Raw genomic sequence first — 57,538 nt, 5'->3', positions numbered from 1 at the left:
TTCGTTCATGTTCGAGCCCATCAACGCCTTGCATTGCAGCATGTTGGCGATCAGGTTGCGGTGGGTGAGCATTGCGCCTTTGGCAACGCCCGTGGTGCCGCCGGTGTATTGCAGCACCGCAACGTCATTGCTGGCAGGCGAAGCTTCGGTGAACGACTGGCCACGACCTTTGCTCAGCACGTCATTGAACTTGATCGCGGCGGGCAGGTGATAAGCCGGGACCATCTTCTTCACGTATTTGATGACGCTGTTGATCAGCAGTCGCTTGAGCGGTGGCAGCATGTCCGCCACTTCAGTGACGATCACATGCTTGACGCCGGTTTTAGGCACCACCTTTTCAGCCAGGTGGGCCATGTTCGCCAGGCATACCAGCGCCTTGGCGCCGGAATCCTTGAACTGGTGTTCCATTTCCCGCGCGGTGTACAGCGGGTTGGTGTTGACCACGATCAACCCGGCGCGCATGGCACCGAATACGGCAATGGGGTATTGCAGGACGTTGGGCAACTGCACGGCAATACGGTCGCCGGGTTGCAGGTCGGTATGGTGCTGGATCCAGGCGGCAAAGGCGCCGGACTGCTCATACATCTCACCATAGGTGAGGGTCTGGCCCAGATTGCTGAACGCTGGCTTGCTGGCGAAACGCTCGCAAGACTGTTTCAATACGGCCTGGACGTTTGTGTATTCGTCAGGATTGATCTCGGCAGGAATGCCAGACGGATACTTGTCCTTCCAGAAGTTTTCAATCATGGAAGCCGGGCTCCTCAGCGACAGCGAATTCTTCACATCGCTTGAATGCGATGATTTTCTTGTGTTTTGGAATTTTGCGGTTAACGCTTCGTTGCTTAGTGACAGGTCAAAAGCGGGCCGAGAGTAGCAGCTTTGCAATAGGCCGCCTAGAGGCAAAGAAGGCCCCTACAGTCACAAAAATGACTCAAGAATTAATAGCAGTCACGTTTAGAGCTTTAATACTATTTGTCGCAGATCTGGCTGAAATGACTGATCTAGAGCACCCAAAAGAAATCCTGCGCTGAAATACAATTCCGTGGGAGCAGAGCTTGCTCGCGATAAGACTGGATGCGGTTTGCTATGGATCGCATCCTGCCTTATCGCGAGCAAGCTCTGCTCCCACATAAAAATGTACTTACAGAAAATCAGGCGATATCCCGTAACTCCCTCCTGAGAATCTTGCCCACCGGCGTCATTGGCAACGAGTCGCGCAGCACGATCTGTTTGGGTACTTTGTAGCCGGTGAAGTTTTCTTTGCAGAACAGTTTTAGCTCTTCAATGCTGACGCCACCTTCGCGGGGCACGACAAACAGCTTCACAGCCTCTCCCGAACGCTCATCCGGCACACCGATCACTGCGCAATTGGCAACGCCGGGATGTCCCATGACGACGTCTTCGATCTCGTTGGGATACACGTTGAAACCGGAGACGATGATCAGGTCCTTCTTGCGATCCACGATGCTGACAAAGCCATCAGCTTCAATCACTGCGATATCGCCGGTCTTGAACCACCCTTCAGCGTCCAGCGCTTCGGCCGTCGCCTCGGGGCGTTGCCAGTAACCGAGCATCACCTGAGGACCTTTGACGCACAGCTCGCCGCGTTCACCCAACGGCAATTCATTGCCGTCATCATCAATGACCTTCATCAACGTGCTCGGCACGGGGATGCCAACCGTCCCGAGACGCGCAAGCTCACCATAAGGATTGGCGCTGGCCACGGGCGAGGTTTCGGTCAGGCCATAGCCTTCGACGATCCGGCAACCGGTGATTTCTTTCCAGCGTTCGGCTGTGGCCTTGACCAGCGCGGTGCCGCCCGAGTTGGTGCTTTTGAGGCTGGAGAAGTCCAGCGACTTGAAATCCGGATGGTTCATCAGCGCCACGAACAGTGTATTGAGGCCGATCATCGCGGTGAAACGCCACTTGCCAAGCTCCTTGATGAAGCCGCCAATGTCTCGGGGATTGGTAATCAGAATGTTGTGATTGCCGCTGACCATCATGCACATGCAGTTCGCTGTGAACGCATAGATGTGATACAGCGGCAGCGGCGCGATCATGATTTCCTTGCCTTCCTGAAACACTGGTTTGCCGTCGCTGCCGTGCTGTGACATGCAGGCGTGCACCTGCTGCATATTGGCTACCAGGTTGCCGTGGCTGAGCATCGCGCCCTTGGCCAGCCCGGTTGTGCCGCCCGTGTATTGCAGCACCGCAACATCGCTGAGTTGCAATGTCACCGGGTTCAACTGATGGCCGCGGCCCAGACTCAACGCGGCCTTGAAGCCGGTAGCCTGTGGCAAGTGGTAAGCCGGAACCAGCTTCTTGACCTTGTCGACAATGGTGTTGACCAGCCAGCCCTTGGCAGTCGATTGCAGGTCGCCCATTTTGACTTCGATCAGGTACTGGATGTCGGTATCAGGCAACACCTCCTGCACCAACTTGCCGAACATATTCAGATACACCAGCGCCCGAGCGCCGGAGTCCTTGAACTGGTGACGCATTTCGCGCGCGGTGTACAGCGGGTTGGTGTTGACCACGATCAGGCCTGCACGCAACGCACCAAACACGGCAATCGGGTACTGCAACAGGTTAGGCATCTGCACGGCAATACGATCACCGGGCTTGAGTTCGGTGTGCTGCTGCAACCAGGCCGCAAAGGACGCCGAATAACGGTCCAGCTCGGCATAGGTCAGCGTCACCCCCATGTTGCTGAACGCCGGACGATCGGCAAACTTGTGACAGCTGCGCTCGAACACTTCCACAACCGACTTGTAGGCGTGAACATCCACCCCGGTTACTACGCCTGCCGGTCGCTTGTCATTCCAGAAATCAGGTTGCATTTGTTTTTATCCTCTTACCTGAGACGGTCTGGCCCGCGGTGATGGTGCGGGAGCTTGCCGGACGTTAGCAGCTAAAACGTGGAAGGCAAATATAGAGACCTGCGACATCATTACCATGAATTACAGAGCTGGCCGGTTTGCGATTCGTCATTCACTCTACACTTCACTAACAGGACGTTTAACGCTGGCCATTCAGCTTCGGGAGTTGTCATGAAACATCAGCCGTTCTGGCTCGACGCCAGTGACCAAAGCCGTCTTTACGTCAATGTATGGTTGCCCGATGTCGAGCCTGAAGCGGTGGTCATGCTGTCCCACGGCATGGCTGAGCACAGTGGCCGATACGCCCGGCTTGGCATGGCACTGGGCGAAGCGGGGTTTGCGCTGTACGCCCACGACCAGCGCGGCCATGGCAAAACGGCTGATCAAGGCATGCTCGGACATTACGCCGATGAACAAGGATGGCCCAAAGTGGTGGGTGACCTGGCCAGCGTCGCTCAAGCCATCAGCCAACGGCATCCCGGCGTGCCGGTTTTTCTGGTGGGCCATAGCATGGGGAGCTACATCGCCCAGGGGTATTTGCAGCACCACGGTGCAGGCTTGCAGGGGGCGATTCTCAGCGGCTCCAACTTTCAGCCGGTCACGCTGTATCGCGGTGCGCGCCAGGTTGCCCGCCTGGAGCGCTTTCGCCAAGGTAAAACCGGTCGTAGCGCATTGATCGAGTGGCTGACGTTTGGCTCGTTCAATAACGCATTCAAACCAACACGCACGTGTTTTGACTGGCTCAGCCGCGACCCTGACGAGGTCGACAAGTACGTGCTAGATCCGCTATGCGGCTTCCGTTGCACCAATCAGTTATGGCTGGACATGCTCGGCGGCCTGCAGCAAATCAGCAAACCGTCGAACCTGGCGCAGATCGATCCGGGCTTGCCGTTGCTGGTCATTGGCGGCGAATGTGATCCGGTAAGCGAGGGCAAGCGTCTGAAAGATCTTGCCGACGCATTGGTCGCGGCAGGTCATCAAATGTTACAACTGAAGATCTACCCGCAAGCGCGGCATGAAGTGTTCAACGAAACCAACCGCGATGAAGTCACCCGTGATGTAATTGGCTGGCTGGAACAGGCACTGCAACAGCCACGACCGCGTCGGGCGGAGTAAAAGCGCCGGACCGTCATCGCTGCGTTTGACATCAATATTCAATTTTCAGGATCACTCATGACCCAGGTTACCAACACGCCGTACGAAGCCCTCGAAGTCGGCCAGACCGCCAGTTTCAGCAAGACCGTTGAAGAACGTGACATCCAGCTGTTCGCTGCCATGTCGGGCGACCACAATCCGGTTCACCTGGACGCCGAGTACGCTGCATCGACGATGTTCAAAGAGCGTATCGCCCACGGCATGTTCAGCGGCGCACTGATCAGCGCTGCCGTTGCCTGCGAACTGCCTGGGCCAGGCACTATTTATCTCGGTCAGCAGATGAGCTTTCAGAAGCCGGTCAAATTGGGTGACACGCTGACCGTACGCCTGGAAATTCTGGAAAAGCTGCCGAAATTCCGCGTACGCATCGCAACACGCGTATTCAACCAGCGCGATGAGCTGGTGGTGGACGGCGAAGCGGAAATCCTTGCGCCACGCAAACAGCAAACCGTGACATTGACGACGCTGCCAGCCATCAGCATCGGCTGAGATATCGAGCCCGGACAGGTTGGTAACCTGTGGGAGCCGGGCTAGCCCGCGATGCATGGGGCGCAGCCATAAGTCACACCGCGTAATCGTTCATCGCGAGCAAGCTCGGCTCCCACAAGTTCTTCACCATCCTGTGGGACCGAATTCATTCGGGAAGGCGGGATTTCAAGCGGTACACAGGCTGCGGATGTACAGCCCCCCCCTCGCGAATGAATTCGAGTGAAGCCATCGCGAGCAAGCTCACTCCTACAGGGGATCGCGTTTTCCTGTGGGAGCGGTGCTTGGTCTGGGCCGCATCCGGACGATAAACGCGACGCGGTCTGACGGGAAATCGCGGTGTTCTTATCGCGGGCAAGCCTCCCACATGAGATTGCACTCTTGCGTAGGACCGGCTAAAGCGGAGCGCCGCCCGGCCGGTCCTGCGGGATTGCAGGCCAACATAGAATCTCCCACAGGATCGCTTTTCAAGCGCCCAAAAAAATGGGCGACCGAAGTCGCCCAAAATGCCTTGCGTGCTCTTTTTATTGGAAGGCCTCTGCCCTATTTGCGTTTTTGCGAGTCCTTCCAGATGAATAGTCCGAAGCCTGCGAAGAACACCAGCATCAGGCCAACGGTTACGACACCGGCCACCACCACATTGTCGAGAAACATAACCGTGCCTCCTGCTCGTTGTGTTGTCCTTGTTCAATGGGGCTAGATTAACCAGAGTCAGGCAGACGGAAATTGACCCAAATCAATAGCACTGCCCGCTCATTGACTGAGCGCGCAGATAACTGATTTGGGTCAAAGGTATTGGGGTGGACAACCGCATCACTGTAGGCGCTGCCGAAGGCTGCGATCCGGTCAGTTGGTCGATGAATACATGGGCTGTCCTGACGCAATCGCGGGCAAGCATGCTCCTGCAGGGCCCGTCCGAACACTGTGCAGAAAACTCACCTGCACTCAGCGTCTAACGCTTCTTGGGCTTTTTCTTCGGCTTCTTTTTACCGGACTCAAGAGGCATTGCCTGCTCGAAGGCATTGCGCACTTCGTTGAGGCGCTTGTCATTGAGGTCATGTACCCGCTTGGCGCGCTCGGCGCCCAGGTCAATCAGGTTTTCGTCTCCGCTCATGGCCAGCAATTCTCGAACACAGGGTAGTTGGGCCAATAATGCTCAATCGCGACGAGCCTGACCAGTAGCGATCCACTGCGTCAGGCCACCGTGCGGGTTACGACAGTCGCTCAAGCAGGATTTTGGCGGCACAATCTACAACCTTGCTGTTTCTTCCAAAGGATCTGAACCCCGTGCAACCCACCACGACAGCATCCGCCTCGCCCCAAACCTCCCTGCATGGCGACCTCCCCCCGATGCTGACACTGCGCGCCTTCGAGGCGGTTGCTCGGCATCTGAGCTTCGTCAAGGCGGCCCGGGAGTTATCGGTCACGCAAAGCGCCTTGAGTCATCAGGTTCACAAACTGGAAGAGTTCCTCGAGTGCCGCCTGTTTATCCGCCGCACCCGCGCCATCGAGCTGACTGAAACCGGTCGTGCTTATCAGCTACAGGTTCGTCAGGCGCTGGAAAGCATCGCAGCAGCGACTCGCAGCATTCGTCACACCGCACCGGCACCCAGCGTTTTACGCATCGGCCTGCTCGCCTCTTTTGCAACGATGTGGCTGGCACCGCGCCTGTCGGGGTTTATTTCGGCCAACCCCGACATTCGCGTCGAACTGGTGCCTGCCTATGAACTGGCAGATGTGGCCGGTGGCGAGGTTGAACTCGCGATCCGTTATGGCAAGGGAGGCTGGCCCAATGTCAACGGCGTACGCTTGATGGACGAACGCCTGTTCCCGGTCTGCAGTGCGCAGTACAAGACTCGCTGGCTCGCAGCACAGCACGAACTCAAACAGCCTGGTCTGGCACCCGGCCCGCTGCTCACTGCGCAAGCGACCATTCCGTTCGAATGGCTGGACTGGGCGAAACAACTGCGCGTCGATATCAGCCAGCTGTCGAGCCTGATGCTCCACGACTACAACATTGTGGTGGAAGCAGCGGTCGCCGGTCAGGGCATCGCCATGGGCCGTGATCGCTTGATCAAGCGACGCTTGCAGGAAGGCTCGCTGGTCCACCTGCTACCCGATGCCGTTTACGAAGGGGAAATCGGCTACTGGCTGGTGACCGGCGACGCGCCTCTGAGCAACGTGGCCCAACGCTTCGTCGACTGGCTGGTCGCCGCAAGCCGTGAGGATGATTGAGCGATATCGATACGTGCGGTGAAATCTTTCAGTTTGTCGAAGCGAACGCCGGCTTTCATTGTGCCCTCACTTTATGGAGAGCACCCAATGACCAACAGCCTGCGTGAACAACTCAAAAAACTGGACCTGCAACTTCCGCCTGTGGACGGCCCTGCTGGCAACTATGTCAGCACAGTGATCAGCCAGAACCTGCTGTATGTGTCGGGGCAAATCCCCATGCTTCACGGTCAGCCCGCATTCGTCGGCCGGGTGGGTGACAGCCTGAGCGAAGAGCAGGGCATCGCCGCAGCAGCACTGGCAGCGTTGGGTTTGCTGGCCCAATTGGAGTCGGTGATTGGCGACGACCTGTCAAAACTGGTGCGGGTCGTAAGGCTGGGCGTATTTGTCGCCTGCCCCAGCGATTTCACCCGTCAGGGTGCAGTGGGCAACGGCGCGTCGAAACTGCTGGTCAACGTGCTCGGCGAAGCCGGTCGACACGTTCGCACGTCGGTCGGCGTTTCCAGCCTGCCCGCAGGTGCAGCCGTTGAAGCGGATGCGATCTTTGAGCTAAGACCATGACTCAGCCCTTGACCGAGGCACATATCGAGGCACTGCGTGCCGCAACACCAGGTTGCCAGCGGGTAATCCACTTCAATCATTCCGGCGCGTCACTGCCCAGCCAGGCGACCATAACGGCAATGATCGAGCAGGTGAACCGGGAAGCCATCCAAGGCCCGATGGAAGCCGCTGCACAGGGCGAGGTCCTGCTGGAAAATGCTCGCAACACCGCTGCCCGGTTGATCAACTGCACGCCCTCCTCCATTGCATTTCTGAGCAGCGGCTCTGCTGCATGGGGTATGGCCTTCAGCGCACTGGGAGCATGGAGGCGCGGCGACCGGATTCTGGTCGGGCGTCACGAATGGGGCGGCAACCTGGCGTGCATGGCCCAGGCCTTGGCCGCAGGGGCCAGCCTGGAAGTGATCCCGTGCGATGAGAACGGCGCGGTGTCGGTGCCTGCGCTGGAGGCCATGATCGATGAGCGTGTGCGGTTGATCTCACTGACCTGGCTCCCCGCCAACGGAGGACTGATCAATCCGGCTGCGGCCATCGGTGCAGCGGCAAAGCGGCACAACATTCCTTATTTCATCGATGCAGGCCAGGCCTTGGGACAGATCAGCGTTGACGTCCAGGCGCTGGGTTGCGATGTCCTCAAGGGCGCCTGCCGCAAGTTTCTGCGCGGCCCGCGGGGCACGGCGTTGCTGTACATCCGCGAGGGTTTTGTCGAAAGACTCCAGCCACCTTTCGTGGACGTCCTGTCTGCACCCAGACACGGTGAAAACTTTACCCCGCGCGACGATGCCCGACGCTTTGAAACCAGCGAAATGTCGATGGCGCTCATCGCTGGTTTGAATAACGCACTGAGTGAAGCCGAAGTATTGGGTGTAGCGCATGTCCGACAACGCATTCAGCAACAGGCGTCGTCATTGCGGCAGCGGATGACAGAAGTCGTAGGACTCAAGCTACAAGATTGTGGCGCAGCACCTGATCAGTCGGGCCTGGTTTCATTCACGCTGGAAGGCTGGGACGCCGTAGAGATTAAACAGCAGCTAGCCGCGCAGGGGATAAATATCGGCGCCAATGGCGTGGCTTACACACCGCTGGACATGCAGGCCAGAGGGCTGGATAACATTGCGCGAATTTCTGTCAGCTATCTAAACACTGACGTTGAGATAGAGACGTTACTCCTGGCATTGCGCGAAATGAGCCGTGCGCGGAAAAGCGCGCTTTAGACCTGCACGTCGACCCAAAGCCCCTGGCGCGGCTCATCGTCGATCAACGGCACGACAGGTACGGTGTTGTCAGCGTTCAGGGCAACGCCTGGAATGGCGAGGTGCTCAGGCTCATCGGCCCCTTCTTCACGGCGACGTTGTTGCTCCTCATGACGCGCCTGCTCTTCACGAAGCAGCCAGGCATTGCGCTCTTCTTCCTCGTTACGCAGGTCGATGTTGGTTTCGCTGGAACTTGGCTGCACCGGTGCGACGGGGGGAATATCGGGGACATTGCGGGCCGGATCCAGTTGCGAAGTCACAGGCACCACACTCAAGGGAAGCATCGGTTGCAACATTATCAGTTCTCCTTTTGAGTGGATGTCGGCCAAGTTTCTATCGACTTGACCCCGTAAATGAGAAACTTTCGACTATGTTTTTGGCAACTAGTGCCTTTAACAGGCTTAAATTTTCGCGGACGCGTTTAAATACAGGTGTTTTGTCACTGTTCCTTTGGCCTGGGCAGCGTGTTCCGTTAACATAGTCGGCTTTTTCAAGGCGGGAGACAGGCAGCATGGCGCAGCAGTATCAACCGGGGCAACGCTGGATTAGCGACAGCGAAGCCGAGCTGGGTTTAGGCACCGTTCTGGCACAGGACGGCCGCTTGTTGACCGTGCTCTATCCGGCCACTGGCGACACGCGTCAGTACGCACTGCGAAATGCACCTCTGACCCGTGTGCGCTTCTCGCCGGGCGATGTGATCACCCATTTCGAAAACTGGAAGATGACCGTTCGCGAAGTCGATGACGTTGATGGCCTGCTGGTCTATCACGGTCTCAACGCGCAGAACGAAGCCGTCACGCTGCCGGAAACCCAGTTGTCGAACTTCATTCAGTTCCGTCTGGCCACCGACCGCCTGTTCGCCGGGCAAATCGACCCGCTCGCCTGGTTCTCCCTGCGCTATCACACGCTGGAACATACCAGCCGCCAATTGCAGTCGTCCCTCTGGGGCCTGGGCGGTGTTCGTGCGCAGCCTATCGCGCACCAGTTGCACATTGCCCGTGAAGTCGCCGACCGTATCGCACCACGGGTTCTGCTGGCTGACGAAGTGGGTCTGGGTAAAACCATCGAGGCCGGCCTGGTTATCCACCGCCAACTGCTTTCGGGCCGCGCCAACCGCATCCTGATTCTGGTTCCGGAAAACCTTCAGCACCAGTGGCTGGTGGAAATGCGCCGCCGCTTCAACCTGCAGGTTGCGCTGTTCGACGCTGAGCGCTTCATTGAAAGCGATGCCAGCAACCCTTTCGAAGACACCCAACTGGCGCTGGTTGCGCTGGAGTGGCTGGTTGAAGACGAAAAGGCTCAGGACGCACTGTTTGCCGCGGGCTGGGACCTGCTGGTCGTCGACGAAGCTCACCACCTGGTCTGGCACGAAGACAAGGCCAGCCCTGAGTACTCGCTGGTCGAGCAACTAGCCGAAGTCATCCCGGGCGTACTGCTACTGACCGCAACCCCGGAACAACTCGGCCAGGACAGTCACTTCGCACGTTTGCGCCTGCTCGATCCAAACCGTTTCCATGACCTGCATGCCTTCCGTGCCGAAAGCGAAAACTATCGCCCCGTCGCTGAAGCGGTGCAGCAATTGCTCGACAAGGGTCGCTTGTCACCTGAAGCACACAACACCATTCACGGCTTCCTTGGCGCTGAAGGCGAAGCCCTGTTGACGGCTGTCAATGACGGCGATGAAGAAGCAAGCGCACGCCTGATTCGCGAATTGCTTGATCGCCACGGTACCGGTCGCGTCCTGTTCCGTAACACCCGTGCCGCCGTGCAAGGTTTCCCGGAGCGCAAGCTGCACCAGTATCCGCTGCCCTGCCCGGCCGAATACCTGGAACTGCCGCTTGGCGAGCACGCCGATCTGTACCCGGAAGTCAGCTTCCAGGCTCAGCCGGACGCCAACGAAGAAGAGCGCTGGTGGAAGTTCGACCCGCGTGTCGAGTGGTTGATCGACACGCTGAAAATGCTCAAGCGCGTCAAGGTGCTGGTGATCTGCGCCCATGCCGAAACCGCAATGGACCTGGAAGACGCGTTGCGCGTGCGCTCCGGCATTCCGGCCACTGTTTTCCATGAAGGCATGAACATCCTCGAACGCGACCGCGCCGCTGCGTATTTCGCTGACGAAGAGTTTGGCGCTCAAGTACTGATCTGTTCGGAAATCGGCAGTGAAGGCCGCAACTTCCAGTTCGCTCACCACCTGGTGCTGTTCGATCTGCCGTCCCACCCGGACCTGCTGGAACAGCGTATTGGTCGTCTGGACCGAATTGGCCAGAAACACACCATCGAACTGCACGTACCGTTCCTGGAAACCAGCCCGCAAGCGCGGCTGTTCCAGTGGTACCACGAAGCGCTGAACGCCTTCCTCAATACCTGCCCGACCGGCAACGCCCTGCAACACCAGTTCGGCCCGCGCCTGCTGCCGTTGCTGGAAAGCGGTGACGATGACGAGTGGCAAGTGCTGATCGACGAAGCGCGTACCGAGCGCGAGCGTCTCGAAAGTGAACTGCACACCGGCCGCGATCGCCTGCTGGAGCTCAACTCCGGCGGCGCTGGCGAAGGTGAAGCACTGGTAGAAGCGATCCTCGAGCAAGACGACCAGTTCACCCTGCCGATCTACATGGAAACGCTGTTCAATGCGTTCGGTATCGACAGTGAAGACCATTCGGAAAACGCTCTGATCCTGCGCCCCAGCGAGAAGATGCTCGACGCCAGCTTCCCGCTGGGCGACGACGAAGGCGTGACCATCACCTACGACCGCAACCAGGCGCTGTCTCGTGAAGACATGCAGTTCATCACCTGGGAACACCCGATGGTACAAGGCGGCATGGATCTGGTGCTGTCCGGCTCGATGGGCAACACTGCGGTGGCGCTGATCAAGAACAAAGCACTCAAGCCAGGCACTGTCTTGCTGGAACTGCTGTACGTGAGTGAAGTGGTTGCACCCCGCTCGCTGCAACTGGGTCGCTACCTGCCGCCTGCTGCGCTGCGCTGCCTGCTCGACAGCAACGGCAATGACCTGTCGGGCCGGGTTTCCTTCACGACCCTGAACGACCAGTTGGAAAGCGTGCCACGGGCCAGCGCCAACAAGTTCATCCAGGCTCAGCGTGACACCCTCAACCCGCAGATCAATGCCGGTGAAGCGAAGATCGCCCCGAAGCATGCCGAGCGCGTCGCCGAAGCGCAACGTCGTCTGGCGGCTGACACCGAAGAAGAACTGGCGCGTCTGACCGCCTTGCAGGCCGTCAACCCAACCGTACGCGACAGCGAACTGGTTGCGTTGCGCGAACAGCGTGAGCAAGGGCTGGCCATGCTCGATAAAGCGGCATTGCGCCTTGAAGCGATTCGAGTGTTGGTGGCTGGTTAATGGCCTGGCAATAAATCACTGCGACCCCAATCGCGAGAAAGTTCGGCTCCCACGATCATCACCGGATCTGTGGGAGCCGAGCTTGCTCGCGATAAACGATAACGCGGTATATCTGCCTACTGCGCTGGCCTTATCGCGGGCAAGCACGGCTCCCACAGAAGATCGCATACTCTGTTGGAGCGAAGCTTGATCTGAGCGCTATGCCCCTTCTAAAGCTACCGCAACCACCGGCTCATCAGCCACCATCCCTGCCTTCATCCGCGCCGCGTCCCGACTGAAACACCGCGAAGCCAGATACAGAAACACCAGCGTCATGAACAGCGCCACCGGGATCAGGTACATCGCGTCATGCAGCCCTACCGCCTTGTAGACCTCGCTCATCTGTTCAGCCCCCGCAGCCGCCATGGCCGAATGGGCAAAGTGATCTGATAGCAAGCCGACTACCACCGGCCCCAGCCCGCCGCCCAACAGATAAAGACCCGCGAAGAACAACGCCATCGCCGTAGCGCGCAAGCGAGGCTCGACCACGTCCTGAATCGCGGTATAAACGCAGGTATAGAAGTTGTAAGCAAACAGCCAACCCAGACTGAACACAGCGACAAATACACCGATCTCAATGCGCCCCGCGTGCAAGGCATACCCTGTCGCCACGGTTGCAATCAACATGCTGCCAGCAGCGAACAACAACCGGCCGTTGGCAAAACGCTGATGTAACTTGTCGGCCACCCAGCCGCCCAGCGTCAGCCCGATCAATCCCGTTACACCGACAATAATGCCGGTCGCCACCGCAGCTTCCTGTAAGGGCAACAGGAAATAGCGTTGCAGCATCGGCACCATGAACGAGTTACAGGCATAAGTAGCGAAGTTAAACGTCAGCCCGGCCAGCACCAGCCAACCAAACGTCGGGATCGAAAGTACGCGACGGATAGGCTTTTCGATCTTTTCCTCGGACATCCGCACACTTTCTGCCGCGCCCCGCTTGGGTTCACGAATGAAGAACATGAATAACGCCAGCACCAACCCCGGCACAGCGGCGATGAAAAACGGCGCACGCCAACTGTCGAAAGCCTTGACCATCGCGCCGATGGTAAAGAATGCCAGCAACAACCCAAGCGGCAGCCCCAGCATGAAAATCCCCATGGCCCGCGCACGCCGGTGAGCAGGAAACAGGTCGCCGATCAGTGAATTGGCTGCGGGCGCATAGCTGGCCTCGCCAATGCCCACCCCCATGCGCACCAATAGAAATGTCCAGAAGCTGCCTGCCAGACCATTAACGGCCGTCAGCCCACTCCACACGGCCAGCCCCCAACCCATGATTTTCTTACGCGAGCCGTTATCGGCCATACGCCCCAATGGCAGACCTGCAATGGCATAGACCAGCGTGAACGCGGTACCGATGATGCCCAGCTGGAAGTCACTCAAATGCCATTCCATGCGAATGGGCTCAATGATGATTGCCGGAATCGTGCGGTCGAAAAAATTGAACAGATTGGCCAGGAACAGCAAAAACAGAACGCGCCAGGCGTTGGACGCCTGTGGGGACAACGGCTGCGGGGTGCCTTGCATAATGAAGCTCCCTTTTTATTTTTATACGAAGCGTAGCGGGCAGAGGAAAACGCTACTTAATCTAGGTCGCCTTTCATTAACTGTCTGTAAACATTCGCAAAGGGAATGGTCCTGCATGGCCATAGCCATCTATGGTTATAACTATTCGCTATTTAGGTAATTCCAAATTGATTGGACCCCTCAACCCTTTGCTATTGGCACGCTTGTATCAACTCCTATACTGACAGCGACTCGCCACCACTCGTGGACTCTGGCGACCCTGGCATTGAATATATGGGGCCCGCTATGGAATGGCTTGGTTTGTATCTGATGTCCGGGCAATCCCACGACGGGATGTTGCTGCTGGACTGTACCCACAACCTGTTTCTCATGGCGCTGTCGTTCGGCGTCATTTCAGCGGCATGCCTGGCGACGCTGGATATCGGCGAACGCATCATCCATTCAGAAAATCACCAAAGTCGGCAACGCTGGCAAGTGCTCGGTGCCCTGTGCCTCGCGGGTGGAGCATGGGCTATGCACTTCATTGGCATGCTCGCCTTTGAAACGCCGATGAAGGTCAGCTACGACCTGCCCACTACGATCGCTTCTCTATTTATCGCAGCTATTGCAGGCGCATTCGCGATCAAAGCCATCAGCCAGGAAGTACTCGGCCCGGGGCAATGGCTGCTAAGCGCAATCGGCATCGGTCTCGGCGTGGTCGTCATGCACTACGTGGGCATGTCGGCATTACGCTCGTCCGCCATTCAGTACTACCAGCCCGGCCCGTTCGGGCTCTCAATACTGATGTCCGTTCTCTGTGGTGCCGTATTCCTGTTGATGCCCGGCTATTTGCGGCAAGGCAGTGGCACGTTCCACCAGATGCTCAAGTACGGCGCCAGCATGCTGCTGGGTGCAGGCTTGCTGGGCACCCACATGATTGGCATGTGGTCGCTGAATCTGGTGATTCCGGAAAATGTCCCACTCGAGTCGGCGGCACCGGAAAACGCGATGCAGCTCGGGCTGACCATCGCGATCATTGCCCTGCTGATCATCGCAGGTAGCCTGAGCGCCTCGATGGCCGACAAGAAACTGCAAAGCAAAGAGCACGACTTGCGCCGCGTGAATGCCCTGCTCAGCCAGCTGGATCAGGCGCGGATGTCCTTGCAACAAGTTGCGCATTACGACCCGTTGACCAACCTGCTCAACCGGCGCGGTTTCAATCAGACCTTCGCCGAGAAACTGAGCGAGCACGGCGCAAACGGCGGCATGCTCGCGGTAATGTTCCTCGACATCGACCACTTCAAGCGCATCAATGACAGCCTGGGCCATGACGCTGGGGATGACCTGCTCAAAGCGATTGCCGAGCGGATTCGCAGCGCGACCCGAGGCGACGACGTGGTGTCCCGGTTCGGCGGCGATGAATTCTGCATTCTCATCGGCCTGCACAACTATGAAGAAGCCGAGCAACTGGCTGGGCGTGTCATGCAGAAGATGAAAGAACCCATCGCTCTGGCCGGCCGGCACATGGTCATGACCACCAGTATCGGGATCAGCATCTTCCCGCAAGATGGCCAGACCTGCGATGAACTGCTCAAGCACGCTGACCTGGCGCTCTATCAATCAAAAGGCAACGGCCGCAACCGGCTGCACTTTTTCAGCCCCAACCTCAAGACCAAGGCCAGCCTGGAGCTGCAACTGGAAGAGGAACTGCGCAACGCGCTGCTGGAAGAAAACGGCCTGCAGGTTTATTACCAGCCAATCGTTGACCTGAGTACCGGGCACGTGGCCAAGCTCGAAGCTCTGGTGCGCTGGCAGCACCCGCAACATGGTTTATTGACGCCGGATCGCTTTATTGAAATAGCGGAAACCAACGGCTTGATTGCCGACCTTGATAACTGGGTATTGCGCCGCGCCTGCCAGGATCTGGGTCGTCTGAGTGGCAATGGCCTGGAGGACTTGATCATCGCGGTCAACTGCTCGGCGCTGAACCTGACTCGCGATAACCTGATCGACGACATTCAGCGCGCCTTGAGACAGTCCAACGTTCCCGCCCGGCGGCTGGAGCTGGAAGTCACCGAAAATGCCCTGATGGGTAATATCAGCAACACCATCGGCCTGCTCAAACAGATCCGCTGCCTGGGGGTTTCGCTTTCCATCGACGACTTCGGCACCGGCTACTCATCTCTGGCCTACCTCAAACGCCTGCCTCTGGACACGGTCAAAATTGATCGTTCCTTCATCGTCGACATTCCCGGATCCGCTCAGGACATGGAGATCGTCCAGGCGATCATCGTCATGGCCCATACCTTGCGGCTGAAAGTCGTCACAGAGGGTGTTGAAACCGCACAACAGAAGGAGTTTCTCAGCAAGTACAACTCCGACTACATTCAGGGCTATCTGATCAGCAGGCCGCAACCACTGGATCAACTGTTGCCGCTGGTGCAGAAGCTCAACCAGCGTAAAACAGCCAGCGTCGCCAAGGCCATCGCGCACGCCCCCGCCACGGAAAAATGGAGCCATGGACCGGTAGGCTGAAACCGGCGCACCGGGACGCGACAGCAAAACAGGGCCGCGGTTCAACCGCCCCACTGAAAACTATTAAAGATTTGCGCGACCCAGCCGATTCACTTGCTGGATCAGACAGAAAGTGCCCTTCTCATGCATAGGGGTTCCCCCTATCGCCGCAGAAATAAGCGCACTGTAAAGTCGTAATTTCTCTTTCCGTGATGGCGCGATGACAGCCACTGCATCGCCGCCTCCCTCAGGCAAATGGCGCACGATGACCAATAAAAATGATTCTGCTGGTGCGATATCCGGACCATTGAATGCAGCCGTTGCCGAGAAGGCCGCTGGCCTCCCCAGCACCTACTATCGACCCAAGCCGATACCCGCCCAGCAGTACATGTATTTCACGGAAACCGACACCGACCGCATCCTGGATAACCTCGATGGTCTGCGCGATACCGTCTTCCCGCAATCCGTTCACATCGAAGATAACGTCCTGCGCAGCGAGCAACAGTTTCCGTCTGTTTGCCTGATCGGTCTGGGTCGCTGCGGCTCCAACATTGCGCTGGACGTCGCTGAACTGGTTTACAACGCCCGCAAGTTTTACCTCAACCAGTTTGAAAACGAAGATCGTCTGAGCGAAGACAAACGCTACAGCCCAGGCCGCTGGATTCGCAATAACCTGCGACTGGTGCAGAACAAAGCCAGCAAACCTGTGTTCCTGGTCGAGCCGCTGGTCATGCTCGGCGACCTGGATAAAGACATTGCCGGTCGCATCCGCTTCTCCCGCAAAGGCGAGAAAAGCGGCTTCATCAACGACTACAGCAAAATGAAGATCATGGACTTGTCTGAAGTCCATGCCGGTGGTGCGGGCAACGCCCCGATCCTCGGTCAGTATCTGGCCAAGATCATCCTGAACAAGGACACCAACCACTTCTCCAGCGCTGACTGGAAGCTGATTCACTCGTACCTGATCGACTCATGCGGCATCAAGGCCAATCAGTCGCGCCTGTATTTCTACATTTTCAGCGCAGGTGGCGGCACGGGCTCGGGCATGGCCTCGGAGTTCGGTCTGGCGCAACAGTTCTCGTACATGAACAAAACCTTCGACACCAAGCCGACTGACGAAAACGACAGCAAGCGCGGCCGGTCTTTTGTGTTCGAGCCGATCTTCACCAGCGGCATTTGCGTCCTGCCGAACATTTCCGATCATCGCAGCGAAATGTCTGAAGCCCTGCACATCAACGCCGGGCGCTTGCTGTGCAAGTACCTGTCTGAAGAATGGGACTTCTCGTACAACTTCGAGAACGAAGACAGCAGCGAAGCCAGCGTCATGGGCCGTATCCGCCCATGGAATGCCATGATGCTGATCTCCAACGACATCATGCGCTACGCCGAAGCCAGCGATGACGGCAACATCGAGAACATCGACGTGAACGCCATGGAGCGCCACGCCAACCAGTACATCTCGCAGCAGATCTTCAACATTCTCACTGCTCAGGCGGTGACGACTGACTACGATCAGAACTACTTCCGCCGTGCAGGCATTGATATCGGCGAGACTATTCGCCTGGATGCCAACGACCTGTTCATGAGCCTGGCCGGTCCGGTAGCGATTGCCTACGCCGAATCCGTGGTGCCGGAAAGCCCGGCTCCCGGCTCGGACAAGTTCAAGGTGTTCGAGAAAGAGCCGCCGCGCCTGAACATCGACGATCTGTTCTTCCGCTCCATTGACCTGCCGCACTTCAATAAAGTAACTCAGGCCATTGAAGGCATCAGCCTGCTGCCGATCGAATCCAAGCGCTATCGCGCCGCACTCGATCAATACAAGACCTCTGGCTACGATGCCGCGGCCCTGCATGACCTGCACTTCTTCAAGAACTGCTCGTCGGTGGTGTCCATCGTTTCGCTGCCAAAGGACTACAAACTGTCCTACATGGACCTCAATCGTCTCAAGACGCACTTGAACAGTCTGTTTCCGAACACGACGCTCAAGCGCTACGCCCTGGTAATCGGTGCGTCGGCCAACCTTTCGCTGACCACCCTGATCGCGAAAAGCCCGTGTTTGTCGGATGACTTCCTGACCTTGATCGTCGCCTTCATCAAACGCTGCTTCGCGAAAAACCAGTACCGTTTCGACGATACGCTGGACAACGCGATTCTGGATTTCATCGTCAGCGAAGAGTTCAACGAAGACCGCATTGATGAATTGCTGAACGAGTACGAAAACCCGGCGAAAATCCTCGATACCAACTGGTATGCAATCAAGCCGATGTACGAGAAGAAGTATCGCGAGTTGATTGAAGACAAATCCAAGTTTGTCTCGATCAATGACATCCGCATTTCCCGCGAGAGCGTGAAGAAGGCCGTCAAATACCTGCGTGAGATCTACCGTCATCGCATCGGCAAGACCCGGGTTATTTCCCTGAACCAACATACGGGCAAGACGGATTACGGGGTTAAGTAAGGCTGTTACTGCTATTCGGCATGAGCAACGCCGTGTAGCGGCCAATGCAGCCCCTACAACAAAGCACGGCGCCGGTGTGATATTTCGCTACCCGGTGCCCTGCGCAGTTACCAGACTTCCCACTTGAACCCCGCAATACGCACCAAAAAAGATCACTGATTAAGCAGGCGCTCTATCCTGGACCAATACCCAAGGTGCCACTACGACCGCCCACAGTACCGGATCGCGCTCCACAAGCTCTAGCGCCTTGGCTTCAGCCACCTTCCCCACCTGTCCACTGGCGAGCCATGCGCTGACCTTATCGGCTTCGTTCTGGGCAACGGCCTGCGCGACTTCAATCAAATCCAGCGACGGCTCGACCCACAACAGGGCACCGCGGGCAAAGAACGGTTGCAGCTCCGTCCAGGTAATTGATGCCGTCTCGCCGAGCAATTTGGCATAGAGGGTGCTTGGTTCTTCACTCATGGGTTTCACCGAAAAGAAAATCGACGCGAATAATAGCGCCGAGTTGGCTCGAGACAAACCCAGATACAAGTAATTGATTGCAGGGAAGATCAGTAAAACCAGGGGTTTAGAGGTCGATTCGACAGGTCGAACCGCATGATTCTGTATCTTTCTTTCAATTAAGCGACATCGATCGTTTTTGCCCCCCGCGGCTAGCTATTCAAGCTATTGACCGGCGCTCTAAACTGTTCCGGTACAGTTTGCCGGGGGGATGATCGGTGTTTAAAATCCGGTCCCGCTGCCTAGGCATCAGGATTATAAAAATTAAAACACAAGAGTGGAGCATCATGACTAAGGGTACCAAGAAGCTTTCCAAGCTGTTTGCCGCATTGGTTATGGCGGGGGTTGCCAGCCATTCGTTCGCAGCAGACACCATCAAGATCGGCATCGCAGGTCCTAAAACCGGCCCGGTCGCTGAATACGGCACCATGCAGTTCAACGGCGCCAAAATGGCCATCGAACAGATCAACGCCAAAGGCGGCGTCAACGGCAAGATGCTCGAAGCCGTTGAATACGATGACGTATGCGAACCCAAGCAAGCCGTTGCAGTGGCCAACAAAGTGGTCAACGACAACGTCAAGTTCGTGATCGGTCACCTGTGCTCCAGCTCCGCTCAGCCTGCATCCGACGTCTATGAAGACGAAGGCATCATCATGGTTACCCCGGCCGCTACCAGCCCGGAAATCACCGCTCGCGGATACAAAATGGTGTTCCGCACCATCGGTCTGGACAGCGCTCAAGGCCCCGCCGCAGGCAACTATATTGCCGACGTGGTCAAGCCTAAAACCGTTGCGGTCATTCACGACAAGCAGCAGTACGGGGAAGGCATTGCATCGGCAGTGAAAACCACTCTTGAAGGCAAGGGCGTGAAAGTCGCCGTCTTCGAGGGCATCAACCCGGGCGACAAAGACTTCTCCTCGCTGATCGCCAAACTCAAGCAAGCCAATGTTGATTTCGTGTACTACGGCGGCTACCACCCGGAACTGGGTCAGATCCTGCGTCAGTCCAAGGAAAAAGGCCTGAAAGCCCGCTTCATGGGTCCTGAAGGCGTCGGCAACGACTCGATCTCGCAAATTGCTGGCGATGCTTCCGAAGGCCTGCTGGTGACCCTGCCGAAATCCTTCGACCAGGATCCGGCCAACCAGGCTCTGACCAAGGCATTCCAGGACAAGAAACAGGACCCGAGCGGCCCGTTCGTCTACCCGTCCTACTCTGCCGTTCAGGTTGTGGCTGACGGTATCGCTGCCGCGAAGTCCGAAGACACCGACAAGGTGGCAGCCGCCATCCATGCCGGCACGTTCAAGACGCCAATGGGCGAGCTGAGCTACGACGCCAAGGGCGACCTGAAGAACTTCCAGTTCGTGGTCTACGAGTGGCACTTCGGCAAGCCGAAGACCGAAGCCACCAAGTAAGCTGCTTGCGTTGACACCGAAGCCCACTGCATCTGCAGTGGGCTTTGTTTTACGAATGAAGGTCCCGTCCCGTGATCCGGCGATGAGACCTCCTGAAAATCTTAAAACCGTTACCAGCGGTTCGTTGGCACGCCATCGGCAACGCATCAGAGAATGCGAGCCCTGCGCAGGCCAGAGCATGCAGAACAGGTTTTTAGGAGCGCGGTAAATGCCCGAGTTATTCCACTACATGCAACAACTGGTCAATGGCCTGACCATTGGCAGTACGTATGCATTGATCGCCATCGGCTACACGATGGTGTACGGCATCATCGGAATGATCAACTTCGCCCACGGCGAGGTTTACATGATTGGTTCCTATGTTGCCTTCATGGCCCTGGCCGGTCTGGCCATGATGGGTATCCACAGCCTGCCGCTGTTAATGATCGTGGCCTTTGCCGCGACGATCATCGTCACCAGCGCTTACGGGTACAGCATTGAGCGCCTTGCGTACCGTCCATTGCGTAACAGCAATCGTCTGATTCCACTGATTTCTGCAATCGGCATGTCGATCTTTCTGCAGAACGCAGTTCAGCTATCCCAGGGCTCTGGCAACTTTGCCATTCCCAATCTGCTCCCCGGCAGCTTCTCCTTCGGCCCTGGCGGTGCAGAAGAAGTCCTCATCTCTTACATGCAGGTGGTGGTATTTGTCGTCACCTTGCTGGCGATGACCGGCCTGACCCTGTTCATTTCCCGTTCGCGAATGGGCCGCGCCTGCCGCGCCTGCGCCGAGGACATGAAGATGGCCAATCTGTTGGGCATCAACACAAACACCATCATCGCCCTGACCTTCGTTGTAGGCGCGGCTCTGGCTGCCATCGCAGCGGTGCTGTTGAGCATGCAATATGGCGTGATCAATCCGAGCGCAGGCTTCCTGGTAGGCCTCAAGGCATTTACTGCTGCCGTTCTGGGCGGTATCGGCTCGATTCCGGGCGCCATGTTAGGTGGCCTGGTGCTGGGTGTCGCAGAAGCCTTCGGCGCCGATATCTTCGGCGATCAATACAAGGACGTCGTGGCCTTTGGTCTTCTGGTGCTCGTGCTGCTGTTCCGGCCGACCGGTATTTTGGGCCGTCCAGAGGTTGAGAAAGTATGAGCAAGTCTCTCAAACAGGCGCTGTTCAGCGCCGCGCTGGTGTGGGCTGTTGCCTATCCGGTGCTGGGCCTGAAACTGGCCTTTTCCGGCGTCACGCTGCAAGTGCAGAACGCTAGCTCGATGACCCTGACAATCATCGCTCTCTGCTCGGTACTGATGTTCTTGCGTGTGCTTTTCGCGGAAAAAATCAGCGGCATGCGCAGCGGTACACGCAAGCCACTGATCTCGCAAAAAACCAGTGATTTCCTGACTCAGCCGAAAACCCAACGCTGGGGCCTGATAGCCCTGATTGTGCTGGCATTCATCTGGCCATTTTTTGGCTCGCGCGGCGCTGTAGACATCGCCACGTTGATCCTGATCTACGTCATGCTGGGCTTGGGCCTGAACATCGTGGTTGGCCTGGCGGGCCTGCTGGACCTGGGCTACGTCGGTTTCTATGCCGTTGGCGCCTACGGCTACGCCCTGCTCTCGCACTACTTTGGCCTGAGCTTCTGGGAGGCCCTGCCACTGACCGGCTTGCTGGCAGCGCTTTTCGGGTTCCTGCTGGGCTTCCCGGTATTACGTCTGCGCGGCGACTATCTGGCGATCGTGACGTTAGGTTTTGGCGAAATCATCCGGATTTTCCTGCGCAACATGACGGATATCACCGGCGGCCCCAACGGCATCAGCAACATCGATAAGCCGACGCTGTTCGGTCTGAGCTTCGAACGCCGTGCAGCTGAGGGTGCGCAAACCTTCCACCAATATTTCGGGCTGGACTACAACCCGATCAGCAAGGTGATCTTCCTTTACCTGATTGCTCTGCTGCTGGCACTGGCGGCTCTGTTCGTTATCAATCGCTTGTTGCGTATGCCTATAGGCCGAGCCTGGGAAGCACTGCGCGAAGACGAAATTGCCTGTCGTGCGCTGGGCCTGAATCCGACCGTCATCAAGCTGTCGGCGTTTACTCTGGGCGCCTCATTCGCCGGCTTCGCTGGCAGCTTCTTCGCCGCTCGCCAAGGTCTGGTAACGCCTGAGTCATTCACGTTCATCGAGTCGGCGATTATTCTCGCCATCGTCGTGCTGGGTGGCATGGGCTCCCAACTGGGGGTAATCCTGGCCGCTATCGTGATGATCCTCCTCCCTGAATTGATGCGTGAATTCAGCGATTACCGCATGTTGATGTTCGGCGCCCTGATGGTGCTGATGATGATCTGGCGTCCTCAAGGTTTCCTGCCGATGCAACGCCCACACATGGAGTTGCGCAAATGAGCCGCCCCATTCTTGAAGTCAGCGGCCTGAGCATGCGTTTTGGCGGGCTGCTGGCGGTCAATGGCGTAGGCCTGACCGTCAACGAGAAACAAGTCGTGTCGATGATCGGCCCCAATGGCGCAGGCAAGACCACGGTCTTCAACTGCCTGACCGGTTTCTACAAGCCTACGGCGGGCACGATCCTTTTGGACGGCGAAGCCATTCAAGGGCTGGCCGGCCACCAGATTGCCCGCAAAGGCGTCGTGAGAACCTTTCAGAACGTGCGGCTGTTCAAGGAAATGACGGCTCTGGAAAATCTGTTGGTCGCCCAGCATCGTCACCTGAACACTAACTTCCTGTCCGGCCTGTTCCGCACTCCGGCGTTCCGTCGCAGTGAGCAAGAGGCAATGGAGTACGCCGCGCACTGGCTTGAAGCGGTCAACCTCAAGGAGTTCGCCAACCGGACCGCAGGCACCCTGGCCTACGGTCAGCAACGCCGACTGGAAATCGCCCGCTGCATGATGACCCGACCGCGCATCCTGATGCTCGACGAGCCTGCTGCGGGCCTGAACCCGAAAGAAACCGAAGACCTCAAAGCGTTGATCGGCGTGCTGCGTAACGAACACAACGCCACCGTGCTGCTGATCGAGCACGACATGAAGCTGGTCATGAGCATTTCCGACCACATCGTGGTGATCAATCAGGGCACACCGCTGGCTGACGGCACACCGGAACAGATCCGTGACAATCCTGAAGTGATCAAAGCCTACCTGGGGGAAGCGTAAATGCTGCAATTCGAAAACGTTTCCACCTTCTACGGCAAGATCCAGGCACTGCACAGCATCAACATTGATGTGCGCCAAGGCGAAATCGTGACGCTGATCGGTGCCAACGGCGCCGGTAAGTCCACGCTGCTGATGACGCTGTGCGGCTCACCACGTGCCCACAGCGGCAGCATTCGTTACATGGGCGAAGAACTGGTCGGGCTGGACTCCTCGGTGATCATGCGTAAAAGCATCGCCGTAGTACCTGAAGGCCGTCGGGTGTTTGCCCGCCTGACAGTGGAGGAAAACCTCGCCATGGGCGGCTTCTTCACTGAGAAAGATGATTATCAGGAGCAGATGGATAAAGTCCTGCACTTGTTCCCACGCCTCAAGGAACGCTTCAATCAACGCGGCGGCACCATGTCCGGTGGTGAACAGCAAATGCTTGCCATCGGCCGTGCGCTGATGAGCAAACCCAAGCTGTTGTTGCTGGACGAACCCTCGCTGGGTCTGGCACCGATCATCATTCAGCAGATTTTCGAGATCGTCGAACAACTGCGCCGTGATGGCGTAACGGTGTTTCTGGTTGAGCAGAACGCCAACCAGGCCTTGAAGATCGCTGATCGTGCCTACGTGCTGGAAAACGGTCGCGTGGTCATGCAGGGCACTGGTGAAGAGCTACTGGTAGACCCGAAAGTGCGTGATGCCTATTTGGGCGGTTGATGATTCGCTGCAATAAGAAAACGGCCTGCGGGCCGTTTTTTTTGAGCACAGCCTGCAAAGGACCTGTAGCTGACGAGGAACGCGAGGCAGCGATAGCGTCCTGTCTGACACATCGCTATCGCGGCCTCGCGGTGCTCGTGCGCTCCTACAGATCAGTGTTTGCCGCAAGACAGCACGTGTCAGTGCCACAGCGCAATCTCATACAGGACGATCCCTTACTCCTCTCTCACGCCCAACCGCTCCAGCGCCACGCTGCTGCGTTGAAACCAGCCCAGCAAATAATCAGCCAGCACCTGCATTCGTTTGGGCAATTCCCCCTCATACGGATGGACCAGAAACAGCGGCGAAATACTGGTCTGGTAATCGCGGAACAGCCAGTGCAGGCGGCCGTCATTGATTTCAGCGTGCACCATGTACGACGGTAATCGGGCGATCCCGGCACCGACCAGCGCTGCCTTTTTCAGCAACCCGTAGTGGTTGCTGGCAAACGTACCGTTGACCTGAACCCTGGTCAGTTCGTGGTTCTGGTGATAAAGCCACTCATTGCGGCCGCTGTAATGACTGTTGAGCAGACAGCTATGGGCGAGCAGTTCATGAGGTGTTTTCGGCTGGCCGTGCAATTGCAAATATGCACTGCTGGCACACGTCAACTCCTGCATGGCGAGCAAGGGCTTGGCGACGAGACGTTCATCACTGGCCACATGAGAGCGTATAGCCAGGTCAAAACCATCCCGCCGCAGGTCACGAAAGGCGTTATTGAGTTCGAGCTCGACTTTTACTTGCGGGTACTGGGCAGAAAACTCCATCAACAAGCCTTCAAAAAATGTTTCCCCCAGAGACACGGGTGCCGTAACACGCACTTGCCCCACCATGTCATCACGCATCAACTCAACGATATTACGTGCCCGCTCCATGCTTGCGAGCAGCTGCTGTCCTTGAGGCAGCAAGGCTGCACCGGCCGACGTCAAGCTCAGGCTGCGCGTACTGCGATGCAAAAGCATCACCCCGTAGCCCTGCTCCAGCTGACTGATTCGTTTTGACAAGTAACCTTTGCTGCAGCCAAGCCGTGCGGCCGCAGACGTAAAACTGCCTGCGTCGATCAAAACCGCAAACGCCGCGAGGTCATCAATTTCACTCACTATTGTTTCCCTATGAGAACCAAAGGTTGCCTATTGGCACTCTTATCGACCACAAATAACCACCCTACACTGCCCACTCGACATCCTTGAATACCCCATGGAGCAGTGACGTGAAAATTCTATTGATTGGTGCAAGCGGTACTGTGGGATCGGCAATTGCCCATGAACTGAGCCAGCGTCACGAAATCGTACGCGCTGGTCGTAACAGTGGAGAGGAGCATGTGGATATTAGTGATAGCGCCTCGATCCGCAAACTATTCGAACGGATAGGCCGTTTCGATGCATTGGTCTGCGCTGCCGGTAATGTGAAGTTCGCACCTCTGGCCGAAATGAGCGAAAGCGACTTCGCTCTTGGCTTGCAGGACAAATTGATGGGGCAAGTCAATCTGCTGCTGATCGGTCGCGACTTTGCCAACGATGGTGCGTCATTCACGTTTACCACCGGCGTCCTCAGCCATGACCCGATCCGCTCAGGCGTTTCTGCCAGCCTGGTCAATGGCGCTATCGACGCTTTCGTCCGCGCTGCGGCTATAGAATTGCCACGCGGCATGCGGGTCAACTCGGTAAGCCCTAACGTCCTGGTCGAAGCGATGGGCAGTTATGCTCCCTATTTCCGGGGCTTCAAGCCGGTTCCTGCAGCAGACGTGGCGCTGGCCTACGCAAAAAGTGTCGAGGGGCTGCAAACGGGTCAGACGTATCACGTTGGTTGATGCCTCTTGTGATGGGGCGACAGGCTGAGTAACGTGGCGACACTTGCCTGGAGACCACTCAATGTTTGCTGTTCGTACCGCTCTGATCGTTGCTCTGTTACCCCTGTTCGCTGGATGCCAGATGCTGGGCTCTCAATCCGCTTCAGCCCCTGTCTCGAAGGCTAACTGGATTCGCATGCAGGGCAATCTGACCGGTGAAGGCGGCAAGCTGATGTTTCAGCCGTGCAATGAGCAGCGTCGCTACGTGGTCAAGGACGGCGGCAGCACCGGTATCCTGCAAGAAGCGACACCCCTGGCTGACAGTTCCGGCAAGGTTTTCGCCGACCTGCGCGGGGTGTTCGTTGCCAGTAATGCAGCCAACAGCGACGGCCAGCTGGACCTTCGTCAGGTCTACCGCGTTGAGCGTGCAGGTCAGGCCTGCGAGGATCCCAACTTCAAACGCCTGACCCTGCACGTCAACGGTAACAAACCGGCATGGAACGTTAACGTCAGTGGTAAAGGCATGGTCATTGAGCGTCTGGGCAAAGACTCCATCGCCGTGCCTTATGTGGAAGAGCAGCTACCAGACGGCCGTTTCAGCGTCAGCAGTGAGGCCAACGGCAACAAGATGGAGCTCTGGGTTGCGCCACAACGTTGCGTCGACAGCGTGGATGGCTCGGTGCAGCATTTGACCGCTGAGTTGCGGATCAACGGTGAGACAGCGCGGGGTTGCGGGTATTACGGCGGGTCGCGGGATGATTGATCCCGGTTGAGTTAATACTCGAGGATTACCGCTCCCGTATCGCGGAATAGGTATCTGCACAACTCTTCCATGCAGGGATGTTTGTGTACATATCCATTGCTGCGTTATGGCTGATATTGGTTGCGCTTTTACAGCGCGTCACTTTTGAACAGCCCAAAAGTAACCAAAAGGCATTTACCCCACCACTCGGCACCTCGCTGTCGCTCGGTGTACCCGCTCGCTGATCCTGAACCGTGGGCCGCCGCAACGGGCCATCCATGGCCCGGTGCGGCTAACCCGGCATCCTTGCCGGGTTGCCCACGGTTCAGAATCTGCGTTCGGCCAGCGTGGTTTAACGGGGCGCCTCAGATCAAAATCAAAAGCGCGGCGGCCTGACAGCCGACCTGATTTGTGAACTTACCGATCTTCTGTAGGAGCTGCCGAAGGCTGCGATGCGGTGTGTCAGACGTCGAGTGCGTTGGTCGTGATGACGTCTCGCGAACAAGTTCGCTCCTACCAGTTCGAAGTGAACCGATGCTTTTGATCTGCTTTTGATTTTGATCTTAAGCGCTCCGTTAAACCACGCCGGCCCTAATCCGATATTGCTGCGTGGGGCAAACCGGCAGGGATGCCGGTTTAGCCGCCTCAGGCCATGGATGGCCGGTGGCGGCGGCCCCACGCAGCAATGTCGGATTACGGGCATGCCGAGCCTAGGCGAGGCACCAAGTGGTGGGGCATGAGCGTTTTGCTTACTTTTGCGCTCTATCAAAAGTGAGGCGCTGTAAAAGCGCAACCAATATCAGCCGCTACCACGCCAACGGATATGTACGCAGAAATTACGGCATAAATGTGTTCGCCCTCCCTAATAGCGAAACAATCAAACTCAGACAACCCACCACCCCGCCTCCCCCCAATGTGTCTTATAATCCCCGGTTCTTGTAGCGCTGTCGGGCTGATCCTGCGGCCCGGAAACTGGATCCTTTCATGTTACGAATCACCGAACTCAAGCTGCCGATCGATCATCCGGACGAAGACTTGCGTCCAGCCCTTTTGCAGCGTTTGGGCATCACCAGCGATGAACTGCTGGAATTCACCCTGTTCAAGCGCAGTTACGATGCGCGCAAAAAGTCTTCCGAGCTGTGCTTCATCTACACCATCGACTTCCAGGTGCAGGATGAAGCGGCTCTACTGTCCCGTCTGGCCGATGATCGTCACGTCAACCCGGCACCGGACATCAGCTACAAAGTCGTCGGGCACGCGCCTGAAGGCCTGACCGAACGCCCGGTGGTGGTTGGCTTTGGCCCCTGTGGGATTTTTGCTGGCCTGCTGCTTGCGCAGATGGGCTTCAAGCCGATCATTCTCGAGCGCGGCAAGGAAGTCCGGCAGCGCACCAAAGACACCTGGGGCCTGTGGCGCAAGAACGTCCTGAACCCGGAGTCCAACGTGCAGTTCGGCGAAGGCGGCGCAGGAACATTCTCCGACGGCAAACTCTACAGCCAGATCAAGGACCCGAAATTTCACGGTCGCAAGGTCCTGAACGAGTTCGTCAAAGCCGGTGCACCTGAAGAGATCCTTTACGTCAGCAAACCGCACATCGGTACTTTCCGACTGACAGGCGTCGTGGAAAACATGCGTCACCAGATCGAAGCACTGGGCGGTGAAGTACGCTTCGAGCAACGCGTGACTGACGTGCTGATCGACAATGGCCAACTGCAGGGTGTGGTCGTTGACGGTGGCGAACGCATCGAGTCGCGCCATGTGATCATGGCACTGGGGCACAGCGCTCGTGACACGTTCCGCATGCTCCACGGCCGTGGCGTTTATATGGAGGCCAAGCCATTCTCTGTGGGCTTCCGTATCGAACACCCGCAATCACTGATCGACCGTGCTCGCCTGGGCAAGTACGCCGGCCACCCAAAGCTGGGTGCCGCCGATTACAAGCTCGTGCATCACGCCAAGAACGGGCGCTCGGTATACAGCTTCTGCATGTGCCCGGGCGGCACCGTTGTCGCCGCGACGTCGGAGCCAAATCGCGTCGTCACCAACGGCATGAGTCAGTACTCGCGAAACGAGCGTAATGCCAATTCCGGGATCGTGGTCGGTATCACTCCGGAAGATTATCCAGGTGGCCCGCTGGCGGGCATCGAGCTACAGGAGCGCCTGGAATCCCACGCCTATCTGATGGGCGGCAGCACCTATGAAGCACCTGCACAGCTGGTAGGTGATTTCATCGCAGGCAAAGTGTCGCAGGAGTTGGGCAGCGTCGAACCGTCTTACAAGCCTGGGGTCAAGCTGGTGGATCTGGCGGACGCCCTTCCCGCTTACGCCATCGAGGCGATTCGCGAAGCACTGCCAGCGTTTGAAAAGCAGATCAAAGGCTTTGCCCTGCATGACGCCGTACTGACCGGGATCGAAACCCGTACCTCCGCGCCGCTGCGCATCACCCGTGACGACACCATGCAGAGCCTGAACGTCAAAGGTCTGTTTCCGGCCGGTGAAGGTGCAGGCTATGCGGGCGGCATTCTTTCCGCCGGAGTGGATGGCATCCGCATCGCTGAAGCGTTGGCAAGAAGCATGCTGGGTATCGAAGCCTGAACACAGCTGTAATTTCAGACGATTCCTACACCATAAAAAGCGCCTTCCCACCAGCAAAAGCGCACTGACTGACAGACCTGGAAACACTCTAAACCGGCCGTCCCGCTTATAACAAAAACGAATATAACTTTTGTTTTAACAGCGGGAAGTCCGGGTTAGGGTGTCGCTCCTTTTCGTTGGATGGGAGCGCAAACTTTGCCTCTGCGTATCACTGTCACTCGTTTTTTTCAGCTCGAAGCTGCAGGTGGTCTGCTATTGATCGCGGCCGCTGCCCTGGCGTTGATCATTAATAACTCGCCGCTGTCCTGGCTCTATAACGCCTTCCTTGATGTGCCCGTCGTGGCACAGATCGGCGCTGTCAAAATCGCCAAGCCGCTATTGCTGTGGATCAACGACGGCATGATGGCGCTGTTCTTCCTGCTGATAGGTCTGGAGGTCAAACGGGAGGTCCTGGAAGGCCATCTGTCACGCCCCTCGCAAATCATTCTGCCAGGTACCGCGGCCATCGGCGGCATGGTGATCCCGGCGCTGGTCTTCTGGGCACTGAACAAGGGAGACGCCGCCGCCATGAATGGCTGGGCGATCCCCATGGCCACTGACATCGCCTTCGCACTGGGCGTGCTCGCCTTGTTAGGCAAGCGTGTTCCGGTTTCACTCAAGCTGTTTCTGATGACGCTGGCGATCATTGATGATCTCGGGGCAATCATCGTCATCGCGCTGTTCTATTCGGGTGAGCTTTCCAACTTGTCGCTGATACTGGCGGGATCCTCAATCGTGGCGCTGATTGCGATGAATCGGCTGGGCGTGCGCAAGCTGGGCCCTTACCTGCTGATTGGCCTGTTGCTGTGGGTCTGCGTACTCAAAAGCGGCGTCCACGCAACACTGGCAGGCGTGGTACTGGCGTTCTGCATCCCGTTACGCACCGCTGACCACGACTCGTCCCCCCTATTGTCGCTGGAGCACGCCCTGCATCCATGGGTGGCATACGGGATTCTTCCGCTGTTTGCGTTCGCGAACGCAGGCGTATCACTCAGCGGCGTCACGCTGGAGAGTTTCACCCATCACGTCCCTATGGGTATCGCAGCAGGCCTGTTGGTGGGCAAGACAGTCGGTGTTTTCGGCCTGACGTGGCTGGCGATCAAAATTGGCATCGCAAAACTGCCCGGCGGCGCGAACTGGGGACAAGTGCTGGGGGTTTCGATACTGTGCGGCATCGGTTTCACCATGAGCCTGTTCGTCGGTTCACTGGCTTACATACCGGGCAGTAGCGAATACGCCGGGGTTGATCGCATGGGGATTTTGACCGGCTCGATACTCGCCGCCTTTCTCGGTTATGCCGTTATGGCGGTTAGCAGTCGTAAAAACCCAATCCGTTGAATTGAAATTAATCTTTTGTAGGAGCTGCCGAAGGCTGCGATAGCGGTATGTCAGGATGAATGCATCGCAGCCTTCGGCAGCTCCTACAGGGAAAGCATTTGCTGCGCGGCATAGGAAACAGCGTGACGCCAAAAGCACCAACGATCACCCACAAAAAACCCGATCGCCAGGATCGGGTTTTTGTGTTTCAAGACGCTACAAGCGCATGCAATCACTCAATGAGAGACGCGACTGGTACCGTTCACGGTCATGATACGAACGCGCTCGCCAACCCGGAAAATCTCGTTTTCCTGAACTTGCTGCACGTAGGCACGCATGGTGCCATCGTCTTCACGTACGGTGATCTCTACACCCTGAGTACGGGTCAGACCTTCTTCAGTAGCCGACCCCAGCAAGCCACCAGCTACAGCACCGATCACAGCGGCAACGATGCTGCCACGGCCGCCGCCAATGGCGCTACCGCCAACACCGCCCACGATTGCGCCGGCGCCTGCACCGATAGGCGTCTTGCTGCCTTCGATCTTGACTGGACGCAGAGATTCGATGGTACCCAAACGAACGGTCTGCACGGTACGCGCTTCGTCTCGGGAATAGGAATCACCGGTCAGGTTCGACATACAGCCACTGAGGGTCAGCGCCATGGCAGTGAACGTGGCCAGCAGAACAGACTTACGCATAAAGGTATCTCCAGAAGAACATGCAGCCATTAGACTCTGCGCCATCAGCGCTGTCACCTGCCGCTCTTCGTTAATTTGTTTTCATTCAGGCGGTATACAGCACCGGCTGCCGTAACCGTAAGACGGGTAGGCAACCGAATAATTCAAACAGACTGAGGGTTAGGGAGCGAGGCGCTCTCGCGACCAGTGCGCGTCCACGCACCGATAATTAAGCCGGTCATGCAAACGACTCGGACGACCCTGCCAGAACTCGATTCGCTCCGGCAGAAGCCGGTAGCCACCCCAATGTTCAGGGCAGTGCGGCTGAGTGTCGATGAAGCGCTGTTCGGTGTCTTTGATCATGCCTTCAAGCTCGGCGCGATCGGCGATCACCTGGCTCTGAGGAGAGGCCCACGCACCAAGCCGACTGCCCAGCGGACGAACCTGAAAGTAGGCATCGGACTCTTCGGGTGTGACTTTGACCACTCGCCCCTCTATGCGTACCTGACGCTCCAGAGTGGGCCAGAAGAACGTCATTGCCGCAAACGGACGTGCCGCCAGTTGCTGGCCTTTGGCACTGTCGTAGTTGGTAAAGAACGTGAAGCCCTCGGCATCCAGTCCTTTCAACAACAGGATTCGGCAATGAGGGCGGCCCTGCTCGTCGACCGTCGCGAGGGTCATCGCATTGGCCTCGACAGGTGCCTGCTCGGTTTTCACCGCCTCGGCGAACCACTGATGAAATAGCGCAAACGGTTCATCTGGCGCTTGCGCTTCGGTCAAACCATCGCGGGCATAGTCACGGCGCATATCGGCCAGAGACTGGGTCATGACGTCTTTCCTTGATTGAAGAAAACCGTCGCCTGACCCACGCCCTGCGGCGCGGGTCAGCGCGTGTTTCAGTTACTCGCCTGATCAGTCGCCGCAGGTTTCTTCTTCACGGCAGCTTTGGCAGGAGCGGCCTTGGCTGGCGTCGCCTTTTTAGCGGGTGCGGCTTTCTTGGCGGCAGGCTTGCTCGCAGCGGCCTTCTTGGCCGGTGCGGCTTTGGCTGGCGCGGGAGCGACTGCTGGCGCTGGTTTGACGTCTTGAGCCGCAACCATTGTCGGCGTTGGCGGCAAGGCGTACTTGCTCATCAGCGCGAGCATGGTGTTTTCCGGCGTCATGACAATTTCAACGCGGCGGTTCAGCTTGCGGCCTTCGGCGCTGTCATTGGCTGCACGCGGCATTACCGCGCCCATGCCCCGCAGGCTGAGCCGATTACGCTCAAGACCACTGAGGCGGAAAATGGCAGCGACCGACTGGGCACGCTCCTGGCTGATTTTCTGATTCGCCGGAGCAGCGCCGGTGGTGTCTGCATGACCCAATACCAGCACGGCGGTTTTCGGGTCGGCTTCAACCAGTTTTGCCAGACGGGTGATAGGCCCCAACGTCACAGGCAGCAACATCGCCGGACGATCCGGGTTGAATGAGCTGTCTACCGGAGCGGTGATCACCAGAACATCTTCACGACGCTCAAGTTCGAACGGGCTGTCCTTGATCGCCAGACGCAGGCGCGGCTCGTAGTCATCCAGCCAGGCTTGCGTCACCTTGGGATCGACCTTGGGAGCTGCCTTGGCCTCTTCCTTCTTCTCGCCACCGAACGGCCACCACCACTTGCTATCGGTTTCGGACTTGGCGATCAGCGGTGCAACGCTTTTATCTGCGGGTTTGGCGGCAGCTTCAGCTTTTGGTTCCGCGCTGTCACTGGACGCAAACGGCCAGTACCAATGAGTGCCACTCTCGGCCTTCGCCACCGGCGCCGCAGGCTTGGCCTCAGGGGCCGGAGCTTTCGCAGGGGCTTTTGCCGGGGTTTGTACAGGTGCTGCGTCGGCAACCTTATCGGAGCCGAATGACCACCAGTGGCTCCCAGCGTCGGCAGAATCGTTTTTAGGCGTTTGTGCACAGCCAGTCACGGCGAGACACAGGGCGATTGCGAGGCTTTTATTGGATGACATGAATGACCCACAAAAAATAGTAAACAGACAATGAACTTGGCAGTGCCCATATAACACGCATAAACAGGCTGTTGGAAAAGGAAACCGTCGCACGGTTCCTGTTCCGGGGTATTAACTGACAGTCGGTATTAAACAAGCACTTATGACGACAACTTAGCGCAAACACTCACCTAGCACTCGCACCAGCTTCTGAGCACGGGGATCCATCAGCACATAAGGCCCCAACGTATTTGTCACAAAGCCGAATGCGACGTCGTGATCAGGATCAGCAAAGCCAATGGATCCACCGGCGCCCGGATGGCCAAAAGCTTTCGGACCCAGGCCGTACGTGGCGTTGGAAACATCGGGCTGATCAAGCATGCAACCCAGACCGAAGCGCGTCTGAGTCAACAGGGTCTTGTCCTGGCCCACACTGTGCTCGCGAGTCAGCTCATTGAGCAGCTCGGGCTCCAGCAGGCTGCCATCGAGCAAGCCGTTGTAGAAACCCGCAAGACTGCGAGCGTTACCGTGCCCGTTGGCAGCAGGCTGCTGCATGCGCCGCCACTCAGGTTTGTTGGTACTGGTCATGATCGACGGCGGGTTGGTAAACGCCCGTGCGGTCATTGATGTCGGCTCGCGCAGAGTGGTCTGCAGCAGACGCTGCGCAGATTCGTCGCCAGCGTTGCCTTTGCTGCGAGCGATATGCGCAACGCGGTAAAACTCTTCATCAGCCAGGCCGACATGGAAATCCAGGTTCAACGGTCGGGAAATCCGCGCAGCAATGGCTTCGCCCGGCCCGCGCCCATCGGCACGACGCAACACTTCGCCAACCAACCAGCCGTAAGTAATCGCGGCATAGCCGTGGCCATGTCCAGGCGTCCACCAGGGTTCCTCAGCAGCCAGCGCATCGGTCATTGCCGTCCAGTCATAAAGCGCTTCAGCGGGGAGCATGTGACGCAGCGCAGGGAGACCTGCCTGATGACACAGCAATTGGCGCAAGGTAATCGCACCTTTGCCTGCTTCTGCAAACTCAGGCCACAAGCGGGCGACGGGTTCGTCGAGTTTCAGCTTGCTCTCACCGACCAGTTGCAGGGCAGTGACCGCAGCAAAGGGCTTTGTGCAGGAAAACAGGTTGGCGATGGTATCGCTGTGCCAGGCCTCTGCGCCGTCCTTGTCAGCCGTGCCAGCCCAGAGGTCGATGACCGTTTCGCCACCGACCTGAATGCACAGCGCTGCGCCACGCTCCTGAGTGTCCTCGAAGAGCGCCGCGAAAGCTTCGCGCACGGCCTCAAATTTAAGCTCGAAATGACCCTGAATCTGCACCCGTTGGCTCCCGGACTGGCTGATCAAAAAATGGTGTGCATTGTTTCAGCGATTGAGGGGTTTGTGAACTGATGCGGGACTCCATAGCCCCTGAACGGTAGGAGCGAACTTGTTCGCGAAGCGTCGGCACAAACGACAAACAAGCATCGCCTGCCAAACCGCCTCGCGGACAGGTTCGCTCTTACCAGGTTTTGCTTCCCTCAGGAAATTTCTCGCCGAAACGGCGGTAGTGCATTCAGAATCGCCTTACCGTAACGCTGCGTCACCACGCGCCGATCCAGCAGCGTGATGGTGCCGCGATCCTCTTCGGTACGCAGCAACCGACCGCATGCCTGCACGAGCCGCAATGAAGCATCCGGTACGGCGATTTCCATGAAAGGATTACCACCACGGGCCTCGATCCACTCAGCCAGTGCTGCCTCGACGGGATCGTCCGGCACAGCAAAAGGAATCTTGGCGATCACCACATGCTCGCAATACGCGCCGGGCAAATCGACACCTTCAGCAAAGCTCGCCAAGCCGAACAGCACACTGGAATCCCCTCCATCAACCCGTGCTTTGTGCTTGTTAAGCGTTTCCTGTTTGGACAAATTGCCCTGGATAAACACCTGCTTGCGCCAGTCACGCTCCAAACCGTCAAAGACGTCCTGCATCTGTTTGCGGGAAGAGAACAGCACCAGAGTGCCTCGCGAGCCTTCCACCAGACCGGGCAACTCCCGGATGATCGCGGCGGTATGCGCCACGGAATCACGCGGATCGGCCTTGAGGTCAGGTACGCGTAATACCCCGGCGTCAGCATGATGAAACGGACTCGGAACAACGGCCGTGACCGCAACCTTGGGCAAACCGGCGCGCATACGGAAGCGATCGAATTTACCCAGCGCAGTCAGGGTCGCGGAAGTCACCAGCGCACCGTAGGCAACGTTCCAGAGATTACGGCGCAACATTTCAGCGGCCAGAATCGGGCTGGCATTAACCTCGATATCAAACAACGCCCCGCTGTCGGCCAGGGTCAGCCAGCGCGCCATGGGCGGGCTGTCTTCCGGATCTTCAGCGGTGAACGCCGTCCATAGTTCCCAGTTGCCATGGGCCCGGGCCAGCAGGCTGCCAAATAGCGGATACCATTCTTCGGCCTGATGGCTGGCAATGCCGATGTTGACCTCGCCATCCATGCCCTCTTTGAGCAAGTCGGCCAGGCGAGTGAACAGATCATCGAGCCGGGCAAAGCCCTTTTTCAGCTCGACACCCATTTCACGAATATGCTCGGGTACTACGCCGCCAATGAACCGATGCCGTGGACGCTCGCGCCCCTGCATGTCTTCACCGGCACGGAAGTCAGCCAGTTGTTCGCAAGCGCTGAACATGAACTGTTGCTGCGCCTTGATCTCGCGCGCCAGTTCGGGCACTTGCTCGATCAATTTCCCCAAGTCACCCGGCAGTGGGTGCTGAGCCAGCAACTTGGCCAGGTTCTTGGCGGTCTGCTCCAGCCAATCCGCGGTAGAACGAAGCCGCGTGTAATGTGCGAAATGGCCGATGGCCTTGTCAGGCAAGTGGTGTCCTTCGTCGAATACATACAAAGTGTCACGCGGATCGGGCAATACAGCACCGCCCCCCAAGGCCAGATCCGCCAGGACCATGTCGTGGTTCGTCACGATCACGTCGACTTTTCCCATACCTTCGCGGGCTTTATAGAAGGCGCATTGTTGAAAATTCGGACAATGACGATTTGTGCACTGGCTGTGATCGGTAGTCAGCCGCGCCCAATCCTGATCTTCCAGCGCCTGCGGCCAGCTGTCCCTGTCGCCGTCCCACTTATTGCCAGCGAGCTTTTCGATCATGCTGGTGAAAAGTTTCTGACTGGCCTCATCGACCTCGATCTTGAAGCCTTCTTCTTCGAAAAGCTGCGCAGTGGCGTTGGTTGCGTTACCTTCCTGGAGCAGCATGTCGAGCTTGGACAGGCACATATAGCGGCCCCGCCCCTTGGCCAGGGAGAACGTGAAGTTCAGCCCGCTGTTGCGCATCAGATCAGGCAGGTCCTTGTGGACAATCTGCTCTTGCAGGGCGACGGTCGCGGTGGCGATCACCAGACGTTTGCCCGCCAGTTTGGCGGTCGGGATCGCTGCAATGGCGTAAGCCACGGTCTTGCCGGTACCGGTGCCCGCTTCTACCGCGACAACGGCAGGATCACTGGTGCGACGGCCTTCTTCATCGGTGTCGATATCGCCCAGCACTTTGGCGACCTCGGCGATCATCAGACGCTGGCCATAGCGCGGCTTGAGGCTCTTGGCTTCGAGGAAACGCGAGTAGGCGCCCTGAATCTGGGATTTGAGTTCGTTGCTGATCATGGGTTCGGTCGTTGGCTCGGGGCGCTACACAGACTGTACAGGCATAGGTGAAAATTAAAGCGCAAAAGGCTGGATATATCTTCAGTAGTTCCAGCAGGCGGCTATCATACCCCGCAAATTCCATCCGCGCAGAACGGAGTACCTGATGACACCTTTTTCCCTCGTCTACACCCTGCATGTTTTGGCCGCACTGGTATGGGTTGGCGGCATGTTTTTCGCCTGGATGGTCTTGCGACCAGCGGTCGTCAGCGCATTGCAGGGGCCACAGCGACTGAAATTGTGGCTGGAAGTGTTCCCACGCTTTTTTGTCTGGGTCTGGGCAGTGGTGGTGGTCTTGCCGATTACCGGCGTAGGCATGATCCACTTGCAGTTCGTCAGCTTCGAAACCGCGCCGCGCTACGTGCAGGTAATGATGGGGCTTTATGTCGTGATGACCGCACTGTTCATTCGCATTCAGTCACTGCAACTGCCGGAACTGCGCAAGGCGGTAGAGGCTGAGCAATGGGCTGAAGGCGCTGCTGCTCTTGGCAGGATTCGCCGGCTGGTGGGGATCAACTTGCTGGTCGGGTTAGCGGTGGTCGCTATCGCGGCGGCCCGTCCCCATTTGTAACGCGCCCCCTGAGGCAAGCTTGTTTTCGAGGCGGCAAGACTGAATCACCGCGTCAAGCCTCTCGCCAACAAGTTGCCTCCTACCTGAACCGCGTGACACGGCCCTATCCGGTAGGAGCGAACTTGTTCGCGAGGCGGCAGCTTACAACCGCTGCAACGTAAGCGCCCCCGCAGGCCCGGCTGCACCAGGTTGGCCCGCTTCACCCGCGCGCCCGGCTTTGCCGCCATCAGCCCGGTAAACGATGCATCCTTTGGAAGCGCCGCCTTTGCCCGGTTTGCCGCCAGCACCGGCCAAACCACCAGCACCGCCCTGAACGTCAACCTTGATGCGCTCAACTGGGTAATCTCGCGGCAGTTCGAGACGCACCTGGGCACCCGCAGCGCCGTCATGACCATTGCCACCGTTGTCGCCATCAAAGCCGCGACCGGCGCTGCCCCAGGTGCAACCCGGGGCTTTGCCGTTGGCGCCATCGAGCCCGACATAGCCCGGCGAACCAGCGCCACCTCGTGCATCGACAAACAGTTCGTCGCCCTGCAGATGCTCGACACGCAACGTCAGGTTACGACCCGGCAAAGGCGGTTTTTCATAGGTACCCGGCGCACCGCGAGCAGTGATCTGGCTACCCGTGCCAAGCTGACCATGACCGACCACCAGATTAAGCGGCTGACTGCTCGGCACGATGGCGATACGTGCCTCGTGGCCCAGTACCAGTTGGTCGACTTTAACTTCGGTAAGGCCTGACGGGATGAGCAAAGTGCCGTAGTCAGCAACTTCCAGGCGCTCCAGTTGCAGCACACTGGCCTGACTTGGCAAGCGCATCAGCGAGTGCGACTCGACGTTGATGGTTTGGGCCATGGCCAGGGGACTGCACAAGGCAGCCAGCAGACAAAGCTTACGCATGAGCGGCCTCCGGGATTTTTTTCGGGAAAGACTGAAGGTGGAAGATACCGAACAACAGGATATGCAGACGGTCGCGCCAGGGACGTGGACGCCCGCGCAGGCTGCCATTGAACAGCAGCAATTCGGCGACATGAATCACCGCTAACAGGCTGCCTGCAAGTTTGATCAGAAGAGCGAACGGAGTCGGTAGCACCACTACCAGATTAAATAACACCACCAGCCAGAAAGCTGCAGTCAACAGTTTTCCCAATCCCCAAAACACCTTCATTGCCTGAGCCTGCCCCTATTGTTATGTCTGCAAACGCTTATCGTTGCGTAATTTTTCTGCGCGCACAGTAAACGCCTGCACTGTGAAATTTGCCAGCACCCGGTTGAAAATTAATCTGACGCGAAGAACAACCGCCGAACGGCTGAATCGGAATTGGCCCGGCAGGGTGCCGGGCCAACGGCTGGAGCAACCGCGTTAACGGTTGATAAGGATTTCTACGCGACGATTTAGCGAACGGCCGCTGGCGGTTGAGTTGTCAGCAACCGGACGGGCTTCACCATCACCTTCTACCGAAACGAATGCACTGCGCGGGATTCCGGAACTGACCAGGTAATCAGTGACCGAAACAGCACGTTTCTGAGACAGTTTCTGGTTGTAGGCATCGCTGCCAACGCTGTCGGTATGACCGCTGACGCGCAACTGCGCGCTCGGTGCTTCGCGTTTCAGGCGAGTCGCAATCAGGTCGAGCTTCGACTTGTCGGCTGCGGTCAGACGCGCAGAGTCAAACTCGAACAGCACGTCATTGATCACAATGACTTCCTCTTTGACCACCACCACTTCTTCAATGACAGCAGGCGGTGCCGGAGGGGTCAGTGGGCAACCTGTCGCATCGACTGCAACACCTTTAGGTGTATCAGGGCATTTGTCGACGCTGTTTTTCACCCCGTCGCCATCATCGTCGCCATCGCCGTGAACCCAGCAATACGCGCCAGCCATGACACCCACTGCACCGCCCAGACTGGCTGCGACCGCAGCGCTCTGGAACGCGCCTGCCGCAGCACCTGCCACACCCCCACCCAATGCACAGAGCGGCCAGTCAGTCTTCTGCAAACCCGCACAACCGGTCAAAACACTGGTGACTAAAATAAGAGGTAACGCTGTTCGAATTATTCTCATTAATTTTTCTCCCAAGGGTTCGGCCGAATCCGCCGCTCAAGAAGTAAAGACAGCAAAATGCCAGTTCGCCACTTTTCGCCTTGTTTTATTGGGGTTTACCGGTTTATCAGGCAAATAGAATCCCTGTAGGAGCTGCTGAAGGCTGCGATCCCATCTACCTGACACACCGATTTCGCAGCCTTCGGCAGTTCCTGCAGAAACGCCCGGGCTAGGCCCATACCTCGCCACGCGCTAGTCTTGCAGGTCATAGAGAGGATTTTTGATGAGCGAAGGCTTTTCCACGCGCACGCCGCAGCAAGCACTGGCCGCCCTGCTCGATTTGCAGGCCCCCAAGCGCCTGCTGTTGATCGGAGCCGAGGCGTTTCCTGCGTTACAGGCATTTCAGGAAGCCCACCCCGAAACGCTGCTGGCCCATGCCAAACCCGGTTTATTGTCGGCAGAGCTGGCCGCACAACGGTTCGACCTGGCGCTCGTAGTCGATTGCCTGGAGCACATCAACAAGCGCGAAGGCCTGGAGTTGCTTGGCGGCATCCGAAACCTCAACGCCAGTCGCATTGCGGTATTGGCCGATCTGCTGGCCTGCGGCTGGAGAGACACCGACTTCTACTCACTGGCCTTGCAGGCCAGCGAACGCTTTACCCGCGATGAGCAGGTGCTGACGCTGTACACCTACGATTTACGCGAATACAAACAAGTGCCCGACTGGCTCAACGCAAGGTTCTGGGCCAACCCGGAGAACTTCGGCAAATACTGGTGGTAAGTCATGAATAGCGCGATTTGCCCCTGCGGTAGCGGGGATCTGTTAGCAGCCTGTTGCGGTCCGTTTCACGCAGGCCAACCCGCGCCCTGCGCGGAGAAACTGATGCGTTCACGCTACAGCGCCTATGTCCTGGGGCTCATCGACTATTTGCTCGACACCACATTGCCGGTGCAGAAAGCAGGCCTGGACCGAGACTCGATCACGCAGTGGAGCCTGCAAAGCACATGGCTGGGGCTGGAAGTGGAAAGCTCGGAAGTATTTGGCGGCAAACCCGAGCACGCCTTCGTCACCTTCACCGCACGCTGGCATGACGGCAGCGGTGAACACAGCCACCGTGAGCGCTCGTCTTTCGTACAGAATAAGGACCGCTGGTACTTCATCGATCCAACTGCTGGCCTCAAGGCCGGACGCAATGACGCCTGCCCCTGCGGCAGTGAGCAGAAATACAAGAAATGCTGCGCCAGCTACATGAGCTGAAGCCGTGGCAGCTATTCCAGCGAAAGATGTGAAATATCCGGGACAGCTCCGGAGTGAACGCTTGGTAACTGCCCAAGTTCACTGCCTGCTGGTGCGAGGCTCAATCCGGACAGGTCCAGCGAAGGCGCAACCGGGGCGGGTTTAACGTCCTGCATATCGCTGCCCACTTCGCACACTTCAAGATCCGGAGCATCGACCGCCACGAAAGCCGCCATGTACACGTCGCGAGGAGTAATCTGTAGTCGGCCGGGCTGTGGAGCAGCAATGGAACCCGCTCCGGCATCTGGCTCAGGCCTGGACGACGGCATTTCCAGCACTTCGACCAGCGCTCCGGCGCGCTCCAGGGTCGAACGATATTTTTCTGCCGCCTCGCCGTCGAGATTGTTTTTCAGAACCAGTCGACGCCCGCTGAACAACAGCTCCAGCCGCTGCGCGTCGCTGTGGAACAGTTTGCCCAGATTGGCCTGAACCTTTTCCAGTTGGGCGCCGGGGACCAGTTGGCCACTGAATATAATTTCATACAGATTCATTGGTCATACTCTGGGGGCACGTGCGAGAAGTATGCCGCAGCTTTATCAAAAAGGAATGGGCAGTCGCTTTGTCAAACTATGGCTTCAAATGGAGCACGAAGATGTTTTCACAGGCGCACGTCATACGAATCCTGAGCCTGGGCCTGCTGCTGTCGATGCTGAATGGTTGCTCGTCGGTAAGCGTCAGCGACTATCAGGACCCTCAGGTGCACTTGCTCAAAGTCGAGGTGGTCAAGGCAAAGCTGCTGCAGCAAGACTTCAAGCTGCGCTTTCGGGTCGACAACCCCAACGACAGAAGCGTGCTGGTGCGCAGCCTCCGTTACAAGATCATGCTTAACGATCTGGTGCTGGCCGAAGGCGAGTCCACCGACTGGTTTGTGGTCGATGGCCAAAGCCGGAGGAATTTCGTCGTGCCGATCAGGACCAACCTCTGGAAGGATTTGAAGCAGATAGCGAAAATGCTGAAAAAAACCGATCAGCCAATCCAGTATCGGCTCGAAGGTAAGCTCAAAACCGGCTTTTTGTTTCGGCATAACGTGCGTATTGGACGCAACGGCGAGATAATGCCCGGCGATTTTATTCCGGAGTGACCCCGATGAACCAGCAAGCCCATGTGCATGGCCCAGATTGCAACCACGATCATGACGATCATGGCCATGCCCACCACGACCACCAGCATGGACATGTGCACGGTCCAAACTGCGGCCATGCTCATCAGGAGCCGGTACGCAACGCGCTGAAGGACGTTGGCCGCAACGATCCTTGCCCGTGCGGCAGCGACAAGAAATTCAAGAAGTGCCACGGCGCGTAAGCTGACCGTGGTACTCGAACGGCCTGCCTTGCAGGCCGTTTTCGTTTGTGTGGTCACTGCATGAGGGAGTAAAACAGGAATTCCGTGCCATCCGATGGAATTCCTGATGATCGATCTGCATTACTGGACCACACCCAACGGCCACAAAGTGTCTATGTTTCTTGAAGAGGCAGGTCTGCCTTACACGATCTTCCCGGTCAATATTGGCCAGAACGATCAATTCAAACCCGAATTCCTGAAAATCTCCCCGAACAACCGAATACCGGCCATCGTTGACCACGCGCCCGCCGATGGAGGTGAGCCGGTCAGCCTGTTTGAATCCGGGGCAATCCTGCTGTATCTGGCTGAAAAAACCGGCCAGTTCATCCCCATGGACCTGCGCGGTCGACAAGAAACGCTGCAATGGCTGTTCTGGCAAATGGGCGGGTTGGGGCCGATGGCGGGTCAGAACCACCACTTCAACCGCTTCGCCAGGGAAAAGATCCCTTACGCGATCAAGCGCTATGTTGATGAGACCGCGCGCCTCTATGGCGTGCTGGACAAGCGCCTGGCAGACCGTGAGTTCGTCGCGGGCAGTGAATACAGCATTGCGGACATGGCGATCTATCCGTGGATCGCGCGTCATACCTGGCAGGAACAGAATCTGAACGACTTCCCGCACCTCAAGCGCTGGTTCGAAGCAGTCAGTAATCGAGAGGCGACGAAGCGGGCGTATGCGCTGGTTGATCAGGTGAATCCACCGCTGGCTCAGGCCTGAAGGCTCGCGAACAAGTTCGCTCCTACCGAAAAGAGCCGTCACGCGGTCCAGGCAGGAGGCAACTTGTTGGCGAGCCGGTCAACCTGACACACTGCCTCGTCCCCCTCATACAGTCGCAAATAGCCTCACGACCTTTGAAAAATCCTGAAATAAACTCCGTCCCCCCGCTTGCGCAGTGCTTGCCCGCTCACTAACGTAGCGCCTTTTATACGTTAAGCCCCCGCAGGAGTTTTGCCATGGCCTCACCAGCCCGTTCCAAAGTCGTAAACCGGTTCGGTGCTGCCGCCGCGACGGTGGGTTTGTTGAGCCTTACAGGCTGCCAGTTGGGCGGTGGCGACAGCGAATCGCTGCTGCCCGCCTCCGGCACTGTTGCGGTCAAGGGTCTGGCCCAAAACGTTTCCCTGCGGCGCACCAACCTCGGCATGCCGCTGATAGAAAGCAGCACCTTCCACGATGCACTGTTTACTCTGGGTTATGTGCACGCCAGTGATCGCATCACACAGATGTTGACCATGCGCCTGCTGGCCCAGGGTCGACTGTCCGAAATGGCAGGCCCGGGCGCACTGGATATCGACCGATTGATGCGCGCCGCGAACCTGAAAAAAAGCGCCAGCGAGCTCTATAGCGCCTCAACCCCACGTTTGCAGCGTTTCTTTGAGGTGTACGCCCGCGGCGTCAACGCCTATCTGTTCCGCTACCGCGACAAGTTGCCAGCCGATCTGGCCAGCTCCGGCTATCGCCCGGACTACTGGAAACCTGAGGACTCGGCGCTGATCTTCAGCCTGCTGAATTTCAGTCAGTCGGCAAACCTGCAAGAAGAACTGTCCGCACTGGTATTGGCGCAAAAAGTCGGGGTGGACAAACTGGTCTGGCTGGTCCCGACCTATCCGGATGAGGAACTGCCCTTTTCCGAAGCCGACAAGCTCAAGGGTCTTAACCTTGGTGGGCAGGTGCCCGGCCTAAGCGGTCTGAACAATGTCGCCCGACAATTGACTGACCTGAACATGCTGGGTATCGCCGCCTCCAGCAACTGGGCGATCGCGCCGCAACGCAGCCGCACGGGCAAAAGCTTGCTGGCCAATGACGTGCAATTGCCTGCCGGATTGAACTCCGCGTGGAGCTTCGTACAAATCCGCGCCCCGAAATATCAGGCCGCGGGCGCTACGGTTGCCGGTCTGCCGCTGATCCTTAGCGGCTTCAACGGCAAGCTCGGCTGGTCAGTGGCCTCGGTCATGGGCGACAACCAGGATCTGTTTCTGGAAAAACTGAAACGCGAAAATAATCGCCTCATGTATCTGGCCGATGGCAAGTGGCTGCCCACTGCTGCCCACGAAGAAACCTTCTTCGTCAAAGGCGGCCGCCCCGTCCGCGAAACCGTTTACGAAACCCGACACGGCGCGCTGCTCAACAGCAACCCGAGCGAAGGTCAGTTGAATAACAGCCTGGGTCTGGCGCTGCAAACCCCTGACTTCAAAGACGACAAGAGTCTGGACGCGTTCTTCGATCTGTCCCGTGCGCCAAATGTCGACAAGGCGTTTGATGCCAGCCGTGAAATCCGCGCCATCGCACTGAACATGGTGTTCGCAGATGCCTCGAACGTCGCCTGGCAAGTCACCGGTCGCTATCCGAACCGCCGTGAAGGCTTGGGTCTACTGCCTTCGCCGGGCTGGGAAAGCCGTTACGACTGGGATGGCTTCGCCGATTCGATGCTGCACCCTTATGATCAAAACCCGCAGCAAGGCTGGATCGCTACTGCCAACCAGCGGACCTTCCCCAAGGGTTACGGCATGCAGTTGTCCAACTCGTGGAAAGCCCCCGAGCGCGCCGAGCGTATCGCCGAACTGGCCAACAGTGGCAAGCAGGACACCCGCAGCGTCATTGCCATGCAATACGACCAGAGCACGACTTTCGCCGCCAAGCTGAGAAAAATGTTCGAAGCACCGGGCATGGTCAAACCGCTGAAACAAGCCATTGACGCCTTGCCTGAAGCCGAACGCAGCAAGGCCAGGGAAGCGTTTACCCGGTTGATGGCGTTCGACGGCAAGCTCACCCCGACCTCTGCTGACGCCGCTCTTTATGAGCTGTTCCTGCAGGAAAGCGCCAAACAGATCTTTCTTGACGAGCTTGGCCCGGAAAGCAGCCCGGCGTGGAAAGCGCTGGTGCAGAACGCCAGCCTGTCGTACTCGGCCCAGGCCGATCACTTGTTGGGTCGCGAAGACAGTCCGTATTGGGATGACGCGAAAACTCCGCAGAAAGAAGACAAGCCCGCGATTCTGGCCCGCAGTCTGGCGGCAGCAATCACTGCCGGTGACAGCCTGATGGGCACTGATCGCAAAGCCTGGCAATGGGGCAAGCTGCATCGCTCGACTCTGCAGAGCAGCGACTTCGCGGCCAACAGTTTCAATCGTGGCCCAAGTGCAACAGGGGGCGACCACAACACGCTGAACATCGCGGCGTATCCATGGGGTCAGAACTTCGACAGCCAGGCGGTGCCGAGCATGCGCATGATCATCGACTTCGGCCAGGCTGAACCGATGCTGAGCCTGATCAACATCGGTCAGTCCGGCAACCCGGCCAGCCCGTATTACACCAACAGCATCGAGCCTTGGCTAAAAGGCCAGTACCAGACGATCCCGCTGCAAACCCAGAACTACGAGCGGGCTTATGGCAGCAAGCGGTTGACGCTGGTGCCTGGGAAGTAGAATCCCCCCCCTGTAGGAGCTGCCGAAGGCTGCGATTGCGATCTTCCTGACACACCGCGATCGCAGCCTTCGGCAGCTCCTACAGGGTTCCACCAGTCAGCTTCAGGTTCTTCGAACTTCCTCCCCTGCCCCACCCTCATAACTAACAAGCCCATCCAGTCGGTTACTTCATGGATCTTGTTATCGCGCGTCCCGAAGGTTTGTATTGCCCACCCGGCGATTTCTACATTGATCCCTGGCGTCCCGTTGAACGCTCAGTCATCACCCATGGCCATGGCGATCATGCGCGAACCGGTAATGAGCACTACCTGGCTGCCGCGCCCGGTGAGGGCATTCTGCGTTCGCGACTAGGGCAGGACATCAACCTGCAAACCCTGGCATATGGCGAAACCCTGCTGCACCACGGCGTAAAACTGAGCCTGCATCCAGCGGGACATGTGCTGGGTTCGGCGCAGGTCCGGCTGGAGTACAAAGGCGAAGTCTGGGTCGCGTCCGGCGATTACAAAGTCGAGCCGGATGGCACCTGTGCGCCGTTTGAGCCGGTGCGTTGCCATACGTTCATCACTGAATCGACATTTGGCCTGCCGATCTATCGCTGGCAACCTCAATCGCAAATCTTCGCAGGCATCAATGACTGGTGGAGGGCAAACGCCGCTGTCGGCAAGGCCAGCGTGTTATTCGCCTATTCCTTCGGCAAGGCGCAACGCATCCTGCACGGCATTGATCCTCAGATAGGCCCGATTCTGGTCCATGGTGCAGTCGAACCTTTGAACCGGGTTTACCGTGAGGCCGGGGTGCGAATACCCGAAACCCAATACGCTGGTGATTTTCAGAAAAACGACCCGGCCCTGCGCCAGGCCTTGATCCTTGCACCACCGTCAGCCGGTGGCAGTACCTGGATGAAACGCTTCGGTGACTTTAGCGATGCCTTCGCCAGCGGCTGGATGATGTTACGTGGGACTCGCAGACGACGCGGCGTGGATCGGGGTTTCGTGCTGTCCGATCACGCTGACTGGCCAGGATTGCTGTGGGCAATCGAGCAGACCGGCGCCGAGCGGGTCATGGTGACTCACGGTTCAGTGGCGGTGCTGGTGCGTTACCTGCGCGAGTCCGGACTCGATGCCCAGGGCTTCGTCACTGAATATGGCGACGAGGAAGATCCGGCAACTTCAGACGCAAAACCAAGCGAGGCTTCTGCATGAAAGCCTTCGCCGAACTGTATTCAAAGCTCGACGCGACCACGTCGAGCAACGCCAAACTCGCCGCTATGCGTGACTATTTCACCAGCGTCGCGCCGCAGGACGCTGCATGGGCCGTGTACTTTCTGTCGGGCGGGCGGCCGCGCCAACTGGTGCCCACCAAGCTGCTGCGGGAACAGGCCATGAGCCTTGGCGAGCTGCCGGAATGGCTATTCGAAGAGAGCTATCAGGCGGTGGGTGACCTGGCAGAAACCCTGGCATTGCTGCTGCCCGAAGCCGAGCACAGTTCCGATGATGGGCTCGCGGTGTGGATGGAGGAAAAGTTGTTACCGCTGCGCGGACTTCCGCCTGAAGAACTGATCGAGCGGCTACCGACGTTCTGGTCGCAGCTGGATCGGGTCAGCCTGATGGTCTGCATCAAACTGATCACAGGCAGTTTTCGGGTCGGGGTGTCGAAACTGCTGGTGACTCGCGCTCTCGCGGCCATGGCTGACATTGACAGCAAGCGGGTGGCGCAACGACTGGTGGGTTACACCGACCTGTCCCATAGCCCCAGTGCCGAGGGCTTTCTCAAGCTGATCGCGGCGGAGTCGGAGGACGAGCATGCGCAGCGCGGCGGCCAGCCTTATCCATTCTTTCTTGCCCATGCCCTGCAGCAGCCAGTGGATCAGTTTGAAACGCTGCTGGGGTCGGTGGATAACTGGCAGGTGGAATGGAAATGGGACGGCATTCGCGCGCAGTTGGTGAAACGCGAAGGTCGCTTGTGGATCTGGTCTCGTGGTGAAGAACTGGTAACCGACCGGTTTCCTGAATTGCACAGCCTGGCCCAGAGCGTGCCGGACGGCACCGTCATTGATGGCGAAATCGTGGTCTGGAAACCTGCGGAGCAATCTCAATCTCCCGACAAAGAGTTCGCCCTGAGCGCTGAATCCCTGCCCGCCTCCGCACCGGCGCAACCGTCTGTACAGCCATTCGCCCTGCTCCAGCAACGCATCGGTCGTAAAACACTGGGCAAGAAAATCCTCGAAGAAGTACCGGTAGTGGTGCTCGCTTACGACTTGCTTGAATGGCAAGGTCACGACTGGCGCAGCCGCCCGCAACATGAGCGGCGCGCTCAGCTTGAGGAGTTGGTCGCTGGCACCCAAAGCCCGGTACTGCTTGCCTCCCCTGTTGTCAGTGGCAGGGACTGGCAGGACCTGAGCATTCAGCGCGAAGCCTCCCGCAGTCTCGGCGTGGAAGGCATGATGCTCAAGGCACGTGACTCGCTGTATGGCGTCGGCCGAACCAAAGACATGGGCGTCTGGTGGAAGTGGAAGGTCGACCCGTTCAGCGTCGACGCCGTGCTGATCTACGCACAGCGCGGCCATGGCAGGCGCGCCAGCCTTTACAGCGATTACACTTTCGCGGTGTGGGACGGCCCGCCCGAACAAAGCGAGCGGACATTGGTGCCATTCGCTAAAGCCTATTCAGGGCTGACCGACGAAGAAATGCGCAAGGTGGACGCCATTGTGCGCAAGACCACAATCGAGAAGTTCGGCCCGGTCAGCAGTGTTACCCCAAGCCTCGTGTTTGAACTGGGCTTCGAGGGCATCGCACTTTCGAAGCGCCACAAGAGCGGCATCGCAGTACGTTTCCCGCGCATGCTGCGCTGGCGGCAGGATAAATCCGTGGCCGAAGCCGATAGCCTGTCGACGTTGCAGGACCTGTTGGGTTAGGATTCCGCCCTTTTTTGGATCATCAAAACAGCTGCGCACCTTGTTAGAGCAGGACACTACCTTCTGTAGGAGTGAGCTTGCTCGCGATTGGGGGGCCAGTTGAAGCTCAATGCTGCTGGCACGACGCTATCGCGAGCAGGACACTCCTACAGGGAGCGACCTCAAAGTCGTCAGTCAACATTGCGACAACTCCGTACATTTAAAACGCACGTTCGTATCTTTGGTTCGGAAATTGCTACTTTCAAGGGTCTGGCACCCGCCGGTAGCAAGCCTCGCGTGTTCCCAACGCTCAATTTGGTTTTAAGGACTGAACGATGAAAAAAGCATGGCTGACCCTCTCTGCATTGGCCGTTTGTCTGGCCGCTGGTAATGCAATGGCCAAGGAATATAAGGAACTGCGTTTTGGCGTGGATCCTTCTTATGCACCTTTCGAATCAAAAGCCGCTGACGGCAGCCTGGTAGGCTTCGACATCGACTTGGGCAACGCTATCTGCGCCGAGCTGAAAGTTAAATGCAAGTGGGTTGAAAGCGATTTCGACGGCATGATTCCTGGCCTGAAAGCCCGCAAATTCGACGGCGTTATCTCGTCGATGACCGTGACTCCGGCTCGTGAAAAAGTCATCGACTTCTCCAACGAGCTGTTCTCCGGCCCAACTTCGCTGGTGTTCAAAAAAGGTGCAGGCCTGACCGCCGACCCGGCTAGCCTGAAAGGCAAAACCGTTGGCTACGAGCAAGGCACCATTCAGGAAGCCTACGCCAAGGCTGTGCTTGACAAGGCTGGCGTGAAAACCCAGGCCTACCAGAACCAGGATCAGGTTTATGCCGACCTGACTTCCGGTCGTCTCGATGCTTCCATCCAAGACATGCTGCAGGCCGAACTGGGCTTCCTGAAGTCACCACAAGGTGCTGATTACGAAGTCAGCGAGCCTGTAGACAGCGAATTGTTGCCTTCGAAAACAGCGATCGGTATCGCGAAAGGTAACAAAGAGCTCAAGGCTCTGTTGGATAAAGGTATCAAAGCGTTACACGACGACGGCAAATATGCCGAGATCCAGAAGAAGCACTTCGGCGATCTGAATCTGTACAGCGGTAAATAACACCCCGACGCCCATGGTTTTCGGCGATGATCCCCCGCCGATTTCCATGGGCGTTTTGTTTTATTGACCGTCAAAGGCTTTACCCATGTTCGAAACACTGCTGCAAACCCTCGGACTCTCGTCTTTCAGCCTCAAAGGCTTCGGCCCTCTGCTGCTCGAAGGCACGTGGATGACCGTTAAATTATCGCTGCTGTCGCTGCTGGTGAGCATTGTGCTCGGCCTGATCGGCGCCAGTGCAAAACTGTCAGGCGCCGCTATCGTGCGGATGCCGGCGCAGCTCTACACCACCCTGATTCGTGGCGTGCCCGACCTTGTGTTGATGTTGCTGATTTTCTACAGCCTGCAAACCTGGCTGAGTCAGCTGACCGACGCGATGGAATGGGACTACATCGAAATCGACCCTTTCAGCGCGGGCGTCATCACGCTGGGCTTCATCTATGGCGCCTACTTCACTGAAACCTTCCGTGGCGCGATTCTTTCCGTCCCGCGCGGCCAGGTAGAAGCAGCCACCGCCTACGGCCTGAGTCGCGCACAACGTTTCCGCTATGTGGTATTCCCGCAAATGATGCGCTTCGCGTTGCCGGGTATCGGTAACAACTGGCAGGTGCTGCTCAAGGCCACCGCGCTGGTGTCGATCATAGGCCTGGCTGACCTAGTCAAGGCCGCGCAAGACGCAGGCAAAAGCACTTACCAACTGTTTTATTTCCTGGTCCTTGCTGCATTGATCTACCTGCTGATCACCAGCGCTTCAAACTTTGCCCTGCGTTGGGCGGAACGGCGGTATTCCGCAGGCAGCCGGGAGGCTAAACGATGATCGAACTGCTTCAGGAATACTGGCGCCCCTTCCTCTATAGCGATGGCGTACACATTACCGGGCTGGCCATGACCATGTGGCTGCTCAGCGCCTCGATCGCCATCGGCTTTCTGGTCTCGATTCCGCTGTCCATTGCCCGCGTCTCCAGCAATTGCTGGGTTCGTTGGCCGGTGCAGTTTTACACCTACCTGTTTCGCGGCACGCCTCTCTATATACAGTTGCTGATTTGCTATACCGGTATCTACAGCCTCGAAGCCGTGCGTGCGCAGCCGATTCTCGATTCGTTCTTCCGCGACGCAATGAATTGCACAATCCTGGCGTTCGCCCTTAATACTTGCGCGTACACCACTGAGATTTTCGCCGGTTCGATCCGCAGCATGAACCACGGTGAAGTCGAAGCCGCCAAAGCCTACGGGCTCACTGGCTGGAAGCTTTACGCGTATGTGATCATGCCGTCGGCCTTGCGTCGCTCGTTGCCGTTCTACAGCAACGAAGTGATTCTGATGCTGCACTCGACCACCGTGGCCTTCACCGCCACTGTGCCGGACATTCTCAAGGTCGCTCGGGATGCGAACTCGGCCACCTTCATGACGTTCCAGTCGTTCGGCATCGCCGCCCTGATTTACCTGTGCGTCACGTTCATTCTGGTCGGCCTGTTCCGTCTTGCCGAACGTCGCTGGCTGGCCTTTCTCGGCCCGTCTCACTAGGACCTGCCCATGCGTCATGACACCCACGACCTGCTCGCGCCGGTGCCGGGCACTGCGCGGCAAATCCATAGCTTTCATTACGGTCCGCAAGACGGCGTCTGCAAAATCTATATCCAGGCGTCGCTGCATGCCGATGAGCTGCCGGGCATGCTGGTCGCCTGGTACCTCAAGCAACGCTTGAGCGAACTGGAAAATGCTGGTCTGTTGCTCGGCGAAATTGTCGTCGTGCCGGTCGCCAACCCTATCGGCCTGGAACAGGTCCTGATGGACGTTCCGCTGGGCCGATATGAGCTGGAAAGCGGACAGAACTTCAACCGCTGGTTCGCCGACCTCAGCGCAGCCGTGGGCGACGACGTTGAAGCGCAACTCAATGATGACCCTCAGCACAACATCCAATTGATCCGCCGCAGCCTGAGCAAGGCGCTTCAAGCCCAGCCAGCCGCCACGCAGCTGCAATCGCAACGTCTCACGCTACAGCGTCTGGCTTGTGATGCCGACATGGTTCTGGACCTGCATTGCGACTTCGAGTCAGTCGAGCACCTGTACACAACGCCCGAAGCCTGGCCGCAGGTGGAAATGCTTTCGCGGTACCTCGGTGCTCAAGCCAGCCTGCTGGCGACAGACTCCGGCGGTCAGTCATTCGATGAATGCTTCACCCTCGTCTGGTGGCAATTGCAGCAGCGCTTTGGTGATCGCTTCGCTATCCCCATGGGCAGCTTTTCGGTCACTCTGGAATTGCGCGGTCAGGGCGACGTCAATCATGCGTTGGCCAGCCGCGACTGTCAGGCGCTGATCAACTACCTGATTCATTTCGGCGCCATTGGCGGTGACGTCTCTGCCGCCCCTGAATTGCTTTATCCGGCCACGCCACTGGCGGCGGTTGAACCGGTCGCTACGCCCGTTGGCGGGTTACTGGTGTTCTGCGCCCAACCCGGCGAATACGTCGAGGCGGGCCAGTTGATCGCGGAAATCATTGACCCGATCAGCGACGCCGTCACGCCGATCCACACGCTTAATCCCGGCCTTCTGTATGCGCGCTCACTACGACGCATGGCAACTGCCGGCATGGTCATCGCTCACGTCGCAGGCACAGAAGCCTACCGTAGCGGCTACCTACTTTCTCCTTGAGGACTTGCTTGTCATGTACAAACTGACCATCGATGGCCTGCATAAAAGCTACGGCGACAACAAAGTACTCAAAGGTGTTTCGCTCAAAGCCAGCAGCGGCGATGTCATCTGCCTGATCGGTGCCAGCGGCTCCGGCAAAAGCACCTTCCTGCGCTGCATCAACTTCCTTGAACAGCCAAACGACGGCGCCATGAGCCTGGACGGCAAGCAAGTACGCATGGTGAGCGACAGGGGCCACATGCGCGTCGCCGACCCGGATGAGCTGCAAAGCATCCGCACGCGTCTGGCCATGGTGTTCCAGCATTTCAACCTGTGGGCACACATGACTGTGATGGAGAACATCACCATGGCACCACGCCGGGTGCTGGGGGTTTCCAAAGAGGAAGCCGAAGCCCGTGCCCGCAAGTATCTGGACAAGGTTGGCTTGCCGGAGCGCGTCGCGGACCAATACCCGGCCTTCCTGTCCGGCGGTCAGCAGCAGCGTGTGGCGATTGCCCGTGCGCTGGCAATGGAGCCCGAAATCATGCTGTTCGACGAGCCGACCTCGGCACTCGATCCCGAGCTGGTCGGCGAAGTACTCAAAGTGATTCAGGGTCTGGCCGAAGAAGGTCGAACCATGATCATGGTGACCCACGAAATGAGCTTTGCCCGTAAAGTCGCCAATCAGATCGTATTCCTGCATCAGGGCCAGATCGAAGAGTCCGGGCATCCGGATGAAGTGCTGGGCAATCCGAAGAGCGAGCGCTTGCAGCAGTTTTTGAGCGGGAATTTGAAGTAACCGGCAACCTGTTGGAGCGAGGCTTGCCCGCGAACCAGACAATGCGGCGCATCAGGCGTGCCGTGTCATCGTTCTTCGCGGGCAAGCCTCGCTCCAACAAACAACAACCAACACAACTAATCCCCCATCTGCGCTGTCTCTGAAATACCCCCTTTCAGAGCACACAGCAGCGCATGAGCAGACCCACCGATTTCGCTCAGCGATGGTTTTCGGAACGCAGCTGGAAGCCCTTTCCTTTTCAGAAAGAGGTCTGGTCGGCCGTTAAGCAGGGGCACTCAGGCCTGCTGCACGCAAGCACCGGCTCTGGTAAAACCTACGCCGTATGGTTCGCCGCGCTCAATCGTTTCGCCCAAACCGTCAGGCCGCCAGCCGATGACAAACCCCGCAAGCGCAAACCACCTGCCACACCGCTCAGCGTGTTGTGGATAACGCCCATGCGCGCGCTGGCTGCCGACACTGCCAGAGCGCTGGAAGCGCCGTTGGCGGATCTGGACATCCCCTGGACCGTCGGCCTGCGTACCGGCGATACCAGCAGCAGTGAACGCGCACGACAAGGCAGACGCCTGCCGACTGCACTGATCACCACGCCCGAAAGCCTGACCCTGTTACAGACCCGCGCTGACGCTCAAAGCACGTTCTCGACCCTGAAAATGGTGGTCGTTGACGAGTGGCACGAACTGATCGGCAACAAGCGCGGCGTGCAGCTACAGCTCGCAATCGCCCGCTTGCGTCAATGGAATCCGGATCTGATCGTGTGGGGCGTTTCCGCGACGCTTGGCAATCAACAACATGCACAGGAAGTGCTGGTTGGCGAAGGCGGCGTCAGCGTACAAGGCAAGATCACCAAAGAACTTCGAGTGGACACCCTGTTGCCACCCTCCATCGAACGCTTCCCTTGGGCCGGGCATATGGGCTTGCGCATGCTGCCGCAAGTACTGGTGGAAGTGGACAGCAGCGCAAGCTGCCTGGTGTTCACCAACACCCGCGCACAGTCGGAAGTCTGGTATCAGGCTCTGCTGGAAGCTCGCCCGGACTGGGCAGGCTTGATTGCCCTGCACCACGGCTCACTGGCGCGGGAAGTCCGGGACTGGGTCGAGCGCGCCCTGAAGGAGGGCCAGCTAAAAGCGGTGGTGTGCACCTCCAGCCTCGATCTAGGGGTGGACTTCCTGCCCGTGGAGCGGGTCTTGCAAATCGGCTCGCCCAAAGGTGTTGCGCGGCTGATGCAGCGCGCCGGACGTTCTGGACACGCCCCCGGCCGCCCCTCACGTGTCACGCTGGTGCCGACTCACAGCCTGGAACTGGTGGAAGCCGCTGCGGCTCATGACGCTGTTGCAGCGCGCATGATCGAGCCGAGAGAATCACCCCATAAGCCCCTCGACGTGCTGGTGCAGCATTTGGTCAGCATGGCACTGGGCGGCGGTTTCGATCCTGACGCGCTGTTACTTGAAGTGCGCAGTGCCTGGGCTTACCGGGATCTGACCGATGCCGAATGGCGATGGGCCTTGGCCTTCGTGCTCCACGGTGGCAACTCGTTAACAGCCTATCCGGACTACCGCCGCGTAGAGCCGGATGAAAATGGCGTATGGCGAGTACCCGATGCGCGTCTCGCCCGGCGTCACCGAATGAGCATCGGCACCATCGTCAGCGAAGCCAGCATCAACGTGAAGTACTGGAAAAAAGGCGGCGGCGGAGGCTCTTTGGGCAGCGTCGAAGAAGGTTTCATTGCGCGCCTCAAACCTGGCGATGGCTTCCTGTTTGGTGGTCGCCTGCTGGAACTGGTTCGTGTGGAAAACATGACTGCTTATGTAAAAAAGGCAACCAGCAAGAAAGCCGCAGTCCCACGCTGGAATGGGGGACGAATGCCGCTTTCGAGCGAACTGGCCGATGCGGTGGTGACCCAACTCGACGCAGCCGCGCGCGGTATATTCATCAGTCCTGAGATGCAGGCTGTGAAGCCTTTGCTTGAAGTGCAGCGGCATTGGTCCGCCCTGCCCCGGGAAAAGACGCTGCTCGCCGAAGTCATGAAATCCCGCGAGGGCTGGCACTTGTTTCTCTATCCATTCGCCGGACGCCATGTACACCTGGGTTTGGCCAGCCTGCTGGCCTGGCGTCTGAGTCGTCATGCGCCACTGACATTCTCGATCGCCGTCAACGACTACGGCTTCGAGCTGCTCAGCGCCACCGAGGTGGATTGGCAGGCGCAGCTACACCCTGATCTGTTCAGTGAGGAGCATCTGCTCGCTGACATCATGTCCAGCCTTAACGCAGGCGAACTGGCTCTGAGAAGATTTCGCGAAATCGCCCGTATTGCCGGGCTGGTCTTCTCAGGCTATCCCGGCGCCCCCAAAAGCAATCGGCAGCTGCAGGCCTCAAGCGGGTTGTTCTTCGAAGTGTTCAAACAATACGACGCAAGCAATCTGTTGCTGACGCAGGCTCAAGAAGAGGTTTTGCGTCAGGAACTGGACGTTGCCAGACTGGAGCACACTTTGCAGCGTATCAACCAACGCACGCTGGATGTACACCTGATCAAGCGCGCCACGCCGATGGCCTTTCCTCTGTTGGTAGAACGGATGCGCGAAAGCCTGAGCTCGGAAAAACTCGCTGACCGAATAGCAAGGATGGTTCGCGATTTGGAGAAAGCAGCCGGACCTGATACCCCATGAGCCCCTACATCGCGGTACATCTGGACGGTGCTGAAATCTGGCTACTCGCTGAAAAAGCCGTTTATTACCCCGCCTACCGGGCATTGCTCATCGCCGATGTTCATTTCGGCAAAGCAGCAGCCTTTCGAGCACTTGGGCAACCCGTGCCCCAAGGCACAACCCAGGACAACTTGCAGCGCCTTGATCAGTTGCTGCGGCGCTATCCCTGCGATCAATTGATATTCCTCGGCGACTTCCTGCATGCCCGGCAGTCGCGCACCCCATCAACCCTGCAGGCGCTTGGCGAGTGGCGTTCGCGTCATCCTGAACTGACTATTACGCTTATCCGTGGCAATCACGATAAACACGCAGGCGATCCACCCTCGGATCTGATGATCGAAACAGTACCAGAACCCCTGCTGCTGGGACCTTTTGCGCTGCAACACGAGCCTCATCCACATCCCACCCATCATGTGCTGGCCGGGCATGTGCATCCGGTTTATCACCTGCAGGGGCGCGGCCGTCAAAGGTTAAGGCTGCCTTGCTTTTATCTGAACGAGCGCACGAGCCTGCTACCCGCTTTCGGCGCATTCACCGGCGGCTACAGCGTTGAACGCGAGCAGAACAGCAAGATTTTCGTGGTAGGTGACGGGGCGGTGTGGGCAACTGGCTGAAACGATTCATGCTGGCGCTTTCAGCCTGGATCAACACCCGATCGCAGCCGTTCAAAACATCCAGACAGCATCCTGCTGGCCAGTGAATGCGCCAGCAGAACAATCAATGAATTCAGGCGACTGGAGCCGGTGGCGGCTCATCCGGAAGCGTCGGCTCCCCCGGTTCGGTAGGCTGAGGATACTCGTTCGGAGTGTCCGGGCCTGGTTGCCCAGGTACTCCGCCAACCATATTGGCCTGCGGATAGGCGAGTAACGACAAGGCGAGCAGACCCACATGATTCTCTCGCGGGTCAGCCCCCTGGGCGCTGGCATTCGATTGTCTCTTCATAAGGCACTCCTGAGCGCTATCCCCCTGCCCACATGGCGCGAGGAGGAGCGATTCAGTCAATAGAGTGCCGAAATGAGGACTAATTCAATTTCCAGAGGCTAAACGGTAACAAATATCAGTCAGGCGCGAGGCAGTGTGACGCCGCGCTGCCCCTGATACTTGCCGCCACGATCCTTGTAAGACACTTCGCACTCTTCGTCGGACTCCAGAAAGAGCATCTGCGCCACGCCCTCATTGGCGTAGATTTTTGCCGGCAAGGTCGTGGTGTTGGAGAACTCCAGCGTTACGTGACCTTCCCACTCAGGTTCAAGCGGCGTCACATTGACGATGATTCCGCAGCGCGCATAGGTGCTTTTACCCAGGCAGATGGTCAGCACATTGCGCGGGATACGGAAATATTCGACGGTGCGAGCCAGCGCAAAGGAGTTGGGCGGAATGATGCAGACGTCACTCTTGATGTCCACGAAGCTCTTCTCGTCGAAGTTCTTCGGATCAACGGTCGCGGAATTGATATTGGTGAAAACCTTGAATTCATCCGCGCAACGCACATCGTAGCCATAGCTGGACACGCCATAGGAGATGAGTCGGTCTGCGCCTTCGCCACGCATCTGGCGCTCGACGAAAGGCTCGATCATGCCGTGCTCTTGCGCCATGCGGCGAATCCACTTGTCCGATTTGATGCTCATGGCGATGTCCTGATAGCTGG

The 57,538-nt window shown here is 57.9% G+C and carries 52 protein-coding genes (1 of these 52 only partly in view); 33 read left to right on the top strand and 19 right to left on the bottom strand.

Annotated features, from left to right (window positions below):
* Positions 1-747 carry the beginning of a long-chain-fatty-acid--CoA ligase FadD1 gene (gene fadD1 / locus ACYASS_RS06745; RefSeq protein ID WP_122665985.1) on the bottom strand. The gene continues 945 nt to the left of window position 1, outside the view, so 747 of the gene's 1,692 nt are visible here — the first part of the coding sequence; the start codon lies at positions 745-747; its stop codon lies off the left edge, out of view.
* Positions 748-1,151: 404 nt separating this feature from the next.
* Positions 1,152-2,840 carry a long-chain-fatty-acid--CoA ligase FadD2 gene (fadD2, locus tag ACYASS_RS06740; protein ID WP_463585553.1) on the bottom strand — a complete coding sequence of 563 codons (1,689 nt, stop codon included), beginning with the start codon at positions 2,838-2,840 and terminating at the stop codon, positions 1,152-1,154.
* Positions 2,841-3,050: 210 nt separating this feature from the next.
* On the opposite strand from fadD2, the gene ACYASS_RS06735 reads away from it, so the two are divergent.
* Positions 3,051-3,995 carry a lysophospholipase gene (locus tag ACYASS_RS06735; RefSeq protein WP_463585552.1) on the top strand — a complete coding sequence of 315 codons (945 nt, stop codon included), beginning with the start codon at positions 3,051-3,053 and terminating at the stop codon, positions 3,993-3,995.
* Between the two features lie 57 nt (positions 3,996-4,052).
* Positions 4,053-4,523 (top strand): MaoC family dehydratase, encoded by a 471-nt coding sequence (locus tag ACYASS_RS06730; RefSeq protein ID WP_122665988.1) that lies wholly within the window; start codon positions 4,053-4,055, stop codon positions 4,521-4,523.
* A gap of 540 nt (positions 4,524-5,063) precedes the next feature.
* On the opposite strand, the gene ccoM is transcribed toward ACYASS_RS06730, so the two are convergent.
* Both ccoM and ACYASS_RS06720 read right to left on the bottom strand, forming a co-directional pair.
* Positions 5,064-5,174, bottom strand: a complete 111-nt coding sequence (gene ccoM, locus ACYASS_RS06725; RefSeq protein WP_025261439.1) for a cytochrome c oxidase subunit CcoM — start codon at positions 5,172-5,174, stop codon at positions 5,064-5,066.
* Between the two features lie 298 nt (positions 5,175-5,472).
* Entirely contained in the window at positions 5,473-5,634 is a 162-nt protein-coding gene (locus ACYASS_RS06720; RefSeq protein WP_122666139.1) for a hypothetical protein, read from the bottom strand.
* A 236-nt stretch (positions 5,635-5,870) separates the two neighbouring features.
* Between ACYASS_RS06720 and ACYASS_RS06715 the strand changes: the two genes are divergently transcribed.
* The 3 genes from ACYASS_RS06715 (at position 5,871) to ACYASS_RS06705 (ending at position 8,524) form a co-directional block, all read left to right on the top strand.
* Complete coding sequence (locus tag ACYASS_RS06715) at positions 5,871-6,755, top strand: LysR substrate-binding domain-containing protein (RefSeq protein ID WP_463585551.1); 885 nt, start codon at positions 5,871-5,873, stop codon at positions 6,753-6,755.
* 87 nt (positions 6,756-6,842) lie between these two features.
* Positions 6,843-7,313 carry a RidA family protein gene (locus ACYASS_RS06710; protein ID WP_463585550.1) on the top strand — a complete coding sequence of 157 codons (471 nt, stop codon included), beginning with the start codon at positions 6,843-6,845 and terminating at the stop codon, positions 7,311-7,313.
* Positions 7,310-8,524, top strand: coding sequence for an aminotransferase class V-fold PLP-dependent enzyme (locus ACYASS_RS06705; RefSeq protein ID WP_463585549.1), 1,215 nt, complete (start codon positions 7,310-7,312; stop codon positions 8,522-8,524). Before ACYASS_RS06710 ends, ACYASS_RS06705 begins: the two co-directional genes overlap by 4 nt.
* Here the strand turns inward: ACYASS_RS06705 and ACYASS_RS06700 are convergent.
* Positions 8,521-8,859, bottom strand: coding sequence for an aspartate-semialdehyde dehydrogenase (locus ACYASS_RS06700; RefSeq protein WP_243245451.1), 339 nt, complete (start codon positions 8,857-8,859; stop codon positions 8,521-8,523). The two genes, ACYASS_RS06705 and ACYASS_RS06700, sit on opposite strands and share 4 nt — an antisense overlap.
* Positions 8,860-9,074: 215 nt before the next feature.
* On the opposite strand from ACYASS_RS06700, the gene rapA reads away from it, so the two are divergent.
* Positions 9,075-11,921 (top strand): RNA polymerase-associated protein RapA, encoded by a 2,847-nt coding sequence (gene rapA / locus ACYASS_RS06695; RefSeq protein WP_463585548.1) that lies wholly within the window; start codon positions 9,075-9,077, stop codon positions 11,919-11,921.
* 198 nt (positions 11,922-12,119) lie between these two features.
* Here the strand turns inward: rapA and ACYASS_RS06690 are convergent, their stop codons facing one another.
* The gene (locus ACYASS_RS06690; RefSeq protein WP_463585547.1) at positions 12,120-13,487 is read right to left on the bottom strand and encodes a spinster family MFS transporter; all 1,368 of its coding nucleotides are present in this window, start codon (positions 13,485-13,487) and stop codon (positions 12,120-12,122) included.
* A 285-nt stretch (positions 13,488-13,772) separates the two neighbouring features.
* On the opposite strand from ACYASS_RS06690, the gene ACYASS_RS06685 reads away from it, so the two are divergent.
* Positions 13,773-16,001 carry a bifunctional diguanylate cyclase/phosphodiesterase gene (locus ACYASS_RS06685; RefSeq protein ID WP_463585546.1) on the top strand — a complete coding sequence of 743 codons (2,229 nt, stop codon included), beginning with the start codon at positions 13,773-13,775 and terminating at the stop codon, positions 15,999-16,001.
* A 367-nt stretch (positions 16,002-16,368) separates the two neighbouring features.
* A complete protein-coding gene (locus tag ACYASS_RS06680) occupies positions 16,369-18,438 on the top strand; it encodes a hypothetical protein (protein ID WP_463585561.1) in 2,070 nt (689 codons plus the stop codon).
* 159 nt (positions 18,439-18,597) lie between these two features.
* On the opposite strand, the gene ACYASS_RS06675 is transcribed toward ACYASS_RS06680, so the two are convergent.
* The gene (locus tag ACYASS_RS06675) at positions 18,598-18,903 is read right to left on the bottom strand and encodes a DUF2288 domain-containing protein (protein WP_463585545.1); all 306 of its coding nucleotides are present in this window, start codon (positions 18,901-18,903) and stop codon (positions 18,598-18,600) included.
* A 326-nt stretch (positions 18,904-19,229) separates the two neighbouring features.
* On the opposite strand from ACYASS_RS06675, the gene ACYASS_RS06670 reads away from it, so the two are divergent.
* The 5 genes from ACYASS_RS06670 (at position 19,230) to ACYASS_RS06650 (ending at position 24,202) form a co-directional block, all read left to right on the top strand.
* Positions 19,230-20,354, top strand: coding sequence for a branched-chain amino acid ABC transporter substrate-binding protein (locus ACYASS_RS06670; RefSeq protein WP_122665998.1), 1,125 nt, complete (start codon positions 19,230-19,232; stop codon positions 20,352-20,354).
* A gap of 208 nt (positions 20,355-20,562) precedes the next feature.
* A complete protein-coding gene (gene livH, locus ACYASS_RS06665; RefSeq protein WP_122665999.1) occupies positions 20,563-21,486 on the top strand; it encodes a high-affinity branched-chain amino acid ABC transporter permease LivH in 924 nt (307 codons plus the stop codon).
* Positions 21,483-22,736: a high-affinity branched-chain amino acid ABC transporter permease LivM gene (locus ACYASS_RS06660; protein WP_463585544.1), complete on the top strand. Its 1,254-nt coding sequence runs from the start codon at positions 21,483-21,485 to the stop codon at positions 22,734-22,736. Before livH ends, ACYASS_RS06660 begins: the two co-directional genes overlap by 4 nt.
* Positions 22,733-23,500, top strand: coding sequence for a high-affinity branched-chain amino acid ABC transporter ATP-binding protein LivG (gene livG / locus ACYASS_RS06655; RefSeq protein WP_243245458.1), 768 nt, complete (start codon positions 22,733-22,735; stop codon positions 23,498-23,500). The genes ACYASS_RS06660 and livG overlap by 4 nt, the downstream gene beginning before the upstream one ends.
* Positions 23,501-24,202, top strand: coding sequence for an ABC transporter ATP-binding protein (locus ACYASS_RS06650; RefSeq protein ID WP_463585543.1), 702 nt, complete (start codon positions 23,501-23,503; stop codon positions 24,200-24,202).
* A gap of 215 nt (positions 24,203-24,417) precedes the next feature.
* Here the strand turns inward: ACYASS_RS06650 and ACYASS_RS06645 are convergent, their stop codons facing one another.
* On the bottom strand, positions 24,418-25,341 hold the full coding sequence (locus ACYASS_RS06645; RefSeq protein WP_463585542.1) for a LysR family transcriptional regulator: 924 nt from the start codon (positions 25,339-25,341) through the stop codon (positions 24,418-24,420).
* Positions 25,342-25,451: 110 nt separating this feature from the next.
* Here ACYASS_RS06645 and ACYASS_RS06640 point away from each other — a divergent pair, with 110 nt between their 5' ends.
* From ACYASS_RS06640 to nhaA, 4 genes are all read left to right on the top strand, one after another.
* Positions 25,452-26,051 carry a short chain dehydrogenase gene (locus ACYASS_RS06640; RefSeq protein ID WP_463585541.1) on the top strand — a complete coding sequence of 200 codons (600 nt, stop codon included), beginning with the start codon at positions 25,452-25,454 and terminating at the stop codon, positions 26,049-26,051.
* A gap of 61 nt (positions 26,052-26,112) precedes the next feature.
* Entirely contained in the window at positions 26,113-26,793 is a 681-nt protein-coding gene (locus ACYASS_RS06635; RefSeq protein ID WP_463585540.1) for a COG3650 family protein, read from the top strand.
* Positions 26,794-27,756: 963 nt separating this feature from the next.
* The gene (locus ACYASS_RS06630) at positions 27,757-29,367 is read left to right on the top strand and encodes an NAD(P)/FAD-dependent oxidoreductase (RefSeq protein ID WP_463585539.1); all 1,611 of its coding nucleotides are present in this window, start codon (positions 27,757-27,759) and stop codon (positions 29,365-29,367) included.
* 195 nt (positions 29,368-29,562) lie between these two features.
* On the top strand, positions 29,563-30,744 hold the full coding sequence (nhaA, locus tag ACYASS_RS06625) for a Na+/H+ antiporter NhaA (RefSeq protein WP_463585538.1): 1,182 nt from the start codon (positions 29,563-29,565) through the stop codon (positions 30,742-30,744).
* 215 nt (positions 30,745-30,959) lie between these two features.
* Here the strand turns inward: nhaA and ACYASS_RS06620 are convergent, their stop codons facing one another.
* From ACYASS_RS06620 to dinG, 5 genes are all read right to left on the bottom strand, one after another.
* Positions 30,960-31,421, bottom strand: a complete 462-nt coding sequence (locus ACYASS_RS06620) for an outer membrane lipoprotein (RefSeq protein WP_122666007.1) — start codon at positions 31,419-31,421, stop codon at positions 30,960-30,962.
* 159 nt (positions 31,422-31,580) lie between these two features.
* Positions 31,581-32,228 carry a pyridoxamine 5'-phosphate oxidase gene (pdxH, locus tag ACYASS_RS06615; RefSeq protein ID WP_463585537.1) on the bottom strand — a complete coding sequence of 216 codons (648 nt, stop codon included), beginning with the start codon at positions 32,226-32,228 and terminating at the stop codon, positions 31,581-31,583.
* Between the two features lie 68 nt (positions 32,229-32,296).
* Entirely contained in the window at positions 32,297-33,391 is a 1,095-nt protein-coding gene (locus ACYASS_RS06610; protein ID WP_463585536.1) for an OmpA family protein, read from the bottom strand.
* Positions 33,392-33,544: 153 nt separating this feature from the next.
* A complete protein-coding gene (locus ACYASS_RS06605; RefSeq protein WP_463585535.1) occupies positions 33,545-34,693 on the bottom strand; it encodes a serine hydrolase domain-containing protein in 1,149 nt (382 codons plus the stop codon).
* 200 nt (positions 34,694-34,893) lie between these two features.
* Positions 34,894-37,038, bottom strand: coding sequence for an ATP-dependent DNA helicase DinG (gene dinG, locus ACYASS_RS06600; RefSeq protein ID WP_463585534.1), 2,145 nt, complete (start codon positions 37,036-37,038; stop codon positions 34,894-34,896).
* Positions 37,039-37,183: 145 nt separating this feature from the next.
* Here dinG and ACYASS_RS06595 point away from each other — a divergent pair, with 145 nt between their 5' ends.
* Positions 37,184-37,648, top strand: a complete 465-nt coding sequence (locus ACYASS_RS06595) for a CopD family protein (protein ID WP_463585533.1) — start codon at positions 37,184-37,186, stop codon at positions 37,646-37,648.
* Positions 37,649-37,789: 141 nt separating this feature from the next.
* Here ACYASS_RS06595 and ACYASS_RS06590 read toward each other — a convergent pair whose 3' ends face one another.
* The 3 genes from ACYASS_RS06590 to ACYASS_RS06580 form a co-directional block, all read right to left on the bottom strand.
* Positions 37,790-38,548, bottom strand: coding sequence for a collagen-like protein (locus tag ACYASS_RS06590; RefSeq protein ID WP_463585532.1), 759 nt, complete (start codon positions 38,546-38,548; stop codon positions 37,790-37,792).
* Entirely contained in the window at positions 38,541-38,816 is a 276-nt protein-coding gene (locus ACYASS_RS06585; protein ID WP_463585531.1) for a DUF1145 domain-containing protein, read from the bottom strand. The genes ACYASS_RS06590 and ACYASS_RS06585 overlap by 8 nt, the downstream gene beginning before the upstream one ends.
* A gap of 195 nt (positions 38,817-39,011) precedes the next feature.
* Positions 39,012-39,713, bottom strand: coding sequence for a PA1041 family peptidoglycan-binding anchor lipoprotein (locus ACYASS_RS06580; protein WP_243245470.1), 702 nt, complete (start codon positions 39,711-39,713; stop codon positions 39,012-39,014).
* Positions 39,714-39,975: 262 nt separating this feature from the next.
* Between ACYASS_RS06580 and ACYASS_RS06575 the strand changes: the two genes are divergently transcribed.
* The gene (locus tag ACYASS_RS06575; protein ID WP_463585530.1) at positions 39,976-40,473 is read left to right on the top strand and encodes a DUF6231 family protein; all 498 of its coding nucleotides are present in this window, start codon (positions 39,976-39,978) and stop codon (positions 40,471-40,473) included.
* Between the two features lie 3 nt (positions 40,474-40,476).
* Entirely contained in the window at positions 40,477-40,950 is a 474-nt protein-coding gene (locus tag ACYASS_RS06570; RefSeq protein ID WP_463585529.1) for a YchJ family protein, read from the top strand.
* 11 nt (positions 40,951-40,961) lie between these two features.
* Here ACYASS_RS06570 and ACYASS_RS06565 read toward each other — a convergent pair whose 3' ends face one another.
* Positions 40,962-41,480: a hypothetical protein gene (locus tag ACYASS_RS06565; protein ID WP_463585528.1), complete on the bottom strand. Its 519-nt coding sequence runs from the start codon at positions 41,478-41,480 to the stop codon at positions 40,962-40,964.
* Between the two features lie 101 nt (positions 41,481-41,581).
* On the opposite strand from ACYASS_RS06565, the gene ACYASS_RS06560 reads away from it, so the two are divergent.
* From ACYASS_RS06560 to pdeM, 13 genes are all read left to right on the top strand, one after another.
* Positions 41,582-42,070, top strand: coding sequence for an LEA/WHy family protein (locus ACYASS_RS06560; RefSeq protein WP_463585527.1), 489 nt, complete (start codon positions 41,582-41,584; stop codon positions 42,068-42,070).
* A gap of 5 nt (positions 42,071-42,075) precedes the next feature.
* Positions 42,076-42,291, top strand: coding sequence for an SEC-C metal-binding domain-containing protein (locus ACYASS_RS06555; protein WP_087269191.1), 216 nt, complete (start codon positions 42,076-42,078; stop codon positions 42,289-42,291).
* 106 nt (positions 42,292-42,397) lie between these two features.
* The gene (locus tag ACYASS_RS06550; RefSeq protein WP_463585526.1) at positions 42,398-43,048 is read left to right on the top strand and encodes a glutathione binding-like protein; all 651 of its coding nucleotides are present in this window, start codon (positions 42,398-42,400) and stop codon (positions 43,046-43,048) included.
* A 236-nt stretch (positions 43,049-43,284) separates the two neighbouring features.
* Positions 43,285-45,750: a penicillin acylase family protein gene (locus tag ACYASS_RS06545; RefSeq protein ID WP_463585525.1), complete on the top strand. Its 2,466-nt coding sequence runs from the start codon at positions 43,285-43,287 to the stop codon at positions 45,748-45,750.
* A 170-nt stretch (positions 45,751-45,920) separates the two neighbouring features.
* Positions 45,921-46,952: a ligase-associated DNA damage response exonuclease gene (locus ACYASS_RS06540; RefSeq protein WP_463585524.1), complete on the top strand. Its 1,032-nt coding sequence runs from the start codon at positions 45,921-45,923 to the stop codon at positions 46,950-46,952.
* Positions 46,949-48,664, top strand: a complete 1,716-nt coding sequence (locus tag ACYASS_RS06535) for an ATP-dependent DNA ligase (RefSeq protein ID WP_463585523.1) — start codon at positions 46,949-46,951, stop codon at positions 48,662-48,664. The genes ACYASS_RS06540 and ACYASS_RS06535 overlap by 4 nt, the downstream gene beginning before the upstream one ends.
* Positions 48,665-48,978: 314 nt before the next feature.
* Positions 48,979-49,761, top strand: coding sequence for a transporter substrate-binding domain-containing protein (locus tag ACYASS_RS06530; RefSeq protein WP_122666023.1), 783 nt, complete (start codon positions 48,979-48,981; stop codon positions 49,759-49,761).
* A gap of 85 nt (positions 49,762-49,846) precedes the next feature.
* Positions 49,847-50,575, top strand: a complete 729-nt coding sequence (locus ACYASS_RS06525; RefSeq protein ID WP_243245479.1) for an ABC transporter permease — start codon at positions 49,847-49,849, stop codon at positions 50,573-50,575.
* Complete coding sequence (locus ACYASS_RS06520) at positions 50,572-51,282, top strand: ABC transporter permease (RefSeq protein ID WP_243245480.1); 711 nt, start codon at positions 50,572-50,574, stop codon at positions 51,280-51,282. The genes ACYASS_RS06525 and ACYASS_RS06520 overlap by 4 nt, the downstream gene beginning before the upstream one ends.
* A gap of 9 nt (positions 51,283-51,291) precedes the next feature.
* Positions 51,292-52,410 (top strand): succinylglutamate desuccinylase/aspartoacylase family protein, encoded by a 1,119-nt coding sequence (locus ACYASS_RS06515; protein WP_463585522.1) that lies wholly within the window; start codon positions 51,292-51,294, stop codon positions 52,408-52,410.
* 13 nt (positions 52,411-52,423) lie between these two features.
* Entirely contained in the window at positions 52,424-53,188 is a 765-nt protein-coding gene (locus ACYASS_RS06510; RefSeq protein WP_243245482.1) for an ABC transporter ATP-binding protein, read from the top strand.
* A gap of 173 nt (positions 53,189-53,361) precedes the next feature.
* On the top strand, positions 53,362-55,851 hold the full coding sequence (locus tag ACYASS_RS06505; RefSeq protein WP_463585521.1) for a ligase-associated DNA damage response DEXH box helicase: 2,490 nt from the start codon (positions 53,362-53,364) through the stop codon (positions 55,849-55,851).
* Positions 55,848-56,504 carry a ligase-associated DNA damage response endonuclease PdeM gene (pdeM, locus tag ACYASS_RS06500; protein WP_243245484.1) on the top strand — a complete coding sequence of 219 codons (657 nt, stop codon included), beginning with the start codon at positions 55,848-55,850 and terminating at the stop codon, positions 56,502-56,504. The genes ACYASS_RS06505 and pdeM overlap by 4 nt, the downstream gene beginning before the upstream one ends.
* 112 nt (positions 56,505-56,616) lie before the next feature.
* On the opposite strand, the gene ACYASS_RS06495 is transcribed toward pdeM, so the two are convergent.
* Together ACYASS_RS06495 and dcd are read right to left on the bottom strand one after the other, a co-directional pair.
* Positions 56,617-56,832, bottom strand: coding sequence for a hypothetical protein (locus tag ACYASS_RS06495; RefSeq protein ID WP_122666029.1), 216 nt, complete (start codon positions 56,830-56,832; stop codon positions 56,617-56,619).
* 119 nt (positions 56,833-56,951) lie between these two features.
* Entirely contained in the window at positions 56,952-57,518 is a 567-nt protein-coding gene (dcd, locus tag ACYASS_RS06490) for a dCTP deaminase (RefSeq protein WP_111757808.1), read from the bottom strand.
* Positions 57,519-57,538 lie beyond the last annotated feature (20 nt).

The organism is Pseudomonas sp. HP_14 (assembly GCF_055283875.1).
Note: the sequence above shows the minus strand (reverse complement) of the source record. Positions and strands in the feature narration are given on the sequence as shown.

Bases quoted from the DNA above. Each gene is read 5' to 3' on its own strand.
- fadD2 (WP_463585553.1), bottom strand. From the start codon at position 2,840: ATGCAACCTGATTTCTGGAATGACAAGCGACCGGCAGGCGTAGTAACC.
- ACYASS_RS06735 (WP_463585552.1), top strand. From the start codon at position 3,051: ATGAAACATCAGCCGTTCTGGCTCGACGCCAGTGACCAAAGCCGTCTT.
- ACYASS_RS06730 (WP_122665988.1), top strand. From the start codon at position 4,053: ATGACCCAGGTTACCAACACGCCGTACGAAGCCCTCGAAGTCGGCCAG.
- ccoM (WP_025261439.1), bottom strand. From the start codon at position 5,174: ATGTTTCTCGACAATGTGGTGGTGGCCGGTGTCGTAACCGTTGGCCTG.
- ACYASS_RS06720 (WP_122666139.1), bottom strand. From the start codon at position 5,634: ATGAGCGGAGACGAAAACCTGATTGACCTGGGCGCCGAGCGCGCCAAG.
- ACYASS_RS06715 (WP_463585551.1), top strand. From the start codon at position 5,871: ATGCTGACACTGCGCGCCTTCGAGGCGGTTGCTCGGCATCTGAGCTTC.
- ACYASS_RS06710 (WP_463585550.1), top strand. From the start codon at position 6,843: ATGACCAACAGCCTGCGTGAACAACTCAAAAAACTGGACCTGCAACTT.
- ACYASS_RS06705 (WP_463585549.1), top strand. From the start codon at position 7,310: ATGACTCAGCCCTTGACCGAGGCACATATCGAGGCACTGCGTGCCGCA.
- ACYASS_RS06700 (WP_243245451.1), bottom strand. From the start codon at position 8,859: ATGTTGCAACCGATGCTTCCCTTGAGTGTGGTGCCTGTGACTTCGCAA.
- rapA (WP_463585548.1), top strand. From the start codon at position 9,075: ATGGCGCAGCAGTATCAACCGGGGCAACGCTGGATTAGCGACAGCGAA.
- ACYASS_RS06690 (WP_463585547.1), bottom strand. From the start codon at position 13,487: ATGCAAGGCACCCCGCAGCCGTTGTCCCCACAGGCGTCCAACGCCTGG.
- ACYASS_RS06685 (WP_463585546.1), top strand. From the start codon at position 13,773: ATGGAATGGCTTGGTTTGTATCTGATGTCCGGGCAATCCCACGACGGG.
- ACYASS_RS06680 (WP_463585561.1), top strand. From the start codon at position 16,369: ATGTATTTCACGGAAACCGACACCGACCGCATCCTGGATAACCTCGAT.
- ACYASS_RS06675 (WP_463585545.1), bottom strand. From the start codon at position 18,903: ATGAGTGAAGAACCAAGCACCCTCTATGCCAAATTGCTCGGCGAGACG.
- ACYASS_RS06670 (WP_122665998.1), top strand. From the start codon at position 19,230: ATGACTAAGGGTACCAAGAAGCTTTCCAAGCTGTTTGCCGCATTGGTT.
- livH (WP_122665999.1), top strand. From the start codon at position 20,563: ATGCCCGAGTTATTCCACTACATGCAACAACTGGTCAATGGCCTGACC.
- ACYASS_RS06660 (WP_463585544.1), top strand. From the start codon at position 21,483: ATGAGCAAGTCTCTCAAACAGGCGCTGTTCAGCGCCGCGCTGGTGTGG.
- livG (WP_243245458.1), top strand. From the start codon at position 22,733: ATGAGCCGCCCCATTCTTGAAGTCAGCGGCCTGAGCATGCGTTTTGGC.
- ACYASS_RS06650 (WP_463585543.1), top strand. From the start codon at position 23,501: ATGCTGCAATTCGAAAACGTTTCCACCTTCTACGGCAAGATCCAGGCA.
- ACYASS_RS06635 (WP_463585540.1), top strand. From the start codon at position 26,113: ATGTTTGCTGTTCGTACCGCTCTGATCGTTGCTCTGTTACCCCTGTTC.
- ACYASS_RS06630 (WP_463585539.1), top strand. From the start codon at position 27,757: ATGTTACGAATCACCGAACTCAAGCTGCCGATCGATCATCCGGACGAA.
- ACYASS_RS06620 (WP_122666007.1), bottom strand. From the start codon at position 31,421: ATGCGTAAGTCTGTTCTGCTGGCCACGTTCACTGCCATGGCGCTGACC.
- pdxH (WP_463585537.1), bottom strand. From the start codon at position 32,228: ATGACCCAGTCTCTGGCCGATATGCGCCGTGACTATGCCCGCGATGGT.
- ACYASS_RS06610 (WP_463585536.1), bottom strand. From the start codon at position 33,391: ATGTCATCCAATAAAAGCCTCGCAATCGCCCTGTGTCTCGCCGTGACT.
- dinG (WP_463585534.1), bottom strand. From the start codon at position 37,038: ATGATCAGCAACGAACTCAAATCCCAGATTCAGGGCGCCTACTCGCGT.
- ACYASS_RS06595 (WP_463585533.1), top strand. From the start codon at position 37,184: ATGACACCTTTTTCCCTCGTCTACACCCTGCATGTTTTGGCCGCACTG.
- ACYASS_RS06590 (WP_463585532.1), bottom strand. From the start codon at position 38,548: ATGCGTAAGCTTTGTCTGCTGGCTGCCTTGTGCAGTCCCCTGGCCATG.
- ACYASS_RS06585 (WP_463585531.1), bottom strand. From the start codon at position 38,816: ATGAAGGTGTTTTGGGGATTGGGAAAACTGTTGACTGCAGCTTTCTGG.
- ACYASS_RS06580 (WP_243245470.1), bottom strand. From the start codon at position 39,713: ATGAGAATAATTCGAACAGCGTTACCTCTTATTTTAGTCACCAGTGTT.
- ACYASS_RS06575 (WP_463585530.1), top strand. From the start codon at position 39,976: ATGAGCGAAGGCTTTTCCACGCGCACGCCGCAGCAAGCACTGGCCGCC.
- ACYASS_RS06570 (WP_463585529.1), top strand. From the start codon at position 40,477: ATGAATAGCGCGATTTGCCCCTGCGGTAGCGGGGATCTGTTAGCAGCC.
- ACYASS_RS06565 (WP_463585528.1), bottom strand. From the start codon at position 41,480: ATGAATCTGTATGAAATTATATTCAGTGGCCAACTGGTCCCCGGCGCC.
- ACYASS_RS06560 (WP_463585527.1), top strand. From the start codon at position 41,582: ATGTTTTCACAGGCGCACGTCATACGAATCCTGAGCCTGGGCCTGCTG.
- ACYASS_RS06555 (WP_087269191.1), top strand. From the start codon at position 42,076: ATGAACCAGCAAGCCCATGTGCATGGCCCAGATTGCAACCACGATCAT.
- ACYASS_RS06550 (WP_463585526.1), top strand. From the start codon at position 42,398: ATGATCGATCTGCATTACTGGACCACACCCAACGGCCACAAAGTGTCT.
- ACYASS_RS06545 (WP_463585525.1), top strand. From the start codon at position 43,285: ATGGCCTCACCAGCCCGTTCCAAAGTCGTAAACCGGTTCGGTGCTGCC.
- ACYASS_RS06540 (WP_463585524.1), top strand. From the start codon at position 45,921: ATGGATCTTGTTATCGCGCGTCCCGAAGGTTTGTATTGCCCACCCGGC.
- ACYASS_RS06535 (WP_463585523.1), top strand. From the start codon at position 46,949: ATGAAAGCCTTCGCCGAACTGTATTCAAAGCTCGACGCGACCACGTCG.
- ACYASS_RS06530 (WP_122666023.1), top strand. From the start codon at position 48,979: ATGAAAAAAGCATGGCTGACCCTCTCTGCATTGGCCGTTTGTCTGGCC.
- ACYASS_RS06525 (WP_243245479.1), top strand. From the start codon at position 49,847: ATGTTCGAAACACTGCTGCAAACCCTCGGACTCTCGTCTTTCAGCCTC.
- ACYASS_RS06520 (WP_243245480.1), top strand. From the start codon at position 50,572: ATGATCGAACTGCTTCAGGAATACTGGCGCCCCTTCCTCTATAGCGAT.
- ACYASS_RS06515 (WP_463585522.1), top strand. From the start codon at position 51,292: ATGCGTCATGACACCCACGACCTGCTCGCGCCGGTGCCGGGCACTGCG.
- ACYASS_RS06510 (WP_243245482.1), top strand. From the start codon at position 52,424: ATGTACAAACTGACCATCGATGGCCTGCATAAAAGCTACGGCGACAAC.
- ACYASS_RS06505 (WP_463585521.1), top strand. From the start codon at position 53,362: ATGAGCAGACCCACCGATTTCGCTCAGCGATGGTTTTCGGAACGCAGC.
- pdeM (WP_243245484.1), top strand. From the start codon at position 55,848: ATGAGCCCCTACATCGCGGTACATCTGGACGGTGCTGAAATCTGGCTA.
- ACYASS_RS06495 (WP_122666029.1), bottom strand. From the start codon at position 56,832: ATGAAGAGACAATCGAATGCCAGCGCCCAGGGGGCTGACCCGCGAGAG.
- dcd (WP_111757808.1), bottom strand. From the start codon at position 57,518: ATGAGCATCAAATCGGACAAGTGGATTCGCCGCATGGCGCAAGAGCAC.